Source organism: Streptomyces sp. NPDC005955 (assembly GCF_042871255.1).
Taxonomy (GTDB): domain Bacteria; phylum Actinomycetota; class Actinomycetes; order Streptomycetales; family Streptomycetaceae; genus Streptomyces.
This window is the reverse complement of record NZ_JBIAIF010000004.1, coordinates 173,015-228,518: the sequence shown is the minus strand read 5'-3', so window position 1 is coordinate 228,518 and position 55,504 is coordinate 173,015. Positions and strand designations below refer to the sequence as shown.

Below are 55,504 nucleotides of genomic sequence, written 5' to 3'. Positions count from 1 at the left end.
ACTGAACCAGCGCAACAACCTGAGCGTGGACGCTCCCGGCACCTACGGCTGGATCCTCCACCAGAACAGGAAGAACGCCGGCCGCGTCCGGGCCGCCCGGTTCGACGAACTGCTCGCGACCGCGGCCCTCACCGACCTGGCCGACCTGGCCGTCCGCCACCTCCCGCAGGCCCCGACCGAAGCGGTGACCACGTGACACTCATGTCCCCGACCGGGTCCCTGATCCCGGCCGACGCGCCGTTCTCCGCCGAACAGGAGGCGTGGCTCGCCGGGTTCATCGCCGGCATCGCCGCCGCCGGACGCCGGGAGACCGCGGCCGGCGACGCGCCCACCGCCACCATCGACGTCCTGTTCGGCACCCAGACGGGGAGCGCCGAGTTCCTCGCCGGCGAGCTCGTCGCCGGGGCCCGTACCCGGGGCCTCGGCGGGACCGCCGTCGAACTCGACGCGGTCACGCCCGAACAACTCGCCGGCATGTCCCACCTGCTCATCGTGACCTCGACGTACGGCGAGGGCGAGATGCCCGACAACGCCGGACTGTTCTGGGAAGCGCTCCAGGCCGAGGGGGCGCCCCAGCTGGAGGGTCTGCGGTACGCGGTCCTCGGGCTCGGCGACCGGGGGTACGACGAGTTCTGCCAGGCCGCGAAGCTCATCGACACCCGTCTGGAGCAGCTCGGCGCGACCCGTCTGCTCGACCGCGTCGACTGCGACGTCGACTTCGAGGAGCCGGCCGCACAGTGGACGGCGGCGGTCCTGGACCGCCTCGTCGCCGAGACCGGCGCGACGCCGGCGGGCGGGCCCGCCGCGGCGAGCCCCGCAGCCCCGGCTCCCGCCGCCCGCTCGACCTGGAACAAGCGCAACCCCTACCGGTCCCGCCTCGCGGTCAACCGGCTGCTGTCCTCGCCGGACAGCGCGAAGGAGATCCGCCACTACGAACTCGCCCTCGGCGACAGCGGGATGACGTACGCGGCCGGCGACGCGCTCGCCGTCGTCCCGGTGAACGACGGCGCGCTCGTCGGCGAGCTGCTCGCACACCTCGGTGCCAGCGGTGACGAGGAGGTCGACGGGCGCCCGCTCGCCGAGGTGCTGCGCACCGGACGGGAGATCCGCACCCCGTCGAAGGAACTCGTCGCCGACCTGGTCGAGCGGGCGCCGTCCAGCGAGCTCGCCGCGGTCGTCGCCCACGGCGACCGGTCCGACCTCGACTCCTGGCTCTGGGGCCGGGACGTCCTCGACGTGCTGCGCGACGCCGGCTCCTCGGCACCGGGCCTCGACGAGTTGCTGCCGTTCCTCCGGCCGCTCCAGGCGCGGCAGTACTCGATCTCGTCGAGTCCGCTCGCCCACCCGGACCACATCCACCTCACCATCGCGTCCGTCCGGTACGGCACCGGGCAGCGCCGGTACGAGGGCGTCGCGTCGACCTTCCTCGCGGACCGGGTCGGCGACCACGCGGAGCACCCGGACGTCGGCGTCTACGTCCAGCCGAACGCCTCCTTCAGCGTTCCGACGGACGACGACGCCCCGATGGTCATGATCGGCCCCGGCACCGGGATCGCGCCGTTCCGCGGCTTCCTGCACGAACGCGCCGCACGGGGCGCCACCGGCCGCAACTGGCTGTTCTTCGGTGACCAGCACCGACAGACCGACTTCGTGTACGAGGACGAACTCACCCAGCTGGGCGAGCAGGGTGTCCTCACCCGGCTCGACCTCGCGTTCTCCCGCGACCAGGCCGAGAAGATCTACGTGCAGACGCGCATGCGCGAGCAGTCGCGCGAGCTGTACGGGTGGTTGGAGGACGGCGCGTACCTGTACGTCTGCGGCGACGCCTCCCGCATGGCGAAGGACGTCGAGGCGGCGCTGCTGGGCGTCATCGCCGAGCAGCGCGGACGCGGTGACGACGACGCGGCGCAGTACCTGGCGGACCTGCGCCGGGCGAAGCGTTACGTGCGGGACGTGTACTGAGCATGGTGGGCGGTCATCCGGAGCCGCAGGACACCGACGGGCTGTGCGCGTTCGAGAAGTGCTGCGGCAGGAGGAACAGCACCGTCCGGCTGATCGACGCCCGGATGCCGGAGCTGGCGCACTGTCTGACGCTGTTCCAGCACGTCCAGGCGGTCACCGGCGGGCCGGTCGCCCGGATCGACCAGGCCGGCAGCTACGGGGTGCCGAGCCTGCGCGGTGAGGCGTTCACCGTGCAGCCGGGCTCGATCGCCCTGCGTATCGACGGCGACGGCCTCGTCGCGGCCGCGGTCGTCCGGGACGAGGGCACCGGGACGGTCACCCTGGACCTGTTCGACGCGGAGGGCCGCACCGTGCACCGCGGGCGGCTGCTCTCCGAGGCGGACCGCCTGCTGGTCGGCCTCGCCCGCCCGGCCGGCGTGGGCACCACGGTCACCGCACCGCCCACCACCCCCCGGGTGCCGGCGTGGGAGGACGGCGACCAGCTCGCGCAGCTCGACGCGGTCCTCATGGACGGCGGTGCGGCCCGGCGCGCGGCGTTCGACCGGTACCGCGGCGAGCACCGGGCGATCGACGTCGCCGTGGTACCGGCGGTGCTGGAGCACGTCTGCTCGGCGGGCCTGCCGATCGGCGTCGCGGTGTTCGCCCCGGCGGCCATGCAGGCGTGCAGCGGCCGGGTGCACGTCACCGAGCAGACCATCGGCGGTCAGGTGTTCGCGGCGGTCGCGGAGAGCTCGGTGGAGATCGAACTCGGGGCCGTCCGGGCGGGCCACCTCGTCCGCTCCACGGCGGCGCACGGACCGACCTCGGCGATCGAACTCGATGACGAGGAAGGGCGCTGCGTCGCGGTCCTCACGCAGTTCGGGATCGTCGGCGAGCAGGTGCACGCGGCGTGGGAAGACCTCGCAGAGTCACTGCCCGACGCTTAGACGTCACCACGCGAACACGAAGAGGGGGCGGATCGTCCGCATCGGACGATCCGCCCCCTCTCTGGTCTCGCTAGGTGGTGGCGCGACGCCCACCGGAGCGGCGCTCGGCGCCACGGCCGGCGTTCCCGGCGGCGCTGCCCGTGGCGGCCCGGCGGCCGGAACCACGCCCACCCGCACTCGCGGAACCGTTCGCGGCCCCGGCGGTGCCCGTACGGCGGCCGGAACCACGCCCGCCGGTCGGGGGAGTGCCGCCGCCGGTGGCGGCACCGTTCGCGGTCCGGCGCTCCCCACCGCTGCGGCCCCGCGTGCCGGTGGCGGCCGCGGCGCCCGCGGACTCGCCGGCGTTGCGGCGGCGTCGGCTCGATCGCCTGCTGGACCCGGAGCCGGCCTTGCGGTCGGACGCCTTCGGCGCCGTGGGCTGGGGGACCTCGATGGTGACGGCCACGCCGGACGGCTCACGGGCACCGGTGATGGTGGCCAGTTCCGTGTCGCTCGACTTGATGCGGGCCGTCTGGGGGCGGATGCCCGCGTCCGACATCAGCCGGGTCATGTCCCGCTTCTGCTCGGGCAGGACCAGCGTGACCACACTGCCGGAGCCGCCCGCACGTGCGGTGCGACCGCCCCGGTGGAGGTAGTCCTTGTGGTCGGTGGGCGGGTCGACGTTCACGACCAGGTCGAGATCGTCGACGTGTATGCCACGCGCCGCGACGTTCGTCGCCACCAGTGCCGTGACCTGGCCGTTCTTGAACTGTTCCAGGGTGCGGTTGCGCTGCGGCTGGGAACGGCCCCCGTGGAGCGCCGCGGCGCGGACCCCGACGGCCAGGAGCCGCTTGGTGAGCCGGTCGGCGGACCGCTTGGTGTCGAGGAAGAGGATGACCCGGCCGTCGCGGGCCGCGATGCGCGTGGTGACGGCCTTCTTGTCGGTCTCGTCCTGGAGGTGGAGCACGTGGTGCTCCATCGTGGTCACCGCTCCGGCGGACGGGTCCACGGAGTGCACCACGGGGTCGGTCAGGAACCCGCGCACCAGCCGGTCGATGTTGCGGTCCAGGGTGGCGGAGAACAGCATGCGCTGCCCGTCCGACCTGACCTGCCGGATCAGCTTGGTGATCTGCGGCAGGAAGCCCATGTCGGTCATCTGGTCGGCTTCGTCCAGCACGGTGATGCGGACCTCGTCGAGCACGCAGTCACCGCGCTCCACGAGGTCGTTGAGCCGGCCGGGAGTGGCCACGACCACTTCGGCGCCCCGTCGCAGGACGGCGGCCTGCTTGGTGATGGACAGCCCACCGACCACGGTGGTCAGTCGGAGGTTCACCGCCGTGGCGTACGGGGTCAGCGCCTCCGTCACCTGCTGGGCGAGCTCACGGGTCGGCACCAGCACCAGGGCCAGGGGGGTCCTGGGCTCCGCGCGCAGGCCCGTCGTGCGGGCCAGGACGGCCAGACCGAACGCGAGGGTCTTGCCGGATCCCGTACGTCCCCTTCCGAGGAGGTCACGGCCGGCGAGTGAGTTGGGCAGGGTGGCGCCCTGGATGGGGAAGGGGGCGATCACACCCTGTGCGGTGAGGGTCTTCAGCAGCCCTGCGGGCATGTCCAGAGCAGCGAAGTCGTCAACGGCGGGAAGTGAGGGGGTCGTGCTTTCCGGCAGCCGGAATTCCCTGGGCGACGATGCGGAGGGCGACGGAGATGTGGCGCGCCGATTCGACTTCTGGGGCCTGCGGGACATGCGGATATTTGCCTTCCTTAAAACAGCGCAAACCGGGGTCCGCACCATGACGGTGCGGACCCCGGTCAGTGGATACGCGTCCGGCTATCAGGCGGGGACGATGTTCTCCGCCTGCGGACCCTTCTGGCCCTGCGTGACGTCGAAGGAGACCCGCTGGCCCTCCTGCAGCTCACGGAAGCCCTGGGTCGCAATGTTCGAGTAGTGGGCGAAGACGTCGGGGCCGCCGCCGTCCTGCTCAATGAAGCCGAAGCCCTTTTCGGCGTTGAACCACTTCACAGTTCCCTGTGCCATAATATTTCTCCTTTTCGGGCAGAGGCCCCATCCGGAGAATGCCGGGAAAACAAATAATGCGCCTGAGGAGAAGCAATCCCGTCAGGCGCACATAGGTTCATGGGTACCACAACTGCAACTTCTTGCAGCTTAGCACAGCTCGCCCCTCGATGTGGATCACTGGGGCCGTGGTGTCGTGTCGGCCCGGCGGGGCCGGGCTCGGCGCTGTGGATCTAGTCGGGTGGGTGCGACCGGGTGCCTCCTCGCCCCGGTGCTCCCGGTGCTCCCGGTGCGTGATCGGCGGCGCTCGGCGCGGCGGGCCGCACGTCGGCCGTCGCAGTGGAACCGCCTGCCGGTCGTCCCCGTCGGTCGCCGCGGCCCGGGAGCGCTGCCGCTCCCCTGTCTCCATGGGGGCGGGTGCCCCCTGTGGGCTCGTCATGGAGCGGTCGTGGGGCCGCTGTTGGAGCGGCGCCCGTGGGCGTCCGGGGGCGCGGCAGTATCCCAATTCGCCATGGGCATTTCAAGCGTGGTCAACCCGTCACCGAGCCGGTAGGTTGTCGCTCGCACAGCGGACACGGAGGTCCGCATAGCGGCGATCCCGCTCCTGGACCTCCCTGGCCGGGGTGTTCTGGCGCTCCGTCACGAGGGACGGGCGCCTCCGTAGGAGACGGTCCTCGACGCCGTCCGCCCCTCCTGTGCCGTGCCCCACCACCGCCGCGTGATCGCGGCGAAGCTGTTCCACCTTCCGCGCCCCGCCCCGTTCCCCGGTGTTCCCCACCCCCGTACGGCCGGCGCGCGTTCCCCCACTCACCGGCCGTCGCCCCTGCGTGCGGCCGGACAGACGAAAGGTGTCAGCCCCTCATGCGCACAACTCCCCTCGGCGGCCTGGCCGCCGGTGCCCTCGGTCTCGCCCTTCCGCTCGCCCTGGTCCCGACCGCGGTGTCCGCCGCTCCGACACCGACCCCGCTGGTCAAGGTCGCCCAGGCCCCGACGGCCAGCGAGATCAAGGGCCAGTACATCGTCACCGTCAAGGCGGGCAACGACCCGGCCGCCGTCGCCGAGGCGCGCTCGGTGACTCCCGACCACGTGTACGACGCGGTGATCAACGGCTTCGCCGCCTCCCTGACGTCGACCGAGCTCACGGAGCTCCGCGCCGACCCGCGGATCCGGTCCATCGAAGAGGACCAGAAGGCCGCACCCTCCGCCACCCAGAACAACCCGCCGTGGGGCCTGGACCGAATAGACCAGCGCACCGGACGCAGCAACTCGTACACCTACAACGGCACCGGTTCCGGGGTCACGGCCTACATCATCGACTCCGGCATCGACACCAGCCACCCGGACTTCGGCGGCCGGGCCCGCAACGTCTTCGACGCCTTCGGCGGCAACGGCCAGGACTGCAACGGCCACGGCACCCATGTCGCGGGCACCGTCGGCGGTTCGACCTACGGCGTGGCCAAGGGGGTGCAACTGCGCGGCGTGAAGGTGCTGAACTGTCAGGGCTCGGGCTCCTTCTCCGGCATCATCGCCGGCTTCGACTGGGTCCGGCAGAACGCCGCGAAGCCCGCGGTCGCCAACGCCTCGCTCGGCGGGGGCTACTCGGCCGCCCTCAACAACGCCGCCACCGCCCTGGCCAACGCCGGGGTCCACACCACGGTGGCCGCGGGCAACAGCAACCAGGACGCCTGCAACTTCTCCCCGGCGAGCGCGGCGGGCGCCCTGTCGATCGCGGCCTCGGACTCCGGTGACGCCAAGGCCGGCTTCAGCAACTACGGTCGGTGCACCGACCTGTACGGTCCCGGCGTGAACGTCACGTCCACCCGGATGGGCGGCGGCACCACCAGCATGAGCGGCACGTCGATGGCCGCGCCCCACGTCGCCGGCGTGGCGGCGCTCTACAAGGGCACCAACGGCGACGCCTCCAGCACCACCGTGAACAACTGGCTGATCAACAACAGCACGCCCAACGTGATCCGCGGCAACGTCAGCGGCACTCCGAACCGGCTGCTGTTCAAGTCCACTCTCTGATCGTCCCCGTCCGGGGCCCGTCCTTGCGGGGGCGGGCCCCGGACGCGTCGGTGCGGGGCCGGCGTGCGCCCCCGTGATCCCGTGCCACGTCCCCAAGACCGGTGGTGGACCGTAGGGTTGGTCCGTGAGGACCGAGCGAAGGGGGACCAAGCAGTGGGGGAGCACACGGTGCCGGGCGGACATTCATGCCACACCCCGAGGCCGACAGGAGCGCCGAGGGCGTGGCACGGAACGGACCCGTACGGCATGACGACGACAGGTGCGTGGTGATGGGCGCGTTGCTCGCAGAGGTGCTGCCGTCCCGGGTGGTCGTCGCCGAGAGGTTCACCGATCCGTCGGACGTGTACCTCTTCCCCGAGGAGGAGGCCGTGATCGCCCGGGCCGTGGACAAGCGGCGCCGTGAGTTCAGCACCGGCCGGTACTGCGCGCGGCAGGCGCTCGCCGGGCTCGGGGTGGATGCCGTGCCGCTGCTCCCGGGGGAGCGGGGCGCGCCCGGGTGGCCACCGGGCGTGGTCGGCTCGCTGACGCACTGCGAGGGCTACCGGGCCGCTGCCGTCGCCCGCGACCACGAGCTGGTTTCGCTCGGCATCGACGCGGAACCCCACGGGCCGCTGCCCGAAGGGGTCCTCGGCAGCATCGCCCTGCCCGCCGAGGAGGGGACGCTGGCCGGCCTGGGACGCGAGCGGCCCGACGTCCACTGGGACCGGTTGCTGTTCAGCGCGAAGGAGTCCGTGTACAAGACCTGGTTCCCGCTGACCGGCGAGTGGCTGGGGTTCGAGGAGGCCGAGCTCTCCTTCGCCCCGGACGAGTCCGGCGGGCCGTCCGACTCCGTCGGGGGGACCTTCCGGGCGCGCCTGCTGAAGACCGGGCGCGACCCCCGGGGTCGGGCCCTCACGGGGTTCGACGGACGCTGGGTGGTGACCCGGGGCCTGGTGGTGACGGCCATCGCCCACGCACCGCAGTCCTGAGCCCCGCCCCGCGTACGGGTGCGGGGGAGCCCCCCTGACACCGGCCCACCCGGCGGGCCGGTGGGCTCAGCGCAGCACCGCCTTGACCAGTTCGGCCAACAACGCGGCGCGCACCGGAAGGTGTTCCACCACCACGTGCTCGTCCTGCGCGTGCGCACCGCCCCCGACGGCGCCGAGACCGTCCAGCGTCGGACATCCCACGCCCGCGGTGAAGTTGCCGTCGGAGGCGCCCCCCACCGCGGCACCGGTCAGCGGCGGCAACCCGAGGCGAGCGGCGGCCTCCTGCGCCAGGGCGAACAGCTCCGCCGACGCCTCCGGTTCGAGGGGCGGCCGGTTGGGGCCGCCACGGACGTCCAGTCGCGCGCCCGGAGTGCGCACGGGCAGGGCGCGCAACAGGCCGTCCACGCGGTGCTGGGCGTCGAGCGTCGGCACCCGTACGTCGACCGTGAAGTCGGCGCGGGCGGGCACCGTGTTGGCGGTACTGCCCGCGGAGACGAGGGTCGGGGTCAGCGTCGTCGTCCAGGAGGCCCCGGAGCCCGGCGATCCGCCGTTCAGCGTGGCGTCGAGCGCGTGGACGGCGAGGACCTGGTGCGCCGCTTCGACGCCCGCGTTCACGCCCTTCTCGGGTTCGAGTCCGGAGTGGGCGGCCTCGCCGTGCACCGCGAACGCATAGCGGGAGGTGCCCTTGCGCGCGGTCTTGAGCGCTCCGCCGTCAGCCGAAGCCTCCAGTACGAGGGCCGCCGTGCACTCCCGGGCCGCGTCCTCGATCAGTGCCCGGGAGGTCGACGAACCGACCTCCTCGTCACCGGTGACCAGGATCCGGACGCCGTCGAGCGACGGCAGAGCGGCCAGCGCGTGGAACATCTGGACCAGTCCGGCCTTCATGTCGAAGACCCCGGGTCCCCGGGCCACGCCGTCGGCCACCCGCCACGGCCGGGTGCTCAACGACCCCGTCGGCCAGACCGTGTCGTGGTGCCCCACCAGCAGGAGCCGCGGCGTCCCGAACGTCCAGGACAGATGGGTGACCCCGGCCACGACGACCGTCTTCGGGCCCGCTCCCAGCCGGTCCGTGCCCTGCCGTGCGACGACGGCGGCACTGCGTGCCACCGCCGCGTGGTCCGCCGAGAAGGACTCGCACCGCACCAGCTCCTCCAGGTCCGCGAGCATCGCCGTGAGATCCATGGCGCTCCGTCCTCCCTCGCCGGTGCGGGCGCCCGGCGTCGTCGTCCAGCATGGTCGGGACGTGCGGGGGAGGTGGCCGCACCGCATCGACGGCACCCGAACGCGTGGCGCTCGCCCACGGCCTGGACGACGCGGACCGGCCGGCCGCCGCGCGGCGGCCGACCGGTCCACGGGGGTTCAGACGTGCTGGGGCACCTCGTCCTTCAGCATGCCCCTGAGCTGCTCCCGCAACTCGCCGGTGTCCTCATGACCGTGGACGGACGCCGCGTGTTCGGCGGCGGCCCGCACCACTTCGTCCTCCTCGCCCGAGATGGTGAGGGTGCAGTTCGACTCGCTGGGGTAGTCCCGGCAGTCGGCGACCTTGCGCATGACGTGCCTCCGTGGACTTCACATGTGGGGGCCTACCCCTTCAGCCTCCCTCGGTTCCCGCCCAGAGCCAAGCACGGTCGCCTCCCGGAGTCGGACGACGGCCCTCGGTGAGCACCGTCGGCTCCCGCTGCGCCCTTGATCCCGGCCAGCGGCCCCGCACCCGGCCCGAGCAACGAAGAAATCGATGCTCAGACGTCAATGGCTTCATCATCTTCCGCTCACCGGCACCCGGCTGCCAGCATCAGCGCACTGTCACGGCTGAGGGAGAGAAATGGCCATTTCGACTCGAAACAGACCCCTGCGTTCCCTCGCGGCGCTGGCCGCGGTGACCGCGCTGGCCGTCACCTCCTGCGGACGGTCCGACCAGGGCGGCGACACGGCGACGAACGGCTCCGGGAGCGCGGGGAAGACCGCCAAGGAACTGCTTCCCGCATCGTTCGAGAAGAGCGGGGTGCTGCGGGTCGCCACCGCGGTGGGCTACCCCCCGATGGAGATGTACAAGCCGGGCACCACCGAGCTGACGGGCGTCGACCCCGACCTCGCGAAGGCCGTCGCCGACGAACTGGGACTGGAGCTCAAGCTCACCAACGCCGCGTTCGACGGGCTGATCCCCGGGCTGAAGTCCGGACGCTTCGACCTGGTCATGTCGTCCATGACCGACAGCCCGCAGCGCCGGCAGGCCGTCGACTTCGTGGACTACTTCCGCACCGGCGGCGTGATCATGACGAAGAAGGGCAATCCGGAGGGCATCAAGACCCTGGACGACCTCTGCGGCAAGACCGTCGTCCTCGCCAAGGGCAGCTCCAACCTGGAGATCGGCGAGAAGCAGAACGCCGAGTGCGCGAAGAAGATGCGCATCTCGCAGAGCGAGGACGCCCCCACCGGACTCCTCCAACTGGAGAGCGGCCGGGCGGTCGCCACCATCGTCGACTACCCGGTGGCCCAGATGTTCGCCGAGAAGAACGAGGCGTACGAGGTCGTGCCCACCCAGTACGGCGCCGCGCCCTGGGGCATCGCCGTCAGCAAGGACCAGAACGGGCTGCGCGACGCGGTGCACAAGGCGCTCCAGGACCTCATCGACAACGGCGCGTACAAGAAGGTCCTCGACAAGTACGGGGTCGCGGGCAGCGCCGTGCCCAAGGCCACCATCAACGACGGTCAGTGAGCCCGAGGGTGGAGAAGGACATGACCCGCCTCAGCAAGGACGACACGGCGGTGGAGGCGGCCGGCACCCCCGACCCGGTGCACGACCCCGCACCGCGACTGGGACCGGGCACCGCGCCCCCGGACGACGAGTTCGCCTTCAAGGTCACCCGTCGTCCCCGGCCGGGCCGCTGGCTCGCGGTGCTCCTCGCCGCCGCCTGCACCGTGTGGCTCACGTACACCGTCGTGGTCAACCCCAATCTGCACTGGGACGTCATCGCGGAGTACCAGTTCGACGGGGTGATCCTCGAAGGGCTGTGGGTGACCGTCCAGCTCACCCTGATCTCGATGACCGCCGGCATCGCCATCGGCGTCCTGATCGCCGTGATGCAACTGTCCGAGAGCCCCGTCCTGCGGCTCACCGCCAGCGCCTACACCTGGTTCTTCCGGGGCACCCCGCTGCTCGTCCAACTGATCTTCTGGTTCAACCTCGCCCTGCTGTTCCCCGTGATCAGCATCGGCATCCCCTTCGACGGCCCCAAGCTCGTCGAATGGCAGACCAACGCGGTCATCACCGGATTCGTCGCGGCGCTGCTCGGCCTCTCCATCAACGAGGGCGCCTACCTCGCCGAGATCGTGCGCGCCGGCATCCAGAGCGTCGACCCGGGCCAGCGCGAGGCGGGAGCCTCGCTCGGCCTGTCCAACCGGCAGATCCTCACCCGGGTCGTCCTGCCGCAGGCCATGCGGGTCATCATCCCGCCCTTCGGCAACCAGTTCATCTCCATGCTCAAGACCACCTCCCTGGTCTCCGTCATCGCGGGCGCCGACCTCATGACCGTCTCCCAACACCTCTACCTCGCCAACTTCGAGGTGATCGCCCTGCTGATGGTCGCCTCCCTGTGGTACCTCGCGCTCACCACCGTCGCCAGCGTCGCCCAGCACTTCATCGAGCGCCGCTACAGCCCCGGTGCCGCCCCCCTGCGCCGTCGGGTGCTGACCAACCTCGTCCCCGGACGCACCGGCAAGGGAGCCGTGTCGTGAACGACCTCGTCCTCAGGGCCCAGCGGGTCCGCAAGCGGTTCGGCGACATCGAAGTGCTGCGCGGCATCGACCTGGAGGTCCGATCCGGCGAAGTGCTCTGCCTGATCGGCCCGTCCGGCTCCGGCAAGTCCACCCTGCTGCGCTGCTTCAACCACCTGGAGTCCATCGACGCGGGACGCGTGTGGCTCGACGGCGAACTCGTCGGCTACGAACCGCACGACACCTCGGGCCGGGTCCTGCGGGAGCGGCGGGCCAAGGAGGTCCGGGCCCAGCGCGAACGCATCGGCATGGTGTTCCAACGCTTCCACCTCTTCCCGCACCGCACCGCCGTGCAGAACGTCATGGAAGGTCCCCTCGCCGTCAAACGCCGCCCCCGGGCCGAAGCCGCACAGCAGGCCCGACGACTCCTCGACCGCGTCGGGCTCGCCGACCGCGCCGACCACTACCCCGGTCAACTCTCCGGCGGCCAGCAACAGCGCGTCGCGATCGCCCGCGCCCTCGCCATGGAACCCACCCTGATGCTCTTCGACGAACCCACCTCCGCGCTCGACCCCGAACTCGTCGGCGAGGTCCTGGGCGTCATGAAGGACCTGGCCGCCAGCGGCATGACCATGGTCGTCGTCACCCACGAGATGGGCTTCGCCCGCGAGGTCGCCGACCGGGTCGTCTTCATGGACGACGGCCTCGTCGTGGAGTCAGGCCCTCCCGAGGACCTGTTCGGCGCCCCGCGGCACGACCGCACCCGGGCCTTCCTCTCCACGGTGCTGTGATGGCGCGCCCCCTCGAACTGCTGCTGCGCGGCGGCACCCTCGTCGACGGCACCGGCGGCCCCGCCCGCGCCGTCGACGTCGGCGTGGCCGACGGGCGGATAGCCCTGCTGCCCACGGGCCGGCCGGCCACCGCCGACACGGTCCTCGACGTCGACGGACTGGTCGTCGCCCCCGGGTTCATCGACGTGCACACCCACTCCGACGCGCTCGCCGTGCCCCAGGACACCGAAGACCCCGCGGTCGCCGCGCTGCGGCTCGCCCCGCTGCTCCAGGGCGTCACCACGGAGATCGCCGGCAACTGCGGCTCCAGCCTCTTCCCCGCGCTGCCGGCACGGCTGCCCGGGCTCGCCGAGCACCTGCGAGTGACCTTCGGCCTCGGGCCCGTCGCACCCTGCCCCGACTTCACCGCCTTCGCCGCCGGGCAGGCCCCGGCGTTGCGCGCCACCCACCTCGCCTCCCTGGTCGGCCACGGGACGCTCCGCGCCGGCGTCATGGGATTCGACGCCCGCACCCCCACCGCCGACGAGTTGGCCGCCATGTGCGACCTCCTCGACCGCGCCCTCGGCCAGGGCGCCGCCGGCCTCTCGACCGGGCTCATCTATCCACCCGGCACCTACGCCGACACCGAGGAGATCGTCGCCCTCGCCCGGGTCGCCGCACGGCACGGCAAGCCGTACGTGACGCACCTGCGCGACGAGATGTCCCAGATCGACCGGGCCCTGGAGGAAGCGCTGGAGATCGCCGTGCGCTCCGGGGCGCCGCTCCAGGTCTCCCACCACAAGACCGCCGGACGGCACGCCTGGGGCGCCACCCTGCGTACCCTGCCCAGACTGGAACGGGCCCGCGCGGAAGGAGTGGACGTGCTCTGCGACGTGTACCCCTACACCGCGGGCAGCACCGTCCTGCACGCGATGCTCCCGCCCTGGGCCAACGCGGGCGGCATCGGCGCCCTGCTGGCCCGGCTCCACGACGAGTCCGTGCGCGAACTGATCCGGCGGGACATCGCCGAGGGCGTGGACGGCTGGGAGAACACCGTCGGCAACGGCGGCTGGGACCTGATCGCCGTCGCCGCCGCCCCCACCCACCCCCACGTCCAGGGCCGTCGCATCGCCGACCTCGCCGCGGAACGCGGCTGCGACCCCGTCGACTACGTCTGTGACCTGCTGCTCGCCGAGCAGGGCGAGGTGACCATCATCAGCCACTCGATGCGCGAGGACGACGTGCGCCGGGTCATCGCCAGCCCGCTGTCCATGATCGGATCGGACGGCGTCCCCAAACCGGGCCGTCCGCACCCCCGCTGGGCGGGCAGCTTCGCCCGGGTCCTCGGCCACTACGGGCGCGACGAGCGCCTCCTGACCCTGGAGACGGCCGTCCACAAGATGACCGGGCTGCCCGCCGCCCGCTTCGGACTCACCGGACGCGGCACCGTCCACCAAGGGGCCCACGCCGACCTGGTCGTCTTCGACCCCGCCACCGTGTCCGACCGGGCCACCTTCGACCGCCCGTTGGCGGCTCCGGACGGCATCGGCGCGGTGGTGGTCGCCGGGCGGCTCGCCGTGCGCGACGGCGCCCCGACCGGGGTGTGCGCCGGACGCGTCCTGGAGGTCCGATGAGCCTCGCCCGCGTCGCCGCGGCGGCCGGCCGCTCCGCCGCGCTGCCGCTCGTCCTCTCCGTCAGCGCGATCGACCTCGACGCCACTCACGCCACCGACTGCACGGACGGCATCGACAGCACCGACGGCACCGACAGCGCCGGCACCGACCGCATCGGCTTCCACGACGAGGTGGTCCTGCCCGTCGCGTCCACCGCGAAGCTGCTGCTCCTCGCCGAGATCGCCCGCCGGCTCGACACCGGGGAACTGCACGGCGACAAGACCGTCGACGTGCTCCCCGAGGACCGCGCGGGCGGCACCGGACTGCTGGGTCGCCTCGGGCGCACCGGGTGGACCGTCGAGGACCTGTGCTGGCTCACCGCGTCCGTCAGCGACAACACGGCGACCAACGCCCTGCTGCGCCTCGTCGGACGGGACGCCACGGCCCGGCTCGCCGAGCGGCTGGCGCTGCGGGACCTCACCCTGCACGACTCCGTACGGGACGTACGGGGACCTGGGCTGCCCCCGGTCTTCGCCACCGGCACCGCCCGGGACCTGGCCCGTCTGGTGGCGCACGCCGCGCGCGGCACGATGGTCTCCGCCGGGGCGTCCGCGCGGCTGTTGCAGTGGATGCGGGCCAACACCGACCACGGCCTGGTGCCGGCGCTCGTCGCCCACGACCCGTACGCGCCGGGCTTCCCCGCGCCCGCGCCGGGCGCGCTGCTCATCGCCAACAAGACCGGTACGGACACCGGGGTGCGGGCCGACGTCGGCCTGCTCATCGGCACCCGGCGGCTCGCCTACGCGGTCGTCGCGCACTGGGACACCGCGCTCGGCGCCAGCACCGAACGCGCGGCCGTGCACGCCCTGCGGGACGTGGGACGGACCCTCGCCGACTGCGCGATGCCCCCGGACCACGTCTGAGCCCTCACCACCGGGCGGGCGCGCGGGTCCCGCGCGCCCGCCCCGGCCGTTCAGGGGCGGGTGAGACCGAACTGGCTGCCGAGCAGGGTGCCCACCTCGCGCGCCGCCGTGCGCAGCTCCCCCAGGAAGTGGTCGAGCAACGGGTTCACATGGGTGGACCGGGTCGCGACCCCGATCCGGCGGTGCAACTGCGGATGGTCCAGCCGGCACACGTGGACGCCCGCCGTGTCACCGATCCCCAGCGCCGGCACCAGGGCGATCCCCATGCCGGCGCGGGCGAGGTTCACGGTCACCTGGTAATGGTCGCTGCGGCACCGCACCCGCGGCAGGAACCCCTCGGCCGCACAGGCCCGCTCCAGCACGGGTTCGCCCGTGTTGCCGCCCCGCGTGCCGATCCAGGTCTCGCCCTCCAGGGCCGCGAGCCGCACCGTGGACTGCCGGCCCAGCCGGTGCCGCAGGGGCACGACGATCAACTGCGGCTCGTCGAAGAACATCTCCACGTCCACCGAAGCGTCACGGCACCAGGGGTCCAGGGGGTGCTCGAAGACGACGGCCGCGTCCAGTCGCCCGGCCTCCAGACCGGGCACCAACTCGTGCGGCTGCCCGAGGATCAGTTCCAGCTCGACGTGCGGTCGGCGCGCCGAGAACCCGGACAGCGCACGGGGCAGCAGCTCCAGTCCGGACGAGGCGAAGAACCCGAGCCGCAGCACCCCCGCCTCGCCCGCCGAGTGCTCCCGCAGATCGTCCTGCGCGACGGCCATCAGATCCGCGATGGCCTGCGCGTGTTCCGCGAGCCGCTGCCCCGCCGCCGTCATCCGCAGGCTCTGCGGGGCCCGCTCGACCAGGGCGACGCCCACCTCCTGCTCCAACCGCGCCAACTGGTGGGAGACCGCCGACGGGCTGAGGTGCAGTGCCTGGGCGGCGGCCACGATGGTGCCCCGCCGGGCGATCTCCAGCAGGACGAGCAGACGCGCACTGTTCAGCATCGCGTCAGACTAGGCGCTGCCCGCGCCCGCCACCGCGACCAGGGCGGTTCCGTCCGTGCGCGTCTCCCCGGCCCCGGGCTCCGTGACGTCGAGCCGCAGCAGGTCCTCGTCCGTCTCCCGCCGCACCACGAGCCGGGCGGCACCGCCGCGCACGAACACCACCGCCGGGCGCGGCAGCTTGTTGTAGTTGGAGGCCATGGCGTACCCGTACGCTCCGGTCACCGGAGTCGCCAGGACGTCCGACACGGCGAGGTCGGCGGGGAGCGCCGCCCGGTCGATGATCACGTCACCGCTCTCGCAGTGCTTGCCCACCAGCCGGGCCCGCAGCGGCCGCGGAGCCCCCGGGCAGCGCGGCAGGAACGCCTCGTACCGGCTCGCGTACAGGGCGGGACGCAGGTTGTCGCTCATCCCGCCGTCCACGCTCACGTACGTGCGCACCCCCTCGATGTGCTTGACGGTGCCGACCCGGTACAGCGTCAGTCCGGCCCGTGCGGTGATCGACCGGCCCGGCTCCACCGTCACCCCGCCGGACCAGCCCGCGCCGTGCACCGCCGCCCGTACGGCGTCCGCCCAGGCGGCGAAGGTCGGCACCCGCTGCCCGCCCTCGTACGCGACGCCGAGCCCACCGCCGACGGTCAGCCCCGCGGCGCCCACCCCGGCCGCGAAACGGGCCACGGCAGCGGCCCCCGCCGCCAACTCGGACGGGTCGAGCACCTGCGAGCCCACGTGCGCGTGCACGCCGTCGAACCGCATCGCCGGGCTGCGCCGGACCCGTCGGACCGCTTCGGCGGCGGTCCCGTCGGCGAGGCCGAAGCCGAACTTCGAGTCCCGGCCCCCGGTCCGGATGGCCTCGTGGGCACCCGCGGCGACCCCGGGCGCCACCCGCAGCAGCACCGGCACCGGCGGCAGGCCCTCTTCGCGGTGCAGGGACTCGATCCGGTGCACCTCGTCGAAACTGTCGACCACCAGGTGGCGCACCCCGGCGTGGGCGGCGGCCCGCAACTCGGACACGTCCTTGTTGTTGCCGTGCACCACGATCCGGTCCGCCGGGACGCCGGCCCGCAGCGCCACCCGCAGTTCACCGCCGGAAGCCACGTCGAGCAGCAGACCCTCCTCGTGGGCGAGCCGGGCCATGGCCGTGCACAGGAACGCCTTGGACGCGTAGGCCACCCGGTCCGCACCGAACGCGTCGAGGGCCTCCCGGCAGCGGTGCCGCAGGTGTTCCTCGTCGTACACGAACAGCGGGGTCCCGAAGCGCCCGGCCAGTTCCACCAGCGGCACTCCGCCGACGGCCAGCCCTCCGGGGCCGGACGTCGAGGTGAGGGGCAGCAGATCGGGGTCGACGGCTGAGGTCACGGTTCCTCCCACGGCAGGCTGGCTCCCGGCCATCCTGGGGCCCGCGGGGGGAACCGTGAAAGCGGATTCTTCGGGGGCTGAGCACCGACATTTCCGATGCTCGCCCCGAGCCCCGAGCCCCGAGCCCCGAGCCCCGAGCCGTCGCGCCGCCGGGCCCGTTCAGCCCAACAGGGTCGCCGCGTGGTCCGGCACGTACGACTGGAGGTCCTTCGGCGGGCGTTCGTAACCGGAGGCGGGCGGACGCGACGGAATGGTGACGTCCGGCGGCGGGACCTCCCGGTAGGGCACCGTGGACAGGAGATGGGCGATCATGTTGAGCCGGGCCCGACGCTTGTCGTCGCTCTCAACGATGTGCCAGGGCGCCTCCGGGATGTCCGTGTGCACCTGCATCTCGTCCTTCGCCCGCGAGTACGCCTCCCACCGCGTGATGGACTCCAGGTCCATCGGCGACAGCTTCCAACGGCGCAACGGGTCCTCCAGCCGCTTGCGGAAACGGCGTTCCTGCTCCGCGTCGCTCACCGAGAACCAGTACTTGCGCAGCAGGATGCCGTCCTCGACCAGCATCCGCTCGAAGATCGGGCACTGGTGCAGGAACCGCTGGTGCTCCGCCTTGGTGCAGAAGCCCATCACGTGCTCCACCCCGGCGCGGTTGTACCAGCTCCGGTCGAACAGCCGCACCTCACCGGCGGCCGGGAGGTGCGCCGTGTACCGCTGGAAGTACCACTGCCCGCGCTCGCGTTCGGTGGGCTGGGGCAGGGCCACGATCTGCGCCACCCGCGGGTTGAGGTACTCCGTCACCCGCTTGATCGTGCCGCCCTTGCCCGCGGCGTCACGGCCCTCGAAGACGATGACCAGCCGCACCCCCTCGGCCCGCACCCACTCCTGGAGCTTCACCAACTCGGTCTGGAGCCGGTACAGCTCACGCTCGTACGGTTCCCGCGGCATCTTCCGCCCGCCCGACCCCGCGCCCTTCGCCGCCATCCGTACGCCCTTCTCGCAGTGGAACGTCGCCCCCGGACCACCCGGGTCCACCCGGGCCGGGGGCCGACCAGCACCGTAACCGACCGCTCGGCCCGCCGACGTCCGGCACGACCGCCCCGGGCCGGGCCGTGCGCACCCGGTGGCGGACGACGCCCGTGACGGGCCGTCCAACGGGAGCCGGGGGAACCGGCATTGCGGTCCGGACGGGAAGCGTTAGGGTCAGGCTCGCGAGTGCAGCGCGCGAACCGGCTGCCCGCACCTCGTCATGGAGCCCACGTCCACGGAGACCAACGGTGAGTCAACCCCCCGTCCCGCTCCGCGCGGCCCGCGCCCTGCCGGACCCGGTGATCCGACGTCAGCAGGGACTCGACCCCCGGCCCCCCGCCCCGACGAGACCCGGCGCCGGGCCGGAACCCTCCCTCCCGGAGGGCGCCGCACCATGAACATCAACCGGGGGATGAAACGACTCGCCGCGAGCCTCGCGGACGCGGTGACGGACCGGGACCTGGGCGATCCCACCAGCGCGGACGCACTGTGCCGGGCCCTGTGCGAAGAGATGGCACGGCGCCGCGGGCGGCCCATCGTGCTGCGCTTCGAGAGGTTCCCCGACGAGGCGGGGGTCACCGGGCTCATGCTGAGCTTCGACACCTACGACATGATCCTCGTCGAACAACGCCACGACCCCGTCCAGCAGGTGGTGGTCGTCGGGCACGAACTGTGGCACCTGACGCAGGGCCACGGCCGGCCCGCCGAAGGAGACCCCGCCGTCCCCGCCGGAGCCCTCGCCGGCGGTGCGGGCGCCCGCCCGGGACCGGCCGGGCGGTGGGCGGACGTCCTGCGCTCGTTCGCGGCCCGCAGCCACTGCCACGACGACCACGAACGCGACGCCGAATCGTTCGGGCTCCTGCTCGGCAGCCGACTGCGCACCCTCATCGAGGACCCCCACCACCGGCGCGCGGCCCACCGCGACGGCATCAGCAACCGCATCCAGGCCTCCCTCGGAGTCCGGTGACCGCGTGCCGCCCTCCGACACCCACCTCAGCTACCTCATCGCGGCCGCCGTCCTCAGCGCCGCCCTGGTCTACAAGACCCCGGCCATCGTCCGGTTCTGGCGCGACAAACTGCTGCGCGCCGTCGGCGGTCTGCTCGTCCTCGCCTGCGGGGTCTTCTTCTTCGCGAACCCCCGCACCATCGTCTGGCTCAACGACGTCACCGGAGTCCCGAACGTCTCCGCGCCGTGGGTGTACACGCTGCTGACGGCGTTCTGCGCCTCGTGCCTGGTGCTGCTCATCGTCTGGAAGGACGACGACCGGGCCGTCACCCGTCGCTCGGTGCGCTGCGTCACGGTCGCCTACGCCACCGTGATCGTGGGCCTGTGGATCCTCTTCGCCCTGGCCGACGTGCCCGACGAGCGCGTCCAGGACCTCGACACGCACTACGCCACCACGCCCTTCATCCGCGAGGTCGTGATCCTCTACCTGCTGGCCCACACGGTGGCGGTGCTCATCACCTCGTACCTGATCTGGTCCTGGCAGGGACGCCTGCGCGGGTGGCTGCGCAGCGGCGTCGTCTGCCTCGGGGTCGGCTACGGGGCGAACCTGGGCTTCGACACCCTCAAGTGGACCGCCGTGGTGGCCCGGTGGACGGGCGGGAACCTGGACCACCTCAGCACCACGATCGCCCCGCCGGTGGCCTGCGTCAGCGCCGTCTTCATCGGTGCGGGCTTCATCCTCCCGCACGCCGGACAGGCGGCCCAGGGCTGGTGGCACGCCCGGACCAGCCACTGGCGGCTGCGCCCGCTGTACCGACTCCTGAAGGCCCACGCCGAGGTGAAGCCGTCCCTGACGGTGGGCCGTTCGCGCAGCGCCGCGCTCGCGCTGACCGCGCGCGAGACGTACATCGGCGACGAGGTGATCCACCTCGGGCCCCACATCGACTACGCGTTGTGGCGGCTGGCGCACCACGAGGCACTGCACGGCGGCGCCGCACCCGAGGACGCCACCGGCATCGCCGGAGCCGTGACCCTCCTCGCCGCGATCGAGCGCCGTGCCACCCGTCGCGACGGCGGCGACGGCCGGGGCCACGCCCCCGGCGCCCCGCTCGGCGGCCAGGCCCGACAGATCGCCCGGGCCCTGCGCTCTCCCGACCTCGTCGCAGCGGTTCGCGCACGCGTGAACGCCCGAACAGAAAGCGTGGCCCCATGAGTGACCGCTCCCCCAACTCCGGCAGACCCGGTAGATCCGGCAGATCTGGCAGACCCGGCAGACCCGGTAGATCCGGCAGCTCCCGTAGCTCCGGCGGCTCCGGTAGATCCGCCGTCGTCCTCGGCGGCGGCCTCGCCGGAGTGTTGACCGCGCAGGCGCTGTCCGGCCTCGCCGACGTGACCGTCGTGGAACGCGACGGGCTTCCGACCGGCCCGGCGTCCCGCAAGGGCCTGCCCCAGGCGCGCCACGTCCACCTGCTGTGGTCCGGGGGAGCCGAGGCCGTCGAAGAACTGCTGCCCGGCACCATCAACCGACTGCTGGCCCGGGGCGCCCACCGGCTGGCCCTGCCCGACGACATGATCGGCTTCTCGCCCCAGGGATGGCTGCGCCGCTGGGCGGGCGAGCACTACATGCTGCTGTCCTCCCGGGACCTCCTCGACGCGACGCTGCGCGCGGAGGTCCTCGCCTCTGAACGGGTGACGCTCCGTCAACACACCGAGGTCCTGGGCCTGACCGGGGACGGCTCGACGGTGGCCGGGGTCCGGGTCCGCGACCGCGAGGGCGTGCAGAGCACGCTCCGCGCCGACCTGGTCGTCGACACCACCGGCCGGTCCTCCCGGGCCGCCGGCTGGCTGCGCTCCCTCGGACTGCCCCCGGTCCCCGAGCGGACCGTGTCGTCCGGGCTCGTCTACGCGAGCCGGCTGTACCGGGCGCCCGAAGCGGCTCGCGGTGGGTTCCCCGCGGTCAACATCCAGGCCGACCCCCGCGGCCCCGGCCCGGGGCGCGCCGGAACCCTGGTGCTGATCGAGGACGGCCGTTGGCACGTCACGCTGTCCGGCACCACGGGCGGTGCACCGTCCGCCCGCAACGACGCGTTCGAGCCGTTCGCCCGGGGGCTGCGGCACCCGGTGCTCGCCGATCTCATCGCCGACGCGGAACCCCTCGACGACGTGGTCCTCACCCGGGCCACCGCCAACCGCCGCCACTACTACGAGCGCGCCCGCCGCTGGCCCGACGGGTTCGCCGTCCTCGGGGACGCCGTCGCCGCGTACAACCCGATCTACGGGCACGGCATGTCGGTGGCCGCGCAGAGCGCCCGCGCCCTGCGCGCCGTCGTGCGGCGGCGCGGCTGGGGCACGCCCGGCCTCGCCCGCCACGTGCAACGGGCCGTCGCCGGCCCGGTCGCGGTGGCCTGGGACCTGGCCACCGGCCAGGACGTCTTCTACCCCGGCGCCACCCCGAACGGCCCCACCCTGCGGGAACGGGCCACCGCGGCCTACGTGGACCGCCTCATGCACACCGCGACCGGCAACGGGCGGATCGCCAGGGAACTCACCCGGGTGACCTCGATGGAGGACGGTCCGCTGCTCCTCCTCAAACCGTCCGTCCTCCTCGCGGCCGTCCGCGGTCCCCTCCGACCCCCGCTCGGCGGGCCGCCGTTGACTCCTGCGGAGCGCGGCGCGGTCGGGTGAAGCCCCCGCACGGGTCCCGTGCGGGGGCCGTGCGGCGGTGGCGTTGTCAGACCCCTCTGCCAGAGTGACCGCATGGACACGAGCACACCGCAGCGGCCCGCACCCCAGGACTCCCCGCCCGGACGGGTGGAGGAGGCGATCCCGGTCCTCCGGGTGCGGGAGGCCGCTCGGGCCGTCCGCTGGTACGCCCGGCTGGGGTTCACCGAGCAGTGGGAGCACCGCTTCGAGCCCGGCCTGCCCGCCTTCGTGGAGGTGGCCCGGGGCCCGGTCCGCCTCTTCCTCTCCGAGCACGTCGGGGACGCGCGCCCCGGCACCCTGGTCTACCTCCGGGTGGCGGACGTCGACGCGGTGGCGGCCGAGTTCGGTGTCACCGCCCAGGACGTGCCGTGGGCCAGGGAGATCGAGTTGAGCGACCCCGACGGCAACCGACTGCGGGTCGGCACGCCGTTGGAGTGAGCCGGTGCCCGCCGTCGCGGGCACCGGCGACCGGCAGCCGTCAGTGGTTGCCGGAGGCGGCGACGTCCAGCTTCCGGTCGAAGGTCTTCCCGCCGTCCCGGGACTCGTAGACGCCGTCCTGGGAGGCGACGACGAGACGTTGCCCGTCGAGCGCGGTCAGTGCCTGGGGAGCGCCCCCGGGCACCGTGCCCCGCTCGCTCCAGCCGGCCCCGCCGTCGCGGCTCACCGAGAGCGCGCCCGTCGGATCGACCGCGAACAGCGCGTCCTGCGTCGCCCAGGACACGAAGGCGGGGGCGGGTCCGGTGACGCCGGCGAAGGTCCTGCCCCCGTCGGTGCTGCGGAGCAGGCCCTGCTCCGCGGTGGCGAGCACGGTGTCCGGGTCCCGGGGGCTGACGGCGATGTCGAGCGCCGTCAGCGAGGCCCGGTCGTCCCAGGTCACGCCGTCGGAGCTGACCCGCAGCAGGCCGTTGGTGCTGTCGTACCCGTAGATGGTGTCGTGGGCGTACTCCAGGGCGTGGAAGTCGACCTTGCCGCTGAGTGACTTGTCCTTCCAGGTGCGGCCGGTGTCGGTGCTCTCGATCAGCCCCAGGTTGCTGGGCGCGTCCCGGCCCGGCGCGGGGTGGCCGCTGGCAAGGAAGGCGCCGGACTTCCCGAGGGCGAAGCCCATGAAGTCGTCCTTGCGGTCGCCGACCAACTCGGGGTGCCCTTCGGCGTCCGGGGTGTAGATCCCGTCGTGCGTGGCGACGTAGAGCTTGCCGTCCTCGGGGCCGACCGCCACCCCGTGGATGTGGCTGATCGTCGCTCCGGCGTCGCCGTCCGCCGCGTCGTCGCTGCCCGGTGAGCAGGCACCGAGGACCAGGGCGAGGGCGAAGGCCGAGACGGAGGCGGCTACGGGCAGTGCGGTGCGGTGCTTCATGGTGATGTCCTGATCGGGTGTCGGGCGCGGGGGCGCCGCGCGGGCGTCGACCCACGGCCGCCGGGTGGTGCCCGGGCGGTCGGGGGCGTCGGGGGTGGGGTCGCCGTGGGCGGGGGAGTGGTGGGGGTGCGGGCGGGGTTCAGGTGCCCGCCCGCACCCGCCGGGTCACGGGCCGGGCCGGAGCAGGACGAGTCGGTGCCGCCCCGCCCCGGACCGTGCGGTACGCGTGCGATCAGAGTCGGTCGAGGATCTTGTTGAGCTGGGCGACCTCGGTCGACTGGGCCTTCACCACGTCGTCGGCGAGTTCCTTGGCCGTCGCGTTGCGGCCGTTCTTCTGCTCGTCCTTGGCCATCTCGATGGCCCCGTTGTGGTGGTCGATCATCAGCTGCGCGAACTTCCTGTCGAACGCGGTGCCCTTGGCGTCCTTGAGCGCGGCCATGTCCTCGTCGGTCATCATTCCGGACATCCCTCCGGAGCCTCCGGAGTGGCCGCCGTGGTCCGCGCCGTCACCCGCCGACTCGGGCTTGCCCCATGCCTTGAGCCAGGACTTCATCTTCTGGATCTCGGGGTCCTGGGCCCCGGAGATCTCCTCGGTGAGCGCCTTGACCTCGGGGTCCTCGGCGCGGCCGTCCGCCAGGGCGGACATCTCCAGTGCCTGCTCGTGGTGGGGGATCATCATCTGCGCGAACATCACGTCCGCGTCGTTGAAGGCACCCGGTGCCGGGTTCGCACCGGACGGCGCGGGGGACGCGCTGGCGCTCGCGGAGCCGGAGCCGCCGCTGCCGTGGTCCATGCCGTCCATGGAGTCGTCGCCACCGCAGGCGGCGAGCACCAGGCTCGCGGCGGCGACGGCGCCGACCAGGGCGAACCGGCGGACGGGGGTACGGCGCGGGGCATGCGTGAAGGCGGTCATGTCACAACCTCTTGAATGCTGTCTGTTCCAGCGGGAAACGGGCCGGCGCGCGGGTGCGGGCACGGGCTGCCGAAGGGCAGCGCGTGGCACCCGCAGGGGGCGTTCGGCCTAGATCCGCAGGACGGACAGTTGCAGGAGGTCGGGACTGCGCGGCGGCGGCAGGGGCAACAGGGAACGCAGGGCGCCCGTGCGCAGGCGGACGAGCCACTCCGTACGACGGCGCAGCGCGGCGGCCACCAGGGCGGCGAGCACCCAGGCCCCGAGCACGGCCACGCACAGGGAGGCCAGGTCCATCGTCATGCCGGAGTCGTGCGAGGAGGGTGCGCCGCCGTGCTCCGTGTCGGCCGCTGGCGCAGCGGTCCGCTCGGGCCCGTGCGGACCGAACGCGGCGGGAGCCGCCGGGGTGGCCGGTCCGTGCCCGGTCGCGCTCGCCGTGGTGGGGCCGGCCCCGTGCGCGGCGGTGCCACCCGAGGACGAACCCTCCGGGTGACCCACGGTGTGCATCAGGAAGACCCCGAGCGCGAGCGCGGCCACGAGCAGCAAGTGCCCCCAGGCACCCGCCGTCCGCAGACTCCGGCTTGCTCGCACGAGGTTCGTCCCCTCCGATCGTCGGACACTCCGCCGCCGGGGTGTCGCCCCGACCATACCCAAGGGGGGCATCCGGCACCGAACGCGGGCCGCCCGGACGGCCGCTGCTCCCCGCCGGTGCCCGGTGCGTGGACGGGGTCGTGGCCCCGGCCTCGGACCGCGGTCGGGGCATTACCTCTGGCGTAATCGACCCGCCACCGGGGCCGCGGGCATGGTTGACCCATCGGCCCCCGGGGCGGCGCACTCCGCCTCGGGAGCCGGGCCGATCAGCTCGTTCGAACCCCTTGGAGGGTGATCCACATGTCCACCACGCTTCCGCTCGCCGCGCTGGCCCGCACCACCGAGCCGGTGACCATGTTGCGGCGCTTCCTCGCCCTCGACGCCGTCGTCACCGGGGTCAACGGCATCGCCTACCTCGCGGCCTCCGGCCCGCTGGGCCGGCTGCTCGGCGTCGACCGCGGCCTGCTCCTGGCGATCGGTGGGTTCCTCACCCTCTACGGGATCGGGGTGGCCGTGCTGGGAGCCCAGCGTGCGCCGTGGACGGTGGGGGTCCGGGCGGTCATCGAGGGCAATGCGGTCTGGGCCGTGCTCAGCGTGATCGCCGTCCTGTTCTGGCTGTCGCCGACCACGGCCGGGGCGGTCTGGGTCCCGCTCCAGGCCCTGACGGTCGGTGGCTTCGCCCTCCTCCAGCACCTGGCCCTGCGGGCGGTGAAGGACGCCGGACCGCGGGCGTGAGGCGGGGTCGCACCGCCGGTGGGACCCGGTGTGGGGGGGGGCCCCCCCCCCCCCCCCCCCCGGGGGCCCCCCGGGCCCCCCCCCCCGGGCCGGCCCGACGGGCGGCCCCCCCCCGCCGGGGGGGGGGGACGGGGGGGGGGGGGCGGCGCCCCGGGGGGGGGGGGGGCCCCCCCCGCCCCCCCCCGGGGGGGGGGGGGGGGGGGCGCCCCCCCCCCCCCGCCCCCGCACACCGGGTGGTGGGCGCCAAGCACCGAGCGCGCCAGGGCGGCCCTCTGGACACCGGGCCGCCGTAGCGGCGATCCTGGCGCACCGGACGTGCCGGTGCGGGGAACGGGGGGACCGTGGACGGGGAAGCGGGCGGCACGGTGGCGGACACGGGGTGCGGAACGTACGGGCCTGCGGAGCCGCAAGCCCCGCAGCACTCCCGCTGGGTGCCGCTCATGGGTGCCGACAACACGCGTGACCTGGGCGGACTGCCCGTTCCCGGCGGTGGCACCACCCGCCGGGGCGTGTTGTTCCGCAGCAGCACCCTCCAGGCGGTGACCGACGCCGACGTGGAGTTCCTGGTGGACGGGCTGGGCCTGCGGACGGTCGTGGACCTGAGGGGGCCGGAGGAGTCCGCCCGGGAGGGGCACGGACTGCTCACCGCCACCCGGGTGCGCCGGGCGCATCTCCCGGTCCGGTTGCCGCAGGGGCGCGCCACCGAGGTCGTGCCGGACGGTCCCGACGGCGGCGCGGTCGACTTCTACTTCCGGCTGCTGGAGAGCAGTGCGGACACGCTGACGGCCACGGCGCGGATCGTCGCCGATCCCGATCAGCACGCGGTCCTGTTCCACTGCGCGATCGGCAAGGACCGCACGGGCGTGTGCGCCGCCGTGCTCCTGGACGCGGTCGGGGTGGCGGCCGAGGTGATCGCCGTCGACTACGAGCTGACCGCCGAGCGCATCGCCCGGGTCAGGGACCGGCTGCTCGCGGTCGGGGGCTACCGCAGCATCCCGGACGTGGGCCACACCTACATGGCGTCCCGGGCGCAGACCATGCACGACTTCCTGGCCCGGCTGCACGCCGAGCACGGCGGCGGAGCGGGCTGGCTGCTGCGCAGCGGGCTCACCGCAGGGGAACTGGACCTGCTGCGGGCGACCCTCGTGGCCCCGTGACCCCCGGTGACGGGGCCGTCGCCCGCCGGCGCCCCGGGCGGCGGACGCGGTTGCGCCGGTCGGGTGACGAATGGGGCGAACCCGGGTAAGAGAGTTACACGAACCCCACGCACGGCGGTCTCCGGGTGGGGAGGCCCCGTGTGCGGCGCGGCCCATGTCCGCTCATGAGGAGGTCCGGCATGACGACTGCGAGAAGGCTGCTCACGGCTCTGCCCGCTGATCATCGCCAGCGCCTCATGGACCTGGCCCAGGAGGTGTCCTTCGCCCAGGACAGTCGGATCTTCGAGGAGGGCGGGCCCGCGGACCGGCTCTGGGTGATCCGTTCCGGCACGGTCGCCCTGGACCTCCAGGTCCCCGATCGGCGCCGGGTCACCGTGGAGACCCTGCAACCGGGCGACCTGCTCGGCTGGTCCTGGTTGTTCCCCCCGCACCAGTGGGAGTTCGGCGCCGAGGCGTTCAGTCCGGTGCGCGCCTACGAGTTCGACGCGGCCAAGGTCCGGTCCCTCTGCGAGGAGGAGTCGGCACTCGGGCTGGTGCTGCTGCGCACCATCGCGGAGATCCTGGCCCACCGGTTGGAAGGCGCCCGCACCCGTCTGATCGAGAACTACGCCAAACACGGGGGAGCCACGCTCTAGCGGTGCGGCTCCGGGTGCTCCCCGGCTGAGTCGAGCGTCACGTGTACGGGAGACGACCATGGCGCAATGGACTCGTATGATCAGCTGATGAGTTGACGGACTGTCCGGCCACCCCCCCCGTACCGGCCCGCAGGAGATGAGCACGTGCCCACCCCCGCTTCGTCCCGACTCTCCACGGCCACCCGGTCCACCGTCGATTCCCGTCGGGCCCACTCCGCACGGATCTGGAACTACTGGTTGGGCGGCGCCGACTACTACGAGCCGGACCGCCGGGTGGGCGAGGGCATCAATGCGTTGTACCCGCAGGTCAGCGCCTATGCACGGGCCGACCGGCGGTTCCTGGGACGGGCGGTGCGCCAGCTCGCCGGGCCGGTCGGCATCCGCCAGTTCCTCGACATCGGCACCGGCCTGCCCACCGCCGAGAACACCCACGAGATCGCCCAGGGCGTCGCTCCCGACGCGCGCATCGTGTACGTCGACAACGACCCGACCGTCCTCGCCCACGCCCGGGCCCTGCTGGTCAGCGCACCGGAGGGCCGCACCGAGTACGTGGACGCCGATGTCCGGGACGTGGACGGCATCCTCGAACAGGCGGCCGGCATCCTCGACTTCGGACGTCCCGTGGCCCTGATGCTGCTCGGCGTGCTGATCTTCGTGGAGGACGACGAGGAGGCCGGCACCGCGGTGCGACGCCTCATGGGCGCCCTGCCCCCGGGCAGCCATCTGGTCCTCTCGCACACGGTCAGCAGCGCCCGGTTGCCGGAGGTCGACGCGGCGGTGGCCTACTGGAACCAGCACGGCTCCCCGGCACTGACCCAGCGCACCCCGGGGCCATCGCCCGGTTGATGGACGGGCTGGACGTCCTGCCGCCCGGTCTGGTGCCCTGCTCCCGATGGCGCGCATCGGGGGAGGCCACGGACGAACCCGAGGTCGGCATGTACGGCGCGGTCGCCCGCAAACCCTGACGGGCGGACCGGACCGCAACGGGTCAGGGCGCCGTCACGTCGTCGAGGAAGTCGGCGACGGCCCCGGCGACCGCCTCCGGGGCGTCGTCGTGGACCCAGTGCCCGGCCCCGGGGAAGCGCACCAGCCGGGTCCGGGGGCGTCGGGCGACCATCTCCTCCGCCAGCGAACGCGGGAGCAGGGTGCTGCGGGCGCCGTGGAGCACCAGCGCCGGACACTCCGAGCCCAGCCAGTCCGCCCACCAGTCGCCCACCCCGTGCTCCTGGACGGCCGTCATGTCGGACCAGTCGAACAGCATCCGCCAACCGTCGGCGCTCCGGTGCGCGCTGCGCAGGAAGTACGCACTGTCGGGGACGCCGCGCGCCTCGATCGCCGCCGCCAGCGCCGCCCGCGACGGTGCCCGCACGGGCCAGCCCCGGACGTCCAGTACCGGGTGCTCGACCTCCGGACGGCGCATCACGGGGCCGACGTCCTCGACCACCAGCCCCACTACCAGTTCAGGGTGCCGCGCCGCGAGTTGGTAGGCGGTGATGCCGCCCAGCGAGTGCCCCAGCACCACGACCGGACCCCTGCCCCACCGCTCGATCAGCCCTGCCGCGTCCTCGACGAACCCGTCACGACCGTAGTCGGCGGCCCGGTCACTGAGGCCGTGCCCGCGCTGGTCCGGAGCGAACACCCGGGCCCGTCCCCGTAGGTCGGCGGCCAGTCGGGCGAACTCGGTGCCCCGTCCGAACGTCCCGTGCAGCGCCAGGACCGGCGGTCCGGACCCGCCGAAGTCGGTGCAGCACAGGTCCAGCCGTCCGACCCGCACCCGGGAGACGACGGGTGCGGCCGGAGCGGACGCGGAACGGGCGGGCGGGAGGGGAGAGTTCATCGCCCGACCCTAGGGCCCGACCGCGACCCGACGCACACCGTCGGGGAGGGGCGGCGCACGGACGGCTTGACCCTCACGTTGCGTGAGGCCCGAAGGTGAGGTGCATGAGCGACTACTACAACGCGTTCGAGATCAGCCCCGTGCCCGATCCCGGTCCGGACGCCGTTCCGCCGGAGCCGTTCCGCGGCATCTACGGCATGCCCGCGTTCGTGACGATCCCGACCAGCGACCTGGCGGCGTCGGTGGACTTCTGGGTCCGCGGGCTCGGGTTCTTCGAACTGTTCGGCGTCCCCGGCGAACTCGTGCACCTGCGCCGGTGGGCGTTCCAGGACGTACTCCTCGTCCGGGCGCCCAGCGTGCCGGAGCGGGCACCGGAGTCGAGCGTCAGCTTCGCGTGCGTGCTCGGCCAGGTCGATGCGATCGTCGAAGCGTGCCGTGCCCTGCGTCCGAACGCCGTCGACGGCCCGCGGGACACCCCGTGGAACACCCGCGACGTGGAGGTGATCACCCCCGAGAACGCCCGGGTCGTCTTCACCGCGGCGAAGCCCTTCGACCCCACCAGCCAGGAGGCGCGCAACCTGGAGGCCATGGGGATCACCCCACCGGACGTCGGCAGCGGCGACAGCAACGACAATGAGGAGCATGTCTGATGACACCGACACCGACGGCTTGACCGTCGGCCAGGTGGCGACGCGCCTGGGCGTCACGGTCCGTGCGCTGCACCACTGGGACGAGATCGGCCTGGCGCGACCGTCGCTGCGCACGGCTGCCGGATACCGGCTCTACACCGCCGGTGACCTGGAACGCCTGCACCGCATCGTCGTCTACCGCGAGATCGGTCTCGGCCTGGACAGGATCCGGGCCGTCCTGGACCACTCGACCGCGGACGTGCCCGGCGCACTGCGCGCACAGCGCACCCAGGTCGCCGAACGGATCGACCGCCTCCAGCACCTCAGCGCCGGACTGGACCGGATGATCGACGCCCACGAACGCGGCCTGCTGCTGACCACCGAGCAGCAGGCCGAGCTCTTCGGCCCCCGGTGGAACCCGGATTGGCCCGTCGAAGCGCGCCGGCGCTACGGCGACACCCCGCAGTGGCGCCAGTACGCCGAACGTTCGGCCGCGCGCGGCCCGCAGGAATGGCAGGCCGTCGCCGACGCCGTGGCCGATCTCGACCGGGCCCTCGGCGAGGCGATGGACGCCGGCGTCACCCCGGGCAGTCCCCGGGCGCATCAGCTCGTGGACCGGCACCGCGAGGTGTTCGCCTCGTACTTCCCCCTCACCCGGCAGATGCAGGTCTGCCTCGCCCGCAGGTACGCGGCCGATCCGGAGTTCGCCGCCCACTACGACGGCGTCCGCCCCGGCCTCGCCGCGTGGTTCCGTCGGATCGTGGACGCCAGCGCACGCGCCCACGGCATCGACCCCGACACCGCGACCTGGCAGTAGTCGTACCGGACCGGCGGCCCCGCCACGGCGGAAGGCGGTGGGTGGACCTCTAGGGTCACCCACCGCCTCGCTCAGTGCCTCAGCACGTCACCGCCGGGGCGGCTCTTCGGGCTCGTCCGCCGTGCGCCGCCGGGGGTCCCGCTCCTGCGGCTCGCCGCCCCGCGACGCGTCCCGGGCCTCGTCCGCCCCCCGCTCCGACCGTCGACGGGTCTCGTCCTGTCCGCTCTGCGCGGCCTGCTGGGCCCGCTGCTTGAGCTGCTCGGCCTTGTCCTGGAACTGGTCCTTGATGCCCATGGGGTACTCCCGTGAAGTGTGGGGGCGGGATGTTCCCAGCCTCCCACGACCTGTCGCACCGCGCATGTTCGATGACCGTGCGTGACCGCGCGCTGGTGCCCGAGCGGCGCCCCGGGGAGCGGCCGGCACCCGGTCCGGTCGTCAGGGCCCTGGCGACCCTCACCCGCCCTTCGTCAACTCGCCGACCAGGGCGCCGACCTGCTCGGTCTCGATGAGGAACCCGTCGTGCCCGTACGGGGATTCCACGATCCGCAGGGCGTCCGCGTGCGGGAGTCCGGCGGCCAGCTCCCGTTGCCCGGCCAAGGGGTACAGACGGTCGGAGTCCACCCCGGCCACCAGTGTCCGGGCGCTGACCCGACGCAGTGCGCGGGCCGTGCCGCCGCGCCCCCGACCCAGGTCGTGGCTGTTCATCGCCTCGGTCAGGGTCACGTAGCTGCCCGCGTCGAACCGGCGCACCAGCTTGGTCGCATGGTGGTCGAGATAGGACTCCACCGCGTACCGTCCGCCGCGCCACGGGTCCTCCGACTCCTGCGGCGCCCGGCCGAACCGGGCGGCGAGCTCGGCCCCCGACCGGTAGGTGACGTGGGCGAGGCGGCGGGCGGTGCCCAAGCCCCGGTGCGGCCCCTCGCCGTCGGGGGCGTCGTGGTAGTGGCCGTCGCGCCACCGGGCGTCGGCGCGGATCGCGTGCAGTTGTACGTCGGCCCAGGCGATCTGTTCCGCCCCCGAGGCGGCCGGGCAGGCCAGGACCAGCAGTGCGGACACCCGGTCGGGGTGGCCCACGGCCCACTCCAGCGCCCGCATCCCGCCCATCGAGCCGCCCACCACCAGGGCCCAGCGGTCGATGCCGAGCGCATCGGCGAGTGCGGCCTCGGCGGCGACCTGGTCCCGCTGGGTCAGGAAGGGGAAGGATCCGCCCCAGCGGGTGCCGTCGCCGCGCAGCGACGAGGGACCGGTGCTGCCCTGGCAGCCGCCCAGGACGTTCGGTGCCACCACGAACCACCGGTCGGTGTCCAGGGCCCGCCCCGGTCCCACCAGCGGGTCCCACCAGCCGGCCGTGGGGTGTCCGGGCCCGGCCGGACCGCTGACGTGACTGTCCCCGGTCAGCGCGTGCAGCACCAGCACGGCGTTGGACGCGTCGGGCGCCAGGCGCCCCCAGGTCTCGTACGCGACCCGCACGTCCGGCAGTTCGCCGCCGGCCTCCAGGGCGAGGGGCGCGGCGAGGGCCACCCAGCGTCGACCGCCGGGCGGGTCACCCTCCCGCCAGGCCCCGGAGGCCGGCGGGAGGGGAGCGACGGGCTGGTCCGCCGGGGCGTGGGGCGCCAGCTCGGTCAGGACGCTTCCTTCGCCGCGCGGAACCCGGCGGAGAGGTCCGCCGTGAGGTCGTCCAGGTGCTCGATGCCGACCGACAGCCGCACCAGGCCCGGCGCCGTTCCCGTGGCGGCCAGCGCCTCGGGGCCCAACTGGCTGTGGGTGGTCGACGCGGGATGGATGATCAGCGAGCGGACGTCCCCGACGTTCGCCAGATGGCTGAACAGCGACACCGCGTCCACGAACCGCTTGCCCGCCTCCACGCCGTCCCTCAGCTCGAAGGCCAGGACCGCCCCCGCGCCGCGCGGCAGGTAGCGGCGACCCGCCGCGTACCAGCGGTTGGACTCCAGGCCCGGGTAGTGCACGGCCGCCACTTCGTCCCGTGCTTCGAGCCACTGGGCGAGCGCCAGGGCGTTCGCGGAGTGCCGTTCGATCCGCAGGCTCAGCGTTTCGACGCCCTGGAGCAGCAGGAACGCCGAGTGCGGGGAGAGCGCGGGCCCGATGTCGCGCAGCAACTGCACCCGGAGCTTCACCGCGAAGGCGCTCGGGCCCAGGTCCGGCCAGTACCGGAGCCCGTGGTAGCTGGGGTCGGGCTCGCTGAAGTCGGGGAAGCGCTCGGGGTGCGCACCGAAGTCGAAGGTGCCGCCGTCGACCACGACGCCCGCGATGGTGGTGCCGTGTCCGCCGAGGAACTTCGTCGCCGAGTGCACCACGATGTCCGCGCCGTGCTCGATGGGCCGCAACAGGAACGGCGTCGGCAGGGTGTTGTCGATGATGAGCGGCACCCCCGCCGCGTGCGCGGTGTCCGCGACGCCCCGTACGTCGAGCACGTTGCCCCGGGGGTTGCCCAGGCTCTCGGCGAAGAGGGCCTTGGTGTTGGGGCGGATCGCGGCGCGCCAGGCGTCCAGGTCGTCGGGGTCGTCCACGAAGGAGACCTCGATGCCGAACCGGGGCAGGGTGTGCCGGAACAGGTTGTACGTTCCGCCGTACAGCGAGGTGCTGGAGACGATGTGGTCACCGGCGCCGGCCAAGGTGAGGATCGCGAGGGTTTCCGCGGCCTGTCCCGAGGCGAGGGCGACCGCGGCGACTCCCCCTTCCAGCGAGGCGATCCGCTGTTCGAAGACGTCCTGCGTCGGATTGTGGATGCGGGTGTAGATGTTCCCGGGCTCGGCGAGCGAGAAGAGGTCCGCCGCGTGCTGGGTGTCCCGGAAGACGAAGGAACTGGTCTGGTAGATCGGTACGGCCCGTGCACCGGTGGTCGGATCGGGCACCGCTCCCGCGTGGATCTGCCGGGTCTCGAACGACCACCCGGAGGCGGGCGCCGGCTCGTCGTCGGGGGTGTGACCGGCTGTCACCGAGTCGAGGGGCTGGCTCATGGGCGGTTCCTTCGCGCGAGGTCACTGGGGAGGGGGCGGAAGCGGTACGGGTCCGGCCCGTACCGCTTCCGTGCCGGGGCGAGAAGGGCCCAAAACACCCGGCGGAACGCAAAGTACCCGGGAGGGGGTGGTTCCGGTAGCCCGCCGGCCAGCTGGCCACGAGCCTGCAACATGCCGGCAACACAAACGTGGACGGAGGGGGCCCCGACACGGGTCAATGCCGGCCATCCTCGGAGTTCCGGCCAACAAGTCCGGTGGGGAACAAGAAAATCGCTGCTGTGGCCCTACCCTCACCAGGCGTTCCCACAGGCGCCGGACCAGGAAGTCCCATGACGACACAGAACCTGCCGTACGCGCCGGACCCATCGGTCCCCGCCCACCCACCACACCTACGGGGCAAGGTCGCCGTCATCACCGGCGGGGGGTCCGGCATCGGCCGCGCCACCGCCACGGTGCTGGCCGAACGCGGCGCCAGCGTCGTCGTGGCCGACATCGACGCGACCGCCGCCGAGCACGTCGCCGGCGGATTGGTCGCCCGGGGTCTCGAAGCCGTTCCGGTCACGGTCGACGTGGGCGAGGAGGAGCAGATCCGGGCGATGGTCGCCACGGCGGTGGCCGTCTTCGGAGGGGTGGACGTGCTCCACAACAACGCGGCGCTGCTCGCCCCCGAGGTCCTCGGTCGGGACCAGCGCATCACCGACATCGACGGCGAGTTGTTCGCCCGGGTCCTGCGGGTCAACGTGCTCGGCTACACGTTGGCCGCCAAACACGCGATACCCCACATGATCGCGCGCGGTGGTGGCGTCGTGGTCAACACCGCTTCGGCGGCCGGCCTCCTCGCCGAACTCGTCCGCCCCATGTACGGCACCTCCAAGGCGGCCATCCTCGGCCTCACCCGCAGCATCGCCACCCAGTACGGGAAGCAGGGGGTCCGTGCGGTCGGCATCGCCCCGGGCCTGGTGCTGACCCCCGCACTGACCGACACCCTCACCCCCGAACAACAGAAGGGCCTCGCCCGGCACACCCTCACCCCCCGGGTCGGGGTGCCCGAGGACATCGCCTGCCTGGTGGCCTTCCTCGTGTCCGACGAGGCCGGTTACATCACCGGCACCACGATCTCCGTGGACGGCGGGTTCACCGCGCACTTCCCCACCTACGGCGACGAACTCGACGCGGCCGACCCGGCGCCCCACCCGTGCCCGCCCGCCCGGGCGGCCGCCGCGCCGTTCTCACACGTCGATCCTGGACCGGTCGAGCGTGGCGGCGGAGCGGGCGATGAACTCCTTGCGCGGTGCGACGTCGTGGCCCATCAGCAGGTCGAACACGGCTTGAGCCGCCTCCAGGTCGGTGAGGTTGATCCGACGTAGGGTGCGGTGCCGCGGATCCATGGTGGTCTCGGCGAGTTGGTCGGCATCCATCTCGCCGAGACCCTTGTACCGCTGGACCGAGTCCTTGTACCGGATGCCCTTGCTCCGGAACTCCCGCAGCGTGTCCCGCAGCTCGTGGTCCGCGTACGTGTAGACGTACTTGTCCTGGCCCCGCTCCGGCTGGATCAGCTCGACGCGGTGCAGCGGCGGCACGGCGGCGAAGACGCGGCCCGCTTCGACCACGGGCCGCAGGTAACGGTGGAACAGGGTCAGGAGCAGGATGCGGATGTGGGAGCCGTCCACGTCGGCGTCGGTCATCATGATGATCTTGCCGTAGCGGGCCGCGTCCAGATCGAAGGTCCGCCCCGAACCGGCTCCCACCACCTGGAGGAGCGCGGTGCACTCGGCGTTCTTCAGCATGTCCGTGACGGACGACTTCTGCACGTTGAGGATCTTGCCGCGGATCGGCAACAGCGCCTGGAACTCGGAGTTCCGGGCGAGCTTCGCCGTCCCGAGTGCGGAGTCGCCCTCGACGATGAACAGTTCGCTGCGGTCGACGTCGTCGCTGCGGCAGTCGGCGAGCTTGGCGGGCAGGGAGGAGGACGCCAGGGCCTTCCTGCGGCGCTGCGCGTCCTGGTGCTGACGGGCCGTGACCCGGGTGCGGGCGGCGGCGACGACCTTCTCCAGGACGACCCGGGCCTGCCGGGCCGCGTCACGTTCGGCGGAGGTGAGGAAGGCCTTGAGTTCCTTGCTGATCACGGTGTTGACGATGCGCCGGGCCGCCGAGGTGCCGAGGACCTCCTTGGTCTGCGCCTCGAACTGCGGCTCGGCGAGACGGACCGTGAGGACCGCGGTGAGCCCCTCCAGGGCGTCGTCCTTGACGATGTCGTCCTCGGTGACGCGCAGGAGCTTCCGGCCCCGCAGCACCTCGTTCATCGTCCTGGTGACGGCCTGTTCGAAGCCGGTGACGTGGGTGCCGCCCTTGGGGGTGGCGATCACGTTGACGAAGGAGCGCAGCGTGGTGTCGTAGCCGGTGCCCCAGCGCAGCGCCACGTCCACGCCGAGCTCGCGGGTGACCTCGGTGGGCGTCATCCGGCCGTGCTCGTCCGCGACCGGGACCGTCTCCTTGAAGGTGCCGCGGCCGCCGAAGCGGAGCACGTCGCAGACCGGCCCGTCGCTCGCCAGGTGCGTACAGAACTCGCTGATGCCGCCGTCGAAGCGGTAGCGCTCCTCGGGCTTGCCGGGCCCGGACCCGGCACGCACGACGACGGTCAGATCCGGTACGAGGAACGCGGTGTGCCGAGCCCGCTGGTGCAGGTCCTCCACGGACAGCCGCGCGTCCGCGGGGAAGATCTGTCGGTCGGGCCAGTAGCGTACGCGCGTGCCGGTGCGGGACTCCGGGACGGTGGCGGTCCGGCGCAGGCCCCGGGCGGGGGTGAAGGGCGCGTCGGGTCCGGGGCCGGTGTAGGTGCCGGGGGTGCCGCGGCGGAAGCTGATGGCGTGGGTGTGGCCGTGACGGTCGACCTCGATGTCCAGTCGGGCGGACAGCGCGTTGACCACGCAGGCCCCGACGCCGTGCAGGCCACCGGAGGCGGCGTAGGAGCCGCCGCCGAACTTACCGCCGGCGTGGAGTTTGGTGTAGGCGATCTCGACTCCGGACAGGCCGGTGCGGGGTTCGCTGTCCACGGGGATGCCGCGGCCGTCATCGGTGACCTCCACGGAGCCGTCGTCGTGGAGGACGACCTCGATGAGGTCGCAGGCGCCGGCCAGAGCCTCGTCGACGGAATTGTCGAAGACCTCCCACAGGCAGTGCATCAGACCGCGACCGTCGCTGGATCCGATGTACATGCCGGGGCGCTTGCGTACGGCTTCGAGTCCTTCGAGCACCATCAGGTGCCGTGCGGTGTAGTCGGAGCCGTCCTGCGGGCGGTTGGCGGCGGCCGGGGCGGGGAGTGTGCTCACGCAGTGCTCTCCTGGGCAACAGAGGGGTGGCGGTGGGGTAGCGGTGGGGAGATGGCGGGTCGGGCGCCCGGGAGGGCGGCGAGGGCGCCCGTTCCGTGCGAGGCCCCCGATGTCTCAGACGGCTCAGACGGCTCAGACGGCTCAGATGTCGAGGAAGCGGACGTCCTTGGCGTTGCGCTGGATGAAGTGGCGGCGCGCTTCGACGTCCTCGCCCATCAGGACGGAGAAGAGGTCGTCGGCGACGGCCGCGTCATCGAGGGTGACCCGGCCGAGCACCCGGTGGTCGGGGTCCATGGTGGTGACGCGCAGTTCCTCGGCGTTCATCTCGCCCAGGCCCTTGAAGCGCTGGACGGAGTCGTCCCTGACCCGGCGCCCCTCCTGCCGGCCCCGCTCCAGGAGCACGGTGCGTTCGCGGTCGGAGTAGGCGTACTCGACGTGGTCCCTGCTCCACCTGACCTTGTACAGCGGGGGGCGGGAGAGGTGGACGTGGCCCTCCTCGATCAAGGGGCGCATGAAGCGGAACAGGAAGGTCAGCAGCAGGGTGTTGATGTGCTGCCCGTCGACGTCGGCGTCCGCCATCAGAATGACCTTGTGGTAGCGGAGCTTGGCGATGTCGAAGTCCTCGTGCACGCCCGTGCCCAAGGCCGAGATGATCGCCCGGACCTCCTGGTTGTGCAGGATCTTGTCGATCCGGGCCTTCTCGACGTTGAGGATCTTGCCGCGGATCGGGAGGATCGCCTGGTACTGCGGGTTGCGGCCGGACTTGGCCGAGCCGCCGGCGGAGTCCCCTTCGACGATGAAGAGCTCCGACACGGCCGGGTCGTTCGACTGGCAGTCGGACAGCTTGCCCGGCAGTGCAGCCGTTTCCAGCAGGCCCTTGCGACGGGTCAGGTCCCGCGCCTTGCGGGCCGCGACCCGGGCCGTGGCCGCCTGGACGGCCTTGCGCACGATGTCCGCGGCCTCGTTCGGGCTGCGGTCGAACCAGCCGGTCAGGTGCTCGTGGACGACCTTCTGCACGAAGGTGCGCGCCTCGGTGTTGCTGAGTTTGGTCTTGGTCTGGCCCTCGAACTGCGGCTCGCTGACCTTCACCGAGATGATCGCGGTCAGGCCCTCGCGGATGTCCTCGCCGGAGAGGTTGGCGTCCTTGTCCCGCAGCAGCTTCCGTTCCCGCGCGTAGCGGTTGACCACCGTGGTCAGGGCCGTGCGGAAGCCCTCCTCGTGGGTGCCGCCCTCATGGGTGTGGATCGCGTTGGCGTAGGAGTACACGCTGTCGGTGTACTGACCGTTCCACTGGAGGGCGACCTCGACCGACAGCAGTCGTTCCGGGTCCTGGGCGGCGATGGTGATGACCGAGGGGTGGACCGGCTCGCCCTTGCGGGTGTTGAGGTGGGCGACGAACTCGGCGATGCCGCCGTCGTAGCGGTAGGAGACCGTCTTCGCTGCCGGGTCCGGGTCGGTGGTGTCGGCCGCGGCCGTCGCGCGCGCCGAGGACCGTTCGTCGGTGAGGGTCAGGGTGAGCCCCCGGTTGAGGAAGGCCATCTCCTGGAACCGCCTGGACAGCGTCTCGAAGGAGTACGTGGTGGTCTCGAAGATGTCGCCGTCCGCCCAGAACGTCAACGAGGTGCCCGTCCGGGAGGCGGCCTCGTGGCGGGCCAGCGGGGCGGTGGGAGCGCCGTGCCGGTACTCCTGCGTCCACCGGTGGCCGTCGGTCCAGATCTCCGCCGACAGCCGGGTCGACAGCGCATTGACCACCGACAGGCCCACACCGTGCAGACCGCCGGAGAACGTGTACCCGCCGCCCCCGAACTTCCCGCCCGCGTGCAGCACGGTCAGCACCACCTCGACGGCCGGCCGCTTCTCCACCGGGTGCATGCCCACCGGGATGCCACGACCGTTGTCGACCACCCGCACGCCGCCGTCGGCCAGGACCGTCACGTCGATCCGGTCGGCCACTCCCGCGAGTGCCTCGTCCACGGAGTTGTCCACGAGTTCCTGCACCAGGTGGTGCAGCCCCCGCTCGCCCGTGGAGGCGATGTACATCCCGGGCCGCTTGCGCACGGCGTCCAGGCCGTCCAGCACGGTGATCGCGTGGGCGTCGTACGACGTGGCCCCGGCCGGGCCGGGCTGCCGGGGTTCGGGGGTGGCGGCGGTGGCGCGCGTGTCGTGGGTGGTCACGGATGCTCTCTTTCGGGCATGGCGGACCGCGCTCCCGCACCACGGTGCGGGAGCGGCCGGACCGCTCGCGGAGGCGGGGCAGGGCAGCCCCAACAGGGCCCCGGAAGCCCACGGGCATCGGGCCGTTGACTGCCGGAACGTCGATCAAGATACCGAAGGTGCGACTCGATGATGGGGCAACAGTGCCTCCATGTGTCAATGTGCGCCCCTTTCCTCGGGGGAGGCGATCCCCCCTGCCCGGGATCCCTGAAAACGCGACAGAGGGCCACTCGGGGGCTTTCCTGATGCCTTGCCGTGGAGGGCTTCAGCGGCTTTTTCCCGCGTGGTCCTCGGTGGTTCGCGTCGCGCCGCGTCAGGTGGCTCGTCGTCCCCCTCGGCGGTGTGTCGCGCGACCGGCCGCTCCGGGGGCGGCGCGGGTCCGTCGTCGCCCTTGCCCCTCGGGCGGGGCGACCGGGTGCCGGACGACCTCGCAGGTGGCGCGACGGTCATGAGGCCCCGGCGGCAATCCCTCGAACGGGGGAGCGTCCTCTCCCGGGTGAATCGAACGCCGCATCACAGGTATCCGACCGGGCGGCAGAGGTCCATGGGTCGGTCATCGAACTTTCGGCCGAAGATTCGTCCGGAAGTGAGCGTGACGCGCTGTTGATCTGGTGCGTTGTGCTTGCGTCAAGACTTCACCCCTCGACGTGGGAGGTCCCGTGCATCCTGTTCCCGTTCGTCCCAGTCTTCACCTGGTGTTCGAGTGCATGACCCGTTCCGCGGCCACCGGGCCACGCGCGGTTGACGACCAGTCAGGTGCCTACGCGCCCTCACCATGTGCATGCCCGAGGCGGTGCGCATGCGGCTACTGAACCACCTGCCCGACACCCTCGACGCCTGGGCCCGACGGGCCGTCGGCGCCTTCGACACGGTCCGGGACGTCTCCGCGCCCACCCCGGGCTCCTCCCGGGTGTGGGAACTCACCCGCCCGGACCGCACCACCCGGTTCATCATCAAGATCGCACGTGACCCCGCACGCTACCGCGCCGAAACCTTCGCCTACCGCCAGGCCGTGCCCGCCGTACCGTCCGGCGGCGCGCCCCTCCTCCTCGACTGCGGTGCCGAACACCTCGCCCTGCTGCTCACCGCCCTCCCCGGCCGCCCGCTGCGGGAACTGCGCCTACCGACCGTCGAGGAGCGCGAGGCGTACCGGCAGGCGGGGGCACTGCTCGCCCGGTTCCACACCGCAGCGGAGCCCACCCCCGCACGCCGCGCCGAGGCGCGCGACGAACTCGACGGCGCCCCGCACCGACTCGAACGTCACCTCCACATGTGTGGGGACCGGGTGACGGCCCGGGAACGCGCCCTGGTCCGAGGGCTCGTGGCCGACCTCCCGCACATCGGGCCGTTGCCGCTCGCCTTCGTCCACGGCGACGTCCAGCCCGGGAACCTGATGTGGTCGGCGGCGGGAAACGCGGCCTGGATCGACTTCGAGCGGGCCCGGTTCGCCCCCGCGGTCCAGGACTTCGTCCGGCTGGCCGCCGGTCCCTGGGCCGACCGCCCGGCCCTGCGCGCGGCCTTCCTCGCCGGCTACGGGCGCCGCCCCGGCCCCACCGAACGGCACGCGCTGCGCTGCCTCGCCGCGCTCGACGCCATCGGCTCCCTGATGTGGGGACCTCAGCACGGCGACGACGAGGTCACCGCGCGGGGCCGTCGCACCCTCGACCGGCTCGTCGAGGGGGAGTTCGCATGAGCACCCTCACCCTGCCCGGCGACGGACCGGGCGACCGTACACCGGGCGACCGCACACCGGGCGCCGACCCCGACCCGCCCCACCCCCCTCCGCCACCCCCGGCGGACATCCGTTACCAGGGCCAGTACGGGAAGAACCCCCTCGGCGAGGTCGGCTTCCGGGCCCTGTGCGCCCGACTGCCCTCGGTGCTCGCCCACACCGGGCGCCTGGCCTGGGCGGCGGACCGGCGGGCCGTGCTGCTCCTCCTGGTCTGCCAGGCGTTGACCGGGGTGGCCGCGGTCGTGCTGCTCGCCGCCACCGCGCGGGCGATGCGGGCCCTCGTGGCGACCGGCTCGGTCACCGACCGGCTCCAGTCGATGCTTCCCGTGCTGCTGGTCGTCGCCGCCGCGGCGGCCGTCGGCCGGATCGCCGCCGCACTCTCCTGGTACGCGGACGACCGGGTCAGCCCCCTGCTCAGCACGGCGGCCGACACCGCGCTCGTCGAGGCGGTGTGCCGGGTCGAGGCGTCGGCGTACGGGACGGAGAGCTTCGCGGAACGCCAGGAGGCGGCCGAGATCGGCGTGGTGCGGACCGCCGCCATGGTCCGCGACGGCCAGACCTTCCTCGCCGCGGCCGTCCGGATGGTCGCCGCCTGCGGCGTCCTGACCGTGCTGCACCCGCTCCTGCTGCCCCTGCTCCTGCTCGCGGTGCTGCCGGCGGGGGTGGGCGCGGTGCTGTCCGCGCGCGTCGACTACGAGACCCACTACGCCAACCTGGGCGACCGCAACGTCCGCGGCATGATGCGCTGGTGGTCGACCGCCCCGAAGTACGGCGACGAGGTCCGGGCCAACGGCATGACCGGCTACCTGCTCTTCTGGTACCGCAGCCTGTCGGAGCGGATCGACCGGCGGACCCTCGGCATCGCCCCCCGGGTGCTGCGGATCTCCCTCACCGCCTCGGCACTCGGTGGCGTGTTCCTCCTGGTGACCTGGGCGGCCCTCGCCTGGCTCGCGGCGACCGACCGGGTGGAGCTCGCGATCGCCGCGACGGCGGTCGTCGCCGTCCAGAGTTCACTGGGCGCGCTCACCCAACTCGTCCGCGGCGGCGCCGAGATGTTCCACACCAGTCTCTACCTCGCCGACATGCGTACCTTCCTGGACCTCGCGGACCGGCACGCGCCCGCCCGGGGCCCGGCCGTCATCACCGCGCCCGTCCACGAGATCCGCTTGGACGACGTGGCCCACCGCTACCCCGGCAAGGACCGTCCCGCCGTCGACGGGCTCAGCCTCACCCTGCGGCGCGGCGAGATCGTGGCGATCGTCGGCGAGAACGGCTCCGGAAAGTCGACCCTGACCCGCCTGGTCACCGGCATCCTGCTCCCCGACCGGGGCACGGTGCGGTGGAACGGAACCGACCTGGCCGCCGCCGACCCGGACACCGTGTGGACGCACACCGGGCTGGTTCCGCAGATCTTCGCCCAATGGCCGCTGCGGGTCCGGGACAACGTCACCCTCGGCCAGCCCCGCAGCCCCGACGACGCCCCGGTCTGGCAGGCGGTGGACGCCGTCGGGATGCGCACCGCCGTCGAGGAACTGCCCCGCGGACTCGACACCCTGCTGGCCCGGGAGGTCTTCGGCGGCCATGAACTCTCCGGCGGCCAGTGGCAGCGCCTGGCCTGCTCCCGGGCGCTGTACCGGCGGCCCGCGCTGCTGATCCTCGACGAGCCCACGTCACAGATGGACGCACGCGGTGAGCACCAGATCTTCGAGGAGATCAAGAAGATCGCTGCGGACCGGATCACCCTGGTGGTGACCCACCAACTGGAGAACACCCGGGTCGCCGACCGGATCGTGGTCATGCGGGACGGCAGGATCGTGCAGGAGGGCGGGTACGAGGAACTGTGCGCGTCGGACGGGCTCTTCGCGGAACTGCTCGCCCTGTCCAAGGACCGGTGACGACCGTGTGCGGCACGGCCCCCGGGAGGGCGGACGGCATCGGGCGAGCGGCGGGGTCGTGGTCCCGCCGCGGTGCGCACCGTCCCGAGACGGGGCGGTCGGTCAGGCCGCGCCCATCCGGTCCCGCCAGTAGGTGAAGGCCGTCACGGGGTCCTCCAACGCGTCCCACGGGAACATCGTCATATGGCGCCCGACGCGTTGGAAGACCTCGGTGGCCTCCGGCAGCCAACGCGCCCGCACCAGGGCGAACGCCAACAGGTTCAGATCGGACACGGCCTCGGCGTGCGGGGGAGCCGAGGTGTGGAACCAGCCCTTCAACGCGAGTTCCAGTTCGCTGGCCGCGGCCTTCTCGTGCCAGATGCGGTGGGCCGCCAACGCCCTGGTGCCGCCCGCCTCGACGGCGTGCGCGAAGTGCTCGGCCCGGGCCGCCAGCGGCAGCAGGGCCAACGGCGAGCCCGGCGGCGCCTGCGCCGCCGAGTGCCAGGCGAACGTCGTCATGTCGCTCACCGAGCCGTGGCTGCGGGGCGAGAGGTACCGCAGCACCACGTGGTGGGCGGTCCGGTTGCCCGGGTCACGGTCGATGATCTCCCGCCAGATCGGAGCCGCCCGCCGCGACGGAACCCGACACCCCCGCATCAGGTCGAGCAGGGCGATCAAGGGCGTGGGGTCCTTCGGGTGGGCGTGGGCCGCCCGGACACAACGGGTCTGGGCCCCGTCCAGCGCCGCCGCCGTTCCGGAGACCGTCCGATGGGCCTGGACGCACGCCTGCATCACCACCGCGTCCGGGTTGTCCGGGGCGTAGTCGACCCAGTGGTCCACCGCCGCCGGGGACAGCACCCGGGACAGCACCGACACCCGGTGGGTCCTGCGGTCCCAGTCGGTCCCCGTGGCGTCCAGCAGATCGGCCACCGGCTGCCAGGCGGGGCGGGTGCGGTCGGCGCCGAACCCTTGCAGTTGGTGGATGGGCCGGATGTCGGTGAGTGCTTGGCGCAGCTCACGGTCGTCGAGTTCCGGACGGATGCGAACCGTTCTGCTTCTTCGCAGCATCACTGGTCCTCTGTGGGGGAGGGCGGGCACCGCGCGGTCGACGCGGCGCCCGGATGTGGATGGGTCGGTGAGGGTGAGCCGGTCAGCAGCACCTCGATCGCGGGGCCGCTTCCTGACGGGCTGCTCTGATCCGCTGGTACTCCCGAGGGGTGGGCACGGGAGTGCCGGGATCTTCGTGGCGGTGCCGCGCACAGTACCGCTCGTACTCGGTCTCGCCGGTGAGCTCCCGCAGGTACCAGTGGATCCAGCGCACGGCCCGCCGCACCGGTCCGTCGCCACCCCGCCGGCGGCCCGACGCGGGAGCGTCCCGGGGCCGGGCGGGCGTCATGGTGCCTCCCCGGGTCCGGACGCCGCACCGGCCGGGCGCCGCGCGCGCGGGGCCGGTGCGTCGATCGCGGACGGGACGTACGGGGTCTGGGTGGACCTCGTGCTCCCGGGGGAGCGGACCGCCCGGACGCACACCACCAGGGCGTTCACGAGGACCGTGAGGACCAGCAGCACGAACAGCACGATGAGGACGCCGTTCACCGTGGAGTTGGTGACCACCGTGTGCATCTCGTCCATGGAGGTGGCGGGTCGCAGTTGGGTCCCGGCGTCGATGGCGTCGGCGTAGCGCTCGCGCTGGGCGAAGAAGCCGACACGAGGGTCGTCGGAGAAGACCTTCTGCCAACTCGCGGTGAAGGTGACGGCCACGATCCAGGCGAGCGGCACGCCCGTCACCCACGCCCAGCGCAGTCGGCCCGAGGTGATGAGGAGGGTCGTGGCGACGGTGAGGGCGATCGCCGCGAGGAGTTGGTTGGCGATGCCGAACAGCGGGAAGAGCTGGTTGATCCCGCCCAGGGGGTCCGTGGCGCCGACGTAGAGGAAGTACCCCCAGCCGGCGACCACCACGCCACTGGCGAACCAGACACCGGGCTTCCAACCGACGCGCCCCATCGGCTTCCACACGTTGCCCAGCATGTCCTGGAGCATGAACCGGCCGACCCGGGTGCCCGCGTCGACGGTCGTCAGGATGAACAGCGCCTCGAACATGATGGCGAAGTGGTACCAGAACGCCTTCATCCCCTCACCGCCGACCACCTCCGAGAAGATCTGCGCCATGCCCACCGCCAGGGTCGGGGCGCCACCGGTGCGGGCGACCAACGAACCCTCGTCCACCGCCTTGGCCGCGGCGGCCAGTTCCTCCGGCGAGATGGTGAAGCCCAGCCCGGCGACCGCCTGGGAAGCGGACTCCACGGTCGAACCGAGCAGCCCCGCGGGCGCGTTCATCGCGTAGTACAGCCCCGGGTCCAGCACTGCCGCGGCGATCAAGGCCATGACGGCGACGAACGCCTCCATCAGCATGGCCCCGTAGCCGATCATCCGGACCTGCGACTCCTTCTGGACCAGCTTCGGGGTCGTTCCCGAGGCCACCAGGGCGTGGAAGCCGGACAGCGCACCGCAGGCGATGGTGATGAACAGGAACGGGAACAACGAGCCCGCGAACACCGGCCCTTCGCCGGAGGAGGCGAAGGAGGTCACCGCCTCGGCTTCGAGCCGCGGGGCGGCGATGACCACCCCGGCCGCGAGCAACACGATCGTGCCGATCTTCATGAACGTCGACAGGTAGTCCCGCGGCGCCAGCAGCATCCACACCGGCAGCACCGACGCCACGAACCCGTACACCACCAGGCAGAACACCAGGGTCGTCGGGCTCAGGGTGAAGGTGTCCGCCAGCGACGAGTGTTCGATCCAGCCGCCGCCCACGATCGCCAGGAGCAGCAGGCCCACCCCGATCGCACTGGTCTCCAGGACCCGCCCCGGACGCAGGACGTGCAGGTAACAGCCCATGAACAGGGCGATCGGAATCGTCATCGCGACGGAGAAGGTGCCCCACGGCGAGTCCGCGAGCGCATTGACCACGACCAGCGCCAGCACCGCCAGCAGGATGATCATGATGGTGAACACGGCGAGCAGCGCCGCCGCCCCGCCGATGCGCCCCAACTGCTCCCGGGCCATCTGGCCGAGGCTCTTGCCGTCGCGCCGCATCGACAGGAACAGCACCACCATGTCCTGCACGGCACCCGCGAAGATGACGCCCGCGACGATCCACATCGTGCCCGGCAGATAGCCCATCTGCACCGCGAGCACCGGGCCCACCAGCGGACCGGCGCCGGCGATCGCCGCGAAGTGGTGCCCCAGCAGCACCCGACGGTCCGTGGGTTGGAAGTCCACCCCGTCGTTGATCCGCTCCGCCGGGGTGGCCCGGGTGTCATCGAGGCGCAACACCCGCCGCGCGATGAACTTCGAGTAGAAGCGGTACGCGATCGCGAACGAACCGAGGGCCGCCGCCAACAGCCAGACCGCCGAGATCTCCTCACCCCTGGAGAGTGCGAGCACCCCCCAGGACACGCCCCCCACCAGAGCGACCAGGGACCATATCAAGACCGATTTCCAGCGGAGCCGCGAGGACGGCACAAGGGTTCCGGACACGGTGAATCCTTCTGTTCGCAGGGGAGAACACAATGCGTCGTAGAGGTACCGGTCAATCGGTCCCACGGGTCACGGACTTCACGGAACTCGCATCAAGCACACACAACGCCACACGCATCGGGCACGGGACCGTGACCGCCCCGGCGCAGGGTCCGGGCAGCTCACGAGCCCGGCGAGCCCCGGCTCCCCCGGGTGAGCAGGTACGCGGCCAGCAACCACACCGCGCACCCGGGCACCCACGCCAACTGGTACCAGTAGAAGAACGGAATCCCCGCCAACTCCGGCTGTGCACCGGCGTACCAGGGCACCCAGACCAGGGCCACCACGGGAACGAGTAGGCAGAAAGCCGCCACGACACGCCGTGCCGTGATACGGCCGGAATGCTGTGTGTGTCCGTCGTCTGCCACGGGTTCCTCCTTGTTTCCCCGCTCCCGTACCGCGCTGGTCTGTGGAAGAGTTGCCGACACCCTCGGTTCGGTTGACAACCCGGGTGGTGGATTTTCGGACGGATCATCCGAAGTTCCAGGCCACTCGCCGTTCACCGGCCGCACCGCACCCGGGCGACGACACCGCCGCCCGGTCTCGCGGTGGGGCCACGGCAGGGAGAGCAGGACGTACGGGAAGCAGGACTCAGAGGGTCGATCCGGGCGCGCACCGCGTCCCCGGATCGCCGGTACGGACGGTGGACGATGATCCGAGGCGGCACGCTCGTCGCGTACCTCGCCGTCATCGCCGCGACGTCGTTGCTCGCCGTGGCCGCCCGCCGGTTCCGCCCCACCGGACGGCTCCCCTCCCTCGACGGCTGGGCCCTGGCCGACCGCGGACTCGGCACCGGATGGTCCTGGCTCCTCATCGGCGGCACCTTCTTCACCGCCTACTCCTTCACCGCCGTGCCCGGACTCGCCTACGGCAACGGTGCGACGGCCTTCTTCGCCGTCCCGTACACGATCATCGCCTGCCCCCTGGCCTTCGTCCTGCTGCCCCGCCTCTGGGAGGTCTGCGCCCGCAACGGGTACGTCACGGTCGCCGACTTCGTCCGCGGCCGCTACGGCTCCCCGCCGCTCGCCCTGGTCGTCGCCCTCACCGGCATCCTCGCGACCATGCCGTACCTGGCACTGCAACTCCTGGGCATCCGCGCCGTGCTGGCCGCCGGAGGGGTCGACCCCGATGCGATCGCCGCCCATCTCGCGATGGTCGCCCTGTTCGCCGGGCTCGCCATCGCCACCTTCCGCTACGGGCTGCGCGCGCCCACCGTCATCGCGGCCTTCAAGGGGGTCGCCGTCTTCGCGGCCGTCATCGCCGCGGTCTGGGTCGTCCTCGACGACCTCGGCGGACCCGGCGCCGCCTTCGAGCAGGCCGCCCGCCGCATGGACCTCGGCGGCGCCGGCGGCGCGGCACTGCTGCTCGCCCCGCACCAACAGGCCGCCTTCGCCTCGCTCGCCCTGGGGTCGGCCTTCGCCGTGCTGATGTACCCGCACATGCTCACCGCCGCGCTCGCCGCCCGCAGCCCTGGGACGCTGCGCCGCGTGACCGTCGCCCTCCCCGCCTGGACCGCGGTCCTCGCCCTGTTTGGCCTGCTCGGCATCGCCGCCGTCGCCGAACGGATCAGGACCACCACGGGGGGCGCCGAGACCGCGGTGCCCCTGCTCGTGGACCGATTGATGTCACCGCCGGTCGCGGGGCTGGTCTTCGGCGCCATCACCGTCGGGGCGCTCGTCCCCGCCGCCGTGATGTCGGTCGCCGCGGCCACCTCGTTCGTCCGCAACGTGTACGTGGAGTACGTCCACCCCACCGCCACGCCCAAACGCCAGGTCCGCATCGCCCGGGTGATCTCCCTGATCGCCAAGCTCGGCGCCGTCGCCTTCGTGTTCGGGCTGCGCGACCAGGCCGCCGTCAACCTGCAACTCCTGGGCGGGGTCTGGATCATCCAGATCTTCCCCGCGGTCGCCATCGGTCTCTACACCAACTGGCTGCATCCGCGCGCCCTGCTCGCGGGATGGGCGGTCGGCATGGCCGTCGGCACCCTCATGGTCGTACGGGAGGGCTTCTCACCCGTCATGCCGCTGGGCCCCACCGGGCACACCTTGGAGGTCTACGCCGGTCTCGCGGCACTGCTGCTGAACCTCGCGGTCGCCGTGGCCGCCACCCCCGTCCTGCGGAGGTCCGGCGTCGCTCGCGGCGCCGACACCACCGCCCTACCACCAGGGCCGGCCTCCAGGCGCCGCCCGGGAACAGGAGCGAGCACATGAGACGGATGAGACGAGCCGGCCGCGCCCTCACCCTCGCCGACCGCGCACCCGTGCCCGAGGCACCCACGGCCCCCGGCGGCCCGAACCCGGCCTCGCCCGCCACCACGGACCCCGGCTCCTCGGGCCCACCGGGCACGCCGCCGGTCGGTGAGGTCCCCGACCGGGAACGGGACGTCGCCCTCGCCGGGCTGTTCGGCGCGCACTACACGTCGATGCTGCGGCTGGCCACCCTCCTCGGCGCCGACGACCCGGAGAACATCGTCGCGGAGGCCTACTACCAGCTCTACCGCAAATGGCGCCGACTCCGACAGACCGACCGGGCGGAGGCGTACCTCCGCTCGGTGGTCTGCAATCTGACCAGAATGCGCATCCGCCACCTCCAGACCATCCGCAAACACGTCGAGGCCCCCACCCCCGTCAGGGAACAGGTCGCCTCGGCCGAGCACGACGCCCTGATCCAGGACGACCAACGGGTGCTCATCGCCGCGGTGCGGGAACTCCCCACCCGGCAGCGCGAGGCACTGGTGCTGCGCCACTGGATGGGGCTGAAGGAGTCCGAGATAGCCGACGCCATGGGCATCTCGGCGGGATCGGTCAAGACCCACACGGCACGGGGCATCGCCGCCCTCACCAAGGCGATGGAGGCGCGCAGATGAATGGCACAGACACCGAGCGCCGGCTGCGCGAGGCGTTGGAGGCCGTGGCGCGGGAGGTCCGTCCGGCCCCGGACGCCTACCGCACGGTGCGCGGCGAGTGGTTGCGCCGCGAGCGCCGGCGCCGGCTCGTGCTGGCCCTGCTGATCGCCGTGGTGTTCACCCTCGCCACCCTGGCGGGTCTCTGGGTGCTCAACCAGGCGCCCGCCACCCCCGGTGTGATCTTCAACGACCATCGCACTCCCTCGTCGCACGCCCCGCCGGTGGCCCCGGGGAGCTGACCCGTCCGCGGGGTCAGCTCTCGCCGGCGCCGGCGCCGGCACCGTCGATCAGGGTGGCGAGCGCTCCGGCGAGTGCGTCGAGGCCCGGCCCCGGGGCCCCGCCCGGCTCCGCCATGTACTGGTCGCGACGGATCTCCACCATCAGCGCGCTCACCCGCGGGTCACGCCCGTGGAAGGCCAGCGGCACGTAGGCACCCGCGAAGGGGCTGTCGAGACCGGTTCCGCCGCATCCGCCGAACGCCTCCCGGGCGAGCGAGGTGAGCCGCTCCGGGGTGTGGAAGGGGTCGGTGCCCAGACAGACCGGGGGCCGCTCGCCGGCACCGTGCAGTTCGTAGGGCAGGGGCGCGGTCGGGTACGAGTGCACGTCGATCACCACGGCCCGTCCGGTGACGGCGAGCCGGTCCGCCACCGCCTCCTGCACGGCCCGGGCGTACGGCAGGAAGTACCGTTCGACCAGCGGGCGGGGGTCGAACCCGTCGGCGCGCAACGGTTCGCGGTGGGTGGTCCGGGTGTAGACGGCCCCCATCCCGACCGCCGCCATCTCCTCGCGTTCGTCGGGGAACCGTTCGGGGTCCACCACCAGCCGGGACAGACCGTTGACGAACCGCCAGGGGGTGACGGCGGCCGAGTCGGCGGCCCGGGCGGCGATCCGGGCCGTGTGCGCGTCCGTGAGGTGGTCCAGCTCGCGCTCCAGCGCCGCGTCGTCCAGGACGATGCCCGCACGCACCGACTCCGGGACCACCCGGGAGGAGTGGGGGACGTGCAGGATCACGGGGGACTCGGGTGCGCCCGGATGCAAGCGGAAGGAGTCGACGCCGGAGCTCGTGGGTGTACGGGGCATGCGACCAGCTTGGCACGGCCCGTACCGGGGTCCGCGGGCGGCGGACACGGGCCGGGGCCGCCAGCGTCGTCATGGCGCGTTCCGAGCCCCGGCCGGATGGCGCGGACGGGTCCTCCGGGCGGCGGACCCCCCGTACGCGGTGCGCCGGCCGGCCGGTGGGGCGACCGCTGCGACCCGCGGAAAGCTCCTCCGGCAGGGGACCGGCGAAGACCGGGTGGCCGTGCCATACTGGCCAAATCGCAAGCCCGTACGCCCACTTCCGCTGGCTGGAACGCGTGTCCAGGCCGGCGCGGCGGCGCGGGAACCGGCGAGCCGTCCGGCCCATGTTCCTTGAGGAGGCACCCTCGTGTCCGACCGTGACTCGATGCGCGCGGCAGCGGAGATACGCGCGCGGATCGACACCACCAAGCCGCACTCGGCGCGCTTTTGGAACTACTTCGTGGGCGGCAAGGACAACTACGAGGTCGATCGCGAAATCGGCGACCACATCAAGGACATCTTCCCCGGTCTCGTCGACGTGGCGCGCAGCAGCCGCCAGTTCCTCGGGCGCACGGTGCACCACCTCGCCGGAGAACGGGGCGTACGCCAGTTCCTCGACGTCGGCACGGGCCTGCCGACCGCCGACAACACCCATGAGGTGGCCCAACGCGTCGCTCCCGACGCACGGATCGTCTACGTCGACAACGACCCCCTGGTGCTCACCCACGCCCGTGCGCTCCTCACCAGCACTGAAGAAGGTCGCACCGACTACCTCGACGCCGACCTCTACAAGCCGGCCGCCGTGCTGAAGGCCGCCGAGGAGACGCTGGACCTCAGCAAGCCCGTCGCGCTGATGATCCTCAACACCCTCGGACACGTCGCCGACCACGCTCGGGCCCGCTCCCTGGTCGCCACCCTGATGGAGGGCCTGCCGTCGGGCAGCTACCTCGTCATCAGCGACAGCACCGCCACCAGCGAGGGCATGATCGCCGCCTCCGACGCGTACAACTCCAGCGGCGCCGTCCCCTACCACGTGCGCGCCGTGGACGAGATCACGGGCTTCTTCGACGGACTGGAACTGCTGGAGCCCGGGATCGTGCCGGTGACCGAGTGGCGCCCGGACACGGCGGGCGCCGCGGTGCAGCGGGTCGACGCGTACGGCGGTGTCGGCCGCAAGCCCTGACGGTCCCTGCGCAGGTCCGAGCACGGGCCGTGCTCGGACCGGGAGACGCCGGGTCGTTCAGGCCGGGCGGCACACGGTGCGCTGCCGCCCGATCCCCGAGACCTCCAACTCCACCACGTCGCCCGCACCGAGGTAGGGGAAGCGCCCGGACAGGGCGACCCCCTCCGGGGTGCCGGTGTTGACCAGGTCGCCGGGCTCCAGCACCAGGTACTGCGACAGGTGGTGGACGATCTCCGCGACCGAGAAGATCATGTCTGCAGTCTTCGAGTCCTGGCGGGGCTCCCCGTTCACCCAGGAGCGCAGCCGCAGGTCCTGCGGATCGCCCACCTCGTCGGGCGTCACCAGGACCGGGCCGAGCGGGTTGAAGGTGGCGCACGACTTGCCCTTGGACCACTGCCCGCCCGAGGCCTCCAACTGGAACGCCCGCTCGGACACGTCATTGCTCACGGTGAACCCGGCGAGGTGCGCGAGGGCCGCCTCGGGGGAGTCCAGGTACGCGGCCCGACGACCGATGACCACCGCGAGTTCCACCTCCCAGTCGGTGCGTTCCGAGCCCCGGGGGATCAGGACGTCGTCGTGGGGACCGACGACCGTGTTCGGCGACTTGTAGAAGAGGATCGGTTGCTCGGGCGGGGCGGAGCCCGACTCGGCGGCGTGCGCCGCGTAGTTCTGCCCGATGCACAGCACCGCCGACGGCCGGGCGATCGGCGCGCCGATGCGCAGGCCCGTGACGTCGACGGCGGGCAGTCGGTGCACGGCCGCGGACACCAGCGACGGGTCGTCCGTGATCCGGGCGAGGAACGCCCCGTCGATGTCGTCGGTGAGGGGGGACAGGTCGTAGTGGTGGCCGTCGGCCCCGGCGAGTACCGGGCGCTCCTGGCCGGGTTCGCCGACGCGCATCAGACGCATGGGAATCTCCCGAACGGGTGAGTGGGTGGGTGACGGGTGACGAGCGGGTGGTCGGTGGGGCGGGGCGGTTCAGTCGAGTCGGGCCAGGGCTTCGGGGCCCACCGCGTGGACCGGTGGCGCACCGTCCAGCAGGCGCACCACCTCCTCGACGGCGCTGGACCCCAGGCGGAGCCGGCACTCGACGGTGCCCGCCGCCTGGTGCGGGGTCAACAGGACGTTCGGCAGGGCGCGCAGCGGATGGTGCACGGGCAGCGGCTCCGCGTCGAAGACGTCCACGGCCGCGTCGAGGCGGCCCGTGCGCAGCTCGGCCAGGAGCGCGTCCTCGTCCACGAGCCAGGAGCGCGCCGTGTTCACCAACCCCGCACCGTCCGGCATCCGGGCCAGTTCCCGGGCGCCCAGCAGATGTCGGGTCTCCCCGGTCGCGGGGGCGTGCACCGCCACGATCCTGCTGCGTTCCAACAGGGCTTCCAAGGGCAGCAGTTGCACGCCCAGTTCCTCGGCGCCGGCGGGGGAGAGGTACGGGTCGGTGACCGCGACCCGGGCACCGAGGGCGCGGCACAGCGCGAGGTAGGCGCGGCCGGTCCGCGAGGCGCCGATCACCCCGACCGCGCTGCCGTGGATCTCGTGCCGGTCGGGTGCCCGCCCCGCGCTCTCCCAGTCCGCGCCGGTGCGCAGGGCGTGGTCGAAACGGTGCACCCGGTGCAACAGGGCCAGGGTGAACGCGAGGGCCACCTCGGCCACGGGCCGGGCCATCGCGTCGCCGGCCTGGGTGACCCGCACCCCGCGCCGGAACACCTCCTCGGTGACGTACGGCGCGACCGCCGACCCGGTGTGCGCCACCAGCGCCAACCGGTCCGCCACGTCCAGGAGTTCCGCGTCGACGCGGGGCGCGCCCCAGGCCGTGACCAGGGCGCGGGCCCCGGGCAGCGCGGCGGCCAGCGCGTCCCGGTCGGTGTGGTCGTCGAGGACGGTCACCTCGGCGCGGTCGGTGAGCCGGGCCCAGGTCCCGGCCGCGAAGAACCGGGCGCGCAGTCGCTGCGGCACGGCCACCACGACCCGGGGGCGGCCGGGGCGCGGATCAGCGGAGCCAGTCATCGAGGTGCTCCTCGACGAACGCGTCGTCGGTCAGCCAGGGGTAGGCCGCCGCGACCCGGGTCAGTTCCTCGGCCTGCCCGGGCGACAGGACGGCCGAGGGGTCCAGGCACCGGGTGTCCGCCAGCAGCCCCTGGCGGCGCAGCACCTCGTGCACGCCCGCGATGCACCCCCGGAAGCCGCCCCGCACGTCGAACACCGCCTGGTTGGCGTCGGTCAGCTCGGGCCGGCGGGCCAGGCACCGCACCACGGCCGCCCGGTCGCCCGCGCGGGCCGACCGCACGTCCTCCAGCAGGGCCACGGCGGACCGGGTCCACACCGCCCACTGGCCGAGCAGCCCGCCCGCGAACCAACGGCGCCCGCCGGGCGTGGCGTACGGGGTCAGGAGGTCACCGATGATGTCGTCGTCGTTCCCGGTGTACAGGGCCACCTCGTCGGCCCGGTCGGCGGCGGCCACCGCGCGGATGACGTCCGCGGTGCGGTAGCGGTCGAACGGCGCGATCTTCACGGCGACCGTCGACGGCAGGTCGGTGAAGGCCGACCAGAACGCCGGCGAGAGGTACCGGCCGCCGACCGCCTCCTGGAGGTAGAAGCCGATGACCGGCAACACCTCGCCCACCGCGCGGGCCCGGTCGATGAGGCCCTTCTCGTCGGCGCCGGGCACGGCCGGGCTCAACAGCACCGCGTCGTAGCCGAGCGAGGCGGCGAGTTCCGCCTCGGCGACGGCCTGCGCGGTGTAGCCGCAGGCCCCGGCGACCTTCACGAACGGCCGACCGGCCTCGGCGTCGACGGTTTCCGCGGCGAGCTCCAGCACGGGTCGCAGCAGTCCGATGCCGGGCTCCCGGATCTCGAACTGGGTGGTGTGCACGGCCACGGCGACGCCACCGGCGCCGGACGCGAGGTAGTAGCGGGTCAGCGCGCGCTGGCGCCGTTCGTCCAGGTCCGACCCGGTGGCGAGGGCGAGCGGATGGGCCGGGATCACCGTGCCGTGGGCGAGGACTTCCAGGGGGGTCATCAGGGCTGCTTCCGTGGGGGACGGGGCCCGGTCGGGCGGGGCCGGCCGACCGGCGGTGGGGTGCGGGGAGGGGGAGTGCGGGGCGGCGGGGTGCGGGGTCGCGGCGGGGGACGTCAACGCCTCAGAACCTTCCGTCGCGGACCTGGAACTTGGTGGGCTTGCCCGACAACGGCAGTCCGCGGCGCAGCCACTCGGCCTGCCAGCCGACCAGGGTGCGCAACGGCACGTCGGGATAGCCGAAGAGGGCGTGGCAGCGGCTCGCGTCCGACAGCAGGGCCGTCCCGGACTCCGCGCCCTCGTACACCGCCGCGGTGTCGAACTCGGCGCCGAACCAGTCCGCGATCCGTCGGACCGGGGCCGTTTCGGGTCCCGTGAGGTTGAGGGTGAACGCCTCGCCGTCGGTGGCGTGCAGCAGGGAGCGCAGGGTCACCTCGTTGGCGTATCCCTGCCACACCACGTTCACCGCGGAGGTCCGCACGTCGACGGCTGCGCCCGTGCGGACCCGGACGGCGATGTCGGCGAGGACCCCGTAGCGCAGGTCGACCGCGTAGTTAAGGCGGATCAGGGCCACCCGGGTGCCGCGGGTCAGGGCTGCGTGCCCGAAGATCCGCTCCCGCCCCAGACAGGACATCGCGTACTCGCCGACCGGCCCCACCGGATGCTCCTCGGTGCAGCCGCCGGAGGTCACCTGCACCAGCGGGTAGACGTTGCCGGTGGAGAAGGCGGCGATCCGGGCGGCCGGCCAGCGCCGCACCACCCGGTCGGGCAGCGCCGCGTTGACGGCCCAGGCGTGCGAGGGCGCCCCGGCCGAACCGAACTTGGCGCCGACCATGAACACGATGTTCGCCGCGTCCGGGAGGTCCGCGAGGTCGGCCGTCGGGTCCATCAGGTCGAAGGCCACGGTCCGCACCCCGTCGGCCGCCGACACGCGGGCGGCGGCCGGGTCGGACCAGCGCGACACCGCGTGGACCACCGTGTCGGTGCGTCCGGCCGCGTCCAGTGCGCGGCGCGCCAGCCGGCACAGGCTGGGGCCCATCTTGCCGCCCGCGCCGAGCACCA

General features: G+C 72.8%; 50 protein-coding genes and 2 pseudogenes (2 of these 52 cut by a window edge). 27 read left to right on the top strand and 25 right to left on the bottom strand.

The window, feature by feature from the left end; translation table 11 throughout:
- The 3 genes in view from ACFYOU_RS12755 to ACFYOU_RS12745 are tightly spaced (at most 5 nt apart) and all read left to right on the top strand, a layout consistent with a single transcriptional unit that may run on beyond the window.
- On the top strand, positions 1–196 hold the final stretch of the coding sequence (locus tag ACFYOU_RS12755) for a glutamate synthase-related protein (RefSeq protein WP_391305255.1). Its footprint begins 5,396 nt before the window's first position; 196 of the gene's 5,592 nt are visible here — the last part of the coding sequence; the start codon falls outside the window, past its left edge; the stop codon is at positions 194–196.
- A 5-nt stretch (positions 197–201) separates the two neighbouring features.
- Positions 202–1,962, top strand: a complete 1,761-nt coding sequence (locus ACFYOU_RS12750; RefSeq protein WP_391305790.1) for a sulfite reductase subunit alpha — start codon at positions 202–204, stop codon at positions 1,960–1,962.
- A gap of 2 nt (positions 1,963–1,964) precedes the next feature.
- Entirely contained in the window at positions 1,965–2,888 is a 924-nt protein-coding gene (locus tag ACFYOU_RS12745; RefSeq protein ID WP_391305253.1) for a hypothetical protein, read from the top strand.
- A 70-nt stretch (positions 2,889–2,958) separates the two neighbouring features.
- On the opposite strand, the gene ACFYOU_RS12740 is transcribed toward ACFYOU_RS12745, so the two are convergent.
- Positions 2,959–4,608 (bottom strand): DEAD/DEAH box helicase, encoded by a 1,650-nt coding sequence (locus tag ACFYOU_RS12740; protein ID WP_391305252.1) that lies wholly within the window; start codon positions 4,606–4,608, stop codon positions 2,959–2,961.
- An 87-nt stretch (positions 4,609–4,695) separates the two neighbouring features.
- The gene (locus ACFYOU_RS12735) at positions 4,696–4,899 is read right to left on the bottom strand and encodes a cold-shock protein (RefSeq protein ID WP_030069301.1); all 204 of its coding nucleotides are present in this window, start codon (positions 4,897–4,899) and stop codon (positions 4,696–4,698) included.
- An 840-nt stretch (positions 4,900–5,739) separates the two neighbouring features.
- Here ACFYOU_RS12735 and ACFYOU_RS12730 point away from each other — a divergent pair.
- Entirely contained in the window at positions 5,740–6,906 is a 1,167-nt protein-coding gene (locus tag ACFYOU_RS12730) for a S8 family serine peptidase (RefSeq protein WP_391305249.1), read from the top strand.
- A gap of 278 nt (positions 6,907–7,184) precedes the next feature.
- Positions 7,185–7,874: a 4'-phosphopantetheinyl transferase superfamily protein gene (locus tag ACFYOU_RS12725; protein ID WP_391305788.1), complete on the top strand. Its 690-nt coding sequence runs from the start codon at positions 7,185–7,187 to the stop codon at positions 7,872–7,874.
- A gap of 66 nt (positions 7,875–7,940) precedes the next feature.
- On the opposite strand, the gene ACFYOU_RS12720 is transcribed toward ACFYOU_RS12725, so the two are convergent.
- Together ACFYOU_RS12720 and ACFYOU_RS12715 are read right to left on the bottom strand one after the other, a co-directional pair.
- Positions 7,941–9,041 carry a M20/M25/M40 family metallo-hydrolase gene (locus ACFYOU_RS12720; RefSeq protein ID WP_391305786.1) on the bottom strand — a complete coding sequence of 367 codons (1,101 nt, stop codon included), beginning with the start codon at positions 9,039–9,041 and terminating at the stop codon, positions 7,941–7,943.
- A 192-nt stretch (positions 9,042–9,233) separates the two neighbouring features.
- Entirely contained in the window at positions 9,234–9,425 is a 192-nt protein-coding gene (locus ACFYOU_RS12715; RefSeq protein WP_387011090.1) for a DUF1059 domain-containing protein, read from the bottom strand.
- Between the two features lie 271 nt (positions 9,426–9,696).
- On the opposite strand from ACFYOU_RS12715, the gene ACFYOU_RS12710 reads away from it, so the two are divergent.
- Genes ACFYOU_RS12710 through ACFYOU_RS12690 form a run of 5 tightly spaced genes read left to right on the top strand, consistent with a single transcriptional unit; the run spans position 9,697 to position 14,894 of the window.
- A complete protein-coding gene (locus ACFYOU_RS12710) occupies positions 9,697–10,590 on the top strand; it encodes a transporter substrate-binding domain-containing protein (RefSeq protein ID WP_391305248.1) in 894 nt (297 codons plus the stop codon).
- A 20-nt stretch (positions 10,591–10,610) separates the two neighbouring features.
- Positions 10,611–11,609, top strand: a complete 999-nt coding sequence (locus ACFYOU_RS12705; RefSeq protein ID WP_391305246.1) for an ABC transporter permease subunit — start codon at positions 10,611–10,613, stop codon at positions 11,607–11,609.
- The gene (locus ACFYOU_RS12700; protein WP_391305245.1) at positions 11,606–12,379 is read left to right on the top strand and encodes an ATP-binding cassette domain-containing protein; all 774 of its coding nucleotides are present in this window, start codon (positions 11,606–11,608) and stop codon (positions 12,377–12,379) included. Before ACFYOU_RS12705 ends, ACFYOU_RS12700 begins: the two co-directional genes overlap by 4 nt.
- Positions 12,379–13,992 carry an amidohydrolase family protein gene (locus ACFYOU_RS12695; RefSeq protein ID WP_391305244.1) on the top strand — a complete coding sequence of 538 codons (1,614 nt, stop codon included), beginning with the start codon at positions 12,379–12,381 and terminating at the stop codon, positions 13,990–13,992. Before ACFYOU_RS12700 ends, ACFYOU_RS12695 begins: the two co-directional genes overlap by 1 nt.
- Complete coding sequence (locus tag ACFYOU_RS12690) at positions 13,989–14,894, top strand: serine hydrolase (RefSeq protein ID WP_391305242.1); 906 nt, start codon at positions 13,989–13,991, stop codon at positions 14,892–14,894. The genes ACFYOU_RS12695 and ACFYOU_RS12690 overlap by 4 nt, the downstream gene beginning before the upstream one ends.
- A 50-nt stretch (positions 14,895–14,944) precedes the next feature.
- Here the strand turns inward: ACFYOU_RS12690 and ACFYOU_RS12685 are convergent, their stop codons facing one another.
- The 3 genes from ACFYOU_RS12685 to ppk2 all read right to left on the bottom strand — a co-directional run bounded on the left by ACFYOU_RS12685 (position 14,945) and on the right by ppk2 (position 18,217).
- Positions 14,945–15,880: a LysR family transcriptional regulator gene (locus ACFYOU_RS12685; protein ID WP_389774034.1), complete on the bottom strand. Its 936-nt coding sequence runs from the start codon at positions 15,878–15,880 to the stop codon at positions 14,945–14,947.
- Between the two features lie 9 nt (positions 15,881–15,889).
- On the bottom strand, positions 15,890–17,236 hold the full coding sequence (gene lysA / locus ACFYOU_RS12680; protein WP_391305241.1) for a diaminopimelate decarboxylase: 1,347 nt from the start codon (positions 17,234–17,236) through the stop codon (positions 15,890–15,892).
- A gap of 159 nt (positions 17,237–17,395) precedes the next feature.
- Positions 17,396–18,217 (bottom strand): polyphosphate kinase 2, encoded by an 822-nt coding sequence (gene ppk2, locus ACFYOU_RS12675; RefSeq protein WP_389774039.1) that lies wholly within the window; start codon positions 18,215–18,217, stop codon positions 17,396–17,398.
- A gap of 439 nt (positions 18,218–18,656) precedes the next feature.
- Between ppk2 and ACFYOU_RS12670 the strand changes: the two genes are divergently transcribed.
- The 4 genes from ACFYOU_RS12670 to ACFYOU_RS12655 all read left to right on the top strand — a co-directional run bounded on the left by ACFYOU_RS12670 (position 18,657) and on the right by ACFYOU_RS12655 (position 22,349).
- Positions 18,657–19,229, top strand: coding sequence for a toxin-antitoxin system, toxin component family protein (locus ACFYOU_RS12670; RefSeq protein WP_391305238.1), 573 nt, complete (start codon positions 18,657–18,659; stop codon positions 19,227–19,229).
- A 4-nt stretch (positions 19,230–19,233) separates the two neighbouring features.
- Positions 19,234–20,421 carry a hypothetical protein gene (locus ACFYOU_RS12665; RefSeq protein ID WP_391305236.1) on the top strand — a complete coding sequence of 396 codons (1,188 nt, stop codon included), beginning with the start codon at positions 19,234–19,236 and terminating at the stop codon, positions 20,419–20,421.
- Positions 20,418–21,893 carry an FAD-dependent monooxygenase gene (locus tag ACFYOU_RS12660; RefSeq protein ID WP_391305235.1) on the top strand — a complete coding sequence of 492 codons (1,476 nt, stop codon included), beginning with the start codon at positions 20,418–20,420 and terminating at the stop codon, positions 21,891–21,893. The genes ACFYOU_RS12665 and ACFYOU_RS12660 overlap by 4 nt, the downstream gene beginning before the upstream one ends.
- Before the next feature lie 72 nt (positions 21,894–21,965).
- Positions 21,966–22,349, top strand: a complete 384-nt coding sequence (locus ACFYOU_RS12655) for a glyoxalase superfamily protein (RefSeq protein WP_391305233.1) — start codon at positions 21,966–21,968, stop codon at positions 22,347–22,349.
- A 40-nt stretch (positions 22,350–22,389) separates the two neighbouring features.
- Here the strand turns inward: ACFYOU_RS12655 and ACFYOU_RS12650 are convergent, their stop codons facing one another.
- From ACFYOU_RS12650 to ACFYOU_RS12640, 3 genes are all read right to left on the bottom strand, one after another.
- Positions 22,390–23,265: a F510_1955 family glycosylhydrolase gene (locus ACFYOU_RS12650; protein WP_391305231.1), complete on the bottom strand. Its 876-nt coding sequence runs from the start codon at positions 23,263–23,265 to the stop codon at positions 22,390–22,392.
- Between the two features lie 232 nt (positions 23,266–23,497).
- The gene (locus ACFYOU_RS12645) at positions 23,498–24,178 is read right to left on the bottom strand and encodes a DUF305 domain-containing protein (protein ID WP_391305230.1); all 681 of its coding nucleotides are present in this window, start codon (positions 24,176–24,178) and stop codon (positions 23,498–23,500) included.
- 108 nt (positions 24,179–24,286) lie between these two features.
- Positions 24,287–24,766, bottom strand: coding sequence for a hypothetical protein (locus ACFYOU_RS12640; RefSeq protein WP_391305229.1), 480 nt, complete (start codon positions 24,764–24,766; stop codon positions 24,287–24,289).
- A 300-nt stretch (positions 24,767–25,066) separates the two neighbouring features.
- Here ACFYOU_RS12640 and ACFYOU_RS12635 point away from each other — a divergent pair, with 300 nt between their 5' ends.
- The 4 genes and pseudogenes from ACFYOU_RS12635 (at position 25,067) to ACFYOU_RS12620 (ending at position 28,258) form a co-directional block, all read left to right on the top strand.
- Positions 25,067–25,501, top strand: a complete 435-nt coding sequence (locus tag ACFYOU_RS12635) for a hypothetical protein (protein ID WP_389774060.1) — start codon at positions 25,067–25,069, stop codon at positions 25,499–25,501.
- A 440-nt stretch (positions 25,502–25,941) separates the two neighbouring features.
- Positions 25,942–26,658 (top strand): tyrosine-protein phosphatase, encoded by a 717-nt coding sequence (locus ACFYOU_RS12630; protein ID WP_391305228.1) that lies wholly within the window; start codon positions 25,942–25,944, stop codon positions 26,656–26,658.
- 179 nt (positions 26,659–26,837) lie between these two features.
- Positions 26,838–27,293: a cyclic nucleotide-binding domain-containing protein gene (locus ACFYOU_RS12625; RefSeq protein WP_389771187.1), complete on the top strand. Its 456-nt coding sequence runs from the start codon at positions 26,838–26,840 to the stop codon at positions 27,291–27,293.
- 144 nt (positions 27,294–27,437) lie between these two features.
- Positions 27,438–28,258: pseudogene (locus tag ACFYOU_RS12620) on the top strand (SAM-dependent methyltransferase).
- Positions 28,259–28,281: 23 nt separating this feature from the next.
- Here the strand turns inward: ACFYOU_RS12620 and ACFYOU_RS12615 are convergent.
- Positions 28,282–29,130 (bottom strand): alpha/beta fold hydrolase, encoded by an 849-nt coding sequence (locus tag ACFYOU_RS12615; RefSeq protein WP_391305226.1) that lies wholly within the window; start codon positions 29,128–29,130, stop codon positions 28,282–28,284.
- Positions 29,131–29,234: 104 nt separating this feature from the next.
- Between ACFYOU_RS12615 and ACFYOU_RS12610 the strand changes: the two genes are divergently transcribed.
- Complete coding sequence (locus tag ACFYOU_RS12610) at positions 29,235–29,780, top strand: VOC family protein (protein ID WP_391305224.1); 546 nt, start codon at positions 29,235–29,237, stop codon at positions 29,778–29,780.
- Entirely contained in the window at positions 29,773–30,576 is an 804-nt protein-coding gene (locus ACFYOU_RS12605; RefSeq protein WP_391305222.1) for a TipAS antibiotic-recognition domain-containing protein, read from the top strand. The genes ACFYOU_RS12610 and ACFYOU_RS12605 overlap by 8 nt, the downstream gene beginning before the upstream one ends.
- 87 nt (positions 30,577–30,663) lie before the next feature.
- Here ACFYOU_RS12605 and ACFYOU_RS12600 read toward each other — a convergent pair whose 3' ends face one another.
- The 3 genes from ACFYOU_RS12600 to ACFYOU_RS12590 form a co-directional block, all read right to left on the bottom strand.
- Entirely contained in the window at positions 30,664–30,870 is a 207-nt protein-coding gene (locus ACFYOU_RS12600) for a hypothetical protein (RefSeq protein ID WP_391305221.1), read from the bottom strand.
- A gap of 159 nt (positions 30,871–31,029) precedes the next feature.
- A complete protein-coding gene (locus ACFYOU_RS12595) occupies positions 31,030–32,193 on the bottom strand; it encodes a homoserine O-acetyltransferase (RefSeq protein WP_391305784.1) in 1,164 nt (387 codons plus the stop codon).
- Positions 32,194–32,198: 5 nt separating this feature from the next.
- Entirely contained in the window at positions 32,199–33,554 is a 1,356-nt protein-coding gene (locus tag ACFYOU_RS12590; protein ID WP_391305219.1) for a bifunctional o-acetylhomoserine/o-acetylserine sulfhydrylase, read from the bottom strand.
- Between the two features lie 329 nt (positions 33,555–33,883).
- Here ACFYOU_RS12590 and ACFYOU_RS12585 point away from each other — a divergent pair.
- Positions 33,884–34,681: pseudogene (locus ACFYOU_RS12585) on the top strand (SDR family NAD(P)-dependent oxidoreductase); the annotation flags it as partial.
- Positions 34,682–34,783: 102 nt separating this feature from the next.
- Here the strand turns inward: ACFYOU_RS12585 and ACFYOU_RS12580 are convergent.
- Both ACFYOU_RS12580 and gyrB read right to left on the bottom strand, forming a co-directional pair.
- Positions 34,784–36,883 (bottom strand): toprim domain-containing protein, encoded by a 2,100-nt coding sequence (locus ACFYOU_RS12580; protein ID WP_391305217.1) that lies wholly within the window; start codon positions 36,881–36,883, stop codon positions 34,784–34,786.
- A gap of 141 nt (positions 36,884–37,024) precedes the next feature.
- Complete coding sequence (gene gyrB, locus ACFYOU_RS12575; protein WP_391305215.1) at positions 37,025–39,058, bottom strand: DNA topoisomerase (ATP-hydrolyzing) subunit B; 2,034 nt, start codon at positions 39,056–39,058, stop codon at positions 37,025–37,027.
- A gap of 838 nt (positions 39,059–39,896) precedes the next feature.
- Between gyrB and ACFYOU_RS12570 the strand changes: the two genes are divergently transcribed.
- Complete coding sequence (locus ACFYOU_RS12570; RefSeq protein WP_391305212.1) at positions 39,897–40,790, top strand: phosphotransferase; 894 nt, start codon at positions 39,897–39,899, stop codon at positions 40,788–40,790.
- Entirely contained in the window at positions 40,787–42,724 is a 1,938-nt protein-coding gene (locus tag ACFYOU_RS12565; RefSeq protein WP_391305210.1) for an ATP-binding cassette domain-containing protein, read from the top strand. The genes ACFYOU_RS12570 and ACFYOU_RS12565 overlap by 4 nt, the downstream gene beginning before the upstream one ends.
- Before the next feature lie 102 nt (positions 42,725–42,826).
- On the opposite strand, the gene ACFYOU_RS12560 is transcribed toward ACFYOU_RS12565, so the two are convergent.
- From ACFYOU_RS12560 to ACFYOU_RS12545, 4 genes are all read right to left on the bottom strand, one after another.
- Positions 42,827–43,771 carry a hypothetical protein gene (locus ACFYOU_RS12560; RefSeq protein WP_391305209.1) on the bottom strand — a complete coding sequence of 315 codons (945 nt, stop codon included), beginning with the start codon at positions 43,769–43,771 and terminating at the stop codon, positions 42,827–42,829.
- 82 nt (positions 43,772–43,853) lie between these two features.
- Positions 43,854–44,099, bottom strand: a complete 246-nt coding sequence (locus ACFYOU_RS12555; RefSeq protein ID WP_391305207.1) for a CstA-like transporter-associated (seleno)protein — start codon at positions 44,097–44,099, stop codon at positions 43,854–43,856.
- Positions 44,096–46,243, bottom strand: a complete 2,148-nt coding sequence (locus tag ACFYOU_RS12550) for a carbon starvation CstA family protein (protein ID WP_391305205.1) — start codon at positions 46,241–46,243, stop codon at positions 44,096–44,098. Before ACFYOU_RS12550 ends, ACFYOU_RS12555 begins: the two co-directional genes overlap by 4 nt.
- A 161-nt stretch (positions 46,244–46,404) precedes the next feature.
- Entirely contained in the window at positions 46,405–46,614 is a 210-nt protein-coding gene (locus ACFYOU_RS12545; RefSeq protein WP_391305782.1) for a DUF3311 domain-containing protein, read from the bottom strand.
- Between the two features lie 318 nt (positions 46,615–46,932).
- On the opposite strand from ACFYOU_RS12545, the gene ACFYOU_RS12540 reads away from it, so the two are divergent.
- The 3 genes from ACFYOU_RS12540 to ACFYOU_RS12530 are packed head-to-tail and all read left to right on the top strand — an operon-like array spanning position 46,933 to position 49,426.
- Positions 46,933–48,492: a sodium:solute symporter gene (locus tag ACFYOU_RS12540; protein WP_391305204.1), complete on the top strand. Its 1,560-nt coding sequence runs from the start codon at positions 46,933–46,935 to the stop codon at positions 48,490–48,492.
- Positions 48,489–49,148, top strand: a complete 660-nt coding sequence (locus ACFYOU_RS12535; RefSeq protein WP_391305203.1) for a sigma-70 family RNA polymerase sigma factor — start codon at positions 48,489–48,491, stop codon at positions 49,146–49,148. The genes ACFYOU_RS12540 and ACFYOU_RS12535 overlap by 4 nt, the downstream gene beginning before the upstream one ends.
- A complete protein-coding gene (locus tag ACFYOU_RS12530) occupies positions 49,145–49,426 on the top strand; it encodes a hypothetical protein (protein ID WP_389771225.1) in 282 nt (93 codons plus the stop codon). Before ACFYOU_RS12535 ends, ACFYOU_RS12530 begins: the two co-directional genes overlap by 4 nt.
- Before the next feature lie 13 nt (positions 49,427–49,439).
- Here the strand turns inward: ACFYOU_RS12530 and ACFYOU_RS12525 are convergent, their stop codons facing one another.
- The gene (locus tag ACFYOU_RS12525) at positions 49,440–50,267 is read right to left on the bottom strand and encodes an N-formylglutamate amidohydrolase (protein ID WP_391305201.1); all 828 of its coding nucleotides are present in this window, start codon (positions 50,265–50,267) and stop codon (positions 49,440–49,442) included.
- 364 nt (positions 50,268–50,631) lie between these two features.
- Between ACFYOU_RS12525 and ACFYOU_RS12520 the strand changes: the two genes are divergently transcribed.
- A complete protein-coding gene (locus ACFYOU_RS12520) occupies positions 50,632–51,429 on the top strand; it encodes an SAM-dependent methyltransferase (RefSeq protein WP_389771383.1) in 798 nt (265 codons plus the stop codon).
- Positions 51,430–51,486: 57 nt separating this feature from the next.
- On the opposite strand, the gene ACFYOU_RS12515 is transcribed toward ACFYOU_RS12520, so the two are convergent.
- The 4 genes from ACFYOU_RS12515 to ACFYOU_RS12500 all read right to left on the bottom strand — a co-directional run.
- On the bottom strand, positions 51,487–52,338 hold the full coding sequence (locus ACFYOU_RS12515) for a fumarylacetoacetate hydrolase family protein (RefSeq protein ID WP_391305200.1): 852 nt from the start codon (positions 52,336–52,338) through the stop codon (positions 51,487–51,489).
- 69 nt (positions 52,339–52,407) lie between these two features.
- Complete coding sequence (locus ACFYOU_RS12510; protein ID WP_391305199.1) at positions 52,408–53,433, bottom strand: NAD(P)-dependent oxidoreductase; 1,026 nt, start codon at positions 53,431–53,433, stop codon at positions 52,408–52,410.
- Positions 53,417–54,445 (bottom strand): dihydrodipicolinate synthase family protein, encoded by a 1,029-nt coding sequence (locus tag ACFYOU_RS12505; RefSeq protein ID WP_389771237.1) that lies wholly within the window; start codon positions 54,443–54,445, stop codon positions 53,417–53,419. Before ACFYOU_RS12505 ends, ACFYOU_RS12510 begins: the two co-directional genes overlap by 17 nt.
- 121 nt (positions 54,446–54,566) lie before the next feature.
- On the bottom strand, positions 54,567–55,504 hold the 3' portion of the coding sequence (locus ACFYOU_RS12500) for an NAD-dependent epimerase/dehydratase family protein (RefSeq protein ID WP_391305198.1). It continues 91 nt past the right edge of the window; the window shows 938 of its 1,029 coding nt (coding positions 92–1,029); its start codon lies beyond the right edge, outside the window; the stop codon is at positions 54,567–54,569.

Bases quoted from the DNA above. Each gene is read 5' to 3' on its own strand.
- ACFYOU_RS12750 (WP_391305790.1), top strand. From the start codon at position 202: ATGTCCCCGACCGGGTCCCTGATCCCGGCCGACGCGCCGTTCTCCGCC.
- ACFYOU_RS12745 (WP_391305253.1), top strand. From the start codon at position 1,965: ATGGTGGGCGGTCATCCGGAGCCGCAGGACACCGACGGGCTGTGCGCG.
- ACFYOU_RS12740 (WP_391305252.1), bottom strand. From the start codon at position 4,608: ATGTCCCGCAGGCCCCAGAAGTCGAATCGGCGCGCCACATCTCCGTCG.
- ACFYOU_RS12735 (WP_030069301.1), bottom strand. From the start codon at position 4,899: ATGGCACAGGGAACTGTGAAGTGGTTCAACGCCGAAAAGGGCTTCGGC.
- ACFYOU_RS12730 (WP_391305249.1), top strand. From the start codon at position 5,740: ATGCGCACAACTCCCCTCGGCGGCCTGGCCGCCGGTGCCCTCGGTCTC.
- ACFYOU_RS12720 (WP_391305786.1), bottom strand. From the start codon at position 9,041: ATGCTCGCGGACCTGGAGGAGCTGGTGCGGTGCGAGTCCTTCTCGGCG.
- ACFYOU_RS12715 (WP_387011090.1), bottom strand. From the start codon at position 9,425: ATGCGCAAGGTCGCCGACTGCCGGGACTACCCCAGCGAGTCGAACTGC.
- ACFYOU_RS12710 (WP_391305248.1), top strand. From the start codon at position 9,697: ATGGCCATTTCGACTCGAAACAGACCCCTGCGTTCCCTCGCGGCGCTG.
- ACFYOU_RS12705 (WP_391305246.1), top strand. From the start codon at position 10,611: ATGACCCGCCTCAGCAAGGACGACACGGCGGTGGAGGCGGCCGGCACC.
- ACFYOU_RS12695 (WP_391305244.1), top strand. From the start codon at position 12,379: ATGGCGCGCCCCCTCGAACTGCTGCTGCGCGGCGGCACCCTCGTCGAC.
- ACFYOU_RS12690 (WP_391305242.1), top strand. From the start codon at position 13,989: ATGAGCCTCGCCCGCGTCGCCGCGGCGGCCGGCCGCTCCGCCGCGCTG.
- ACFYOU_RS12685 (WP_389774034.1), bottom strand. From the start codon at position 15,880: ATGCTGAACAGTGCGCGTCTGCTCGTCCTGCTGGAGATCGCCCGGCGG.
- ppk2 (WP_389774039.1), bottom strand. From the start codon at position 18,217: ATGGCGGCGAAGGGCGCGGGGTCGGGCGGGCGGAAGATGCCGCGGGAA.
- ACFYOU_RS12670 (WP_391305238.1), top strand. From the start codon at position 18,657: ATGAACATCAACCGGGGGATGAAACGACTCGCCGCGAGCCTCGCGGAC.
- ACFYOU_RS12660 (WP_391305235.1), top strand. From the start codon at position 20,418: ATGAGTGACCGCTCCCCCAACTCCGGCAGACCCGGTAGATCCGGCAGA.
- ACFYOU_RS12655 (WP_391305233.1), top strand. From the start codon at position 21,966: ATGGACACGAGCACACCGCAGCGGCCCGCACCCCAGGACTCCCCGCCC.
- ACFYOU_RS12650 (WP_391305231.1), bottom strand. From the start codon at position 23,265: ATGAAGCACCGCACCGCACTGCCCGTAGCCGCCTCCGTCTCGGCCTTC.
- ACFYOU_RS12645 (WP_391305230.1), bottom strand. From the start codon at position 24,178: ATGACCGCCTTCACGCATGCCCCGCGCCGTACCCCCGTCCGCCGGTTC.
- ACFYOU_RS12635 (WP_389774060.1), top strand. From the start codon at position 25,067: ATGTCCACCACGCTTCCGCTCGCCGCGCTGGCCCGCACCACCGAGCCG.
- ACFYOU_RS12630 (WP_391305228.1), top strand. From the start codon at position 25,942: ATGGGTGCCGACAACACGCGTGACCTGGGCGGACTGCCCGTTCCCGGC.
- ACFYOU_RS12625 (WP_389771187.1), top strand. From the start codon at position 26,838: ATGACGACTGCGAGAAGGCTGCTCACGGCTCTGCCCGCTGATCATCGC.
- ACFYOU_RS12615 (WP_391305226.1), bottom strand. From the start codon at position 29,130: ATGAACTCTCCCCTCCCGCCCGCCCGTTCCGCGTCCGCTCCGGCCGCA.
- ACFYOU_RS12610 (WP_391305224.1), top strand. From the start codon at position 29,235: ATGAGCGACTACTACAACGCGTTCGAGATCAGCCCCGTGCCCGATCCC.
- ACFYOU_RS12605 (WP_391305222.1), top strand. From the start codon at position 29,773: ATGTCTGATGACACCGACACCGACGGCTTGACCGTCGGCCAGGTGGCG.
- ACFYOU_RS12600 (WP_391305221.1), bottom strand. From the start codon at position 30,870: ATGGGCATCAAGGACCAGTTCCAGGACAAGGCCGAGCAGCTCAAGCAG.
- ACFYOU_RS12590 (WP_391305219.1), bottom strand. From the start codon at position 33,554: ATGAGCCAGCCCCTCGACTCGGTGACAGCCGGTCACACCCCCGACGAC.
- ACFYOU_RS12570 (WP_391305212.1), top strand. From the start codon at position 39,897: ATGCGGCTACTGAACCACCTGCCCGACACCCTCGACGCCTGGGCCCGA.
- ACFYOU_RS12565 (WP_391305210.1), top strand. From the start codon at position 40,787: ATGAGCACCCTCACCCTGCCCGGCGACGGACCGGGCGACCGTACACCG.
- ACFYOU_RS12560 (WP_391305209.1), bottom strand. From the start codon at position 43,771: ATGCTGCGAAGAAGCAGAACGGTTCGCATCCGTCCGGAACTCGACGAC.
- ACFYOU_RS12555 (WP_391305207.1), bottom strand. From the start codon at position 44,099: ATGACGCCCGCCCGGCCCCGGGACGCTCCCGCGTCGGGCCGCCGGCGG.
- ACFYOU_RS12540 (WP_391305204.1), top strand. From the start codon at position 46,933: ATGATCCGAGGCGGCACGCTCGTCGCGTACCTCGCCGTCATCGCCGCG.
- ACFYOU_RS12535 (WP_391305203.1), top strand. From the start codon at position 48,489: ATGAGACGGATGAGACGAGCCGGCCGCGCCCTCACCCTCGCCGACCGC.
- ACFYOU_RS12530 (WP_389771225.1), top strand. From the start codon at position 49,145: ATGAATGGCACAGACACCGAGCGCCGGCTGCGCGAGGCGTTGGAGGCC.
- ACFYOU_RS12525 (WP_391305201.1), bottom strand. From the start codon at position 50,267: ATGCCCCGTACACCCACGAGCTCCGGCGTCGACTCCTTCCGCTTGCAT.
- ACFYOU_RS12520 (WP_389771383.1), top strand. From the start codon at position 50,632: ATGCGCGCGGCAGCGGAGATACGCGCGCGGATCGACACCACCAAGCCG.
- ACFYOU_RS12515 (WP_391305200.1), bottom strand. From the start codon at position 52,338: ATGCGTCTGATGCGCGTCGGCGAACCCGGCCAGGAGCGCCCGGTACTC.
- ACFYOU_RS12510 (WP_391305199.1), bottom strand. From the start codon at position 53,433: ATGACTGGCTCCGCTGATCCGCGCCCCGGCCGCCCCCGGGTCGTGGTG.
- ACFYOU_RS12505 (WP_389771237.1), bottom strand. From the start codon at position 54,445: ATGACCCCCCTGGAAGTCCTCGCCCACGGCACGGTGATCCCGGCCCAT.